Source organism: Paenibacillus sp. FSL E2-0151, assembly GCF_037993015.1.
Lineage (GTDB): Bacteria > Bacillota > Bacilli > Paenibacillales > Paenibacillaceae > Paenibacillus > Paenibacillus amylolyticus.
Map to the genome: position 1 here is coordinate 2,647,905 of NZ_CP150308.1, position 57,671 is coordinate 2,705,575.

56 protein-coding genes are annotated in these 57,671 nt (G+C 46.5%); 50 read left to right on the top strand and 6 right to left on the bottom strand.

Translation table 11 applies throughout. The features are described from left to right. The first annotated feature begins 3 nt into the window (after positions 1-3). The 37 genes from MHI55_RS12225 to MHI55_RS12405 all read left to right on the top strand — a co-directional run bounded on the left by MHI55_RS12225 (position 4) and on the right by MHI55_RS12405 (position 38,757). Complete coding sequence (locus tag MHI55_RS12225; protein ID WP_339188203.1) at positions 4-1,287, top strand: pitrilysin family protein; 1,284 nt, start codon at positions 4-6, stop codon at positions 1,285-1,287. Further along, positions 1,247-1,693, top strand: a complete 447-nt coding sequence (gene dut / locus MHI55_RS12230) for a dUTP diphosphatase (RefSeq protein ID WP_017689132.1) — start codon at positions 1,247-1,249, stop codon at positions 1,691-1,693. The genes MHI55_RS12225 and dut overlap by 41 nt, the downstream gene beginning before the upstream one ends. Before the next feature lie 157 nt (positions 1,694-1,850). Then, the gene (dpsA, locus tag MHI55_RS12235) at positions 1,851-2,750 is read left to right on the top strand and encodes a dipicolinate synthase subunit DpsA (protein ID WP_036609288.1); all 900 of its coding nucleotides are present in this window, start codon (positions 1,851-1,853) and stop codon (positions 2,748-2,750) included. Then, positions 2,747-3,343 carry a dipicolinate synthase subunit B gene (locus MHI55_RS12240; RefSeq protein WP_017689130.1) on the top strand — a complete coding sequence of 199 codons (597 nt, stop codon included), beginning with the start codon at positions 2,747-2,749 and terminating at the stop codon, positions 3,341-3,343. The genes dpsA and MHI55_RS12240 overlap by 4 nt, the downstream gene beginning before the upstream one ends. Before the next feature lie 377 nt (positions 3,344-3,720). Further along, entirely contained in the window at positions 3,721-4,941 is a 1,221-nt protein-coding gene (gene dapG, locus MHI55_RS12245) for an aspartate kinase (RefSeq protein ID WP_036670402.1), read from the top strand. Positions 4,942-4,988: 47 nt separating this feature from the next. Then, entirely contained in the window at positions 4,989-5,867 is an 879-nt protein-coding gene (gene dapA, locus MHI55_RS12250; protein WP_340390115.1) for a 4-hydroxy-tetrahydrodipicolinate synthase, read from the top strand. Between the two features lie 476 nt (positions 5,868-6,343). Next, positions 6,344-8,023 (top strand): ribonuclease J, encoded by a 1,680-nt coding sequence (locus tag MHI55_RS12255; protein WP_036609284.1) that lies wholly within the window; start codon positions 6,344-6,346, stop codon positions 8,021-8,023. 220 nt (positions 8,024-8,243) lie between these two features. Continuing rightward, a complete protein-coding gene (locus tag MHI55_RS12260; RefSeq protein WP_235193785.1) occupies positions 8,244-9,017 on the top strand; it encodes an ATP-dependent Clp protease proteolytic subunit in 774 nt (257 codons plus the stop codon). Beyond that, a complete protein-coding gene (locus MHI55_RS12265; protein ID WP_036670404.1) occupies positions 9,014-9,244 on the top strand; it encodes a YlzJ-like family protein in 231 nt (76 codons plus the stop codon). Before MHI55_RS12260 ends, MHI55_RS12265 begins: the two co-directional genes overlap by 4 nt. A 90-nt stretch (positions 9,245-9,334) precedes the next feature. Continuing rightward, entirely contained in the window at positions 9,335-12,073 is a 2,739-nt protein-coding gene (locus tag MHI55_RS12270; protein ID WP_340390116.1) for a DNA translocase FtsK, read from the top strand. Between the two features lie 195 nt (positions 12,074-12,268). After that, positions 12,269-13,099, top strand: a complete 831-nt coding sequence (sleB, locus tag MHI55_RS12275) for a spore cortex-lytic enzyme (protein WP_340390118.1) — start codon at positions 12,269-12,271, stop codon at positions 13,097-13,099. 126 nt (positions 13,100-13,225) lie between these two features. Further along, entirely contained in the window at positions 13,226-14,506 is a 1,281-nt protein-coding gene (locus MHI55_RS12280) for a pitrilysin family protein (RefSeq protein ID WP_340390120.1), read from the top strand. 3 nt (positions 14,507-14,509) lie between these two features. Then, positions 14,510-15,790, top strand: a complete 1,281-nt coding sequence (locus tag MHI55_RS12285) for a pitrilysin family protein (protein WP_340390122.1) — start codon at positions 14,510-14,512, stop codon at positions 15,788-15,790. Position 15,791: 1 nt separating this feature from the next. Beyond that, entirely contained in the window at positions 15,792-16,562 is a 771-nt protein-coding gene (fabG, locus tag MHI55_RS12290; RefSeq protein ID WP_036670413.1) for a 3-oxoacyl-ACP reductase FabG, read from the top strand. Positions 16,563-16,726: 164 nt separating this feature from the next. Continuing rightward, positions 16,727-16,990 (top strand): DUF3243 domain-containing protein, encoded by a 264-nt coding sequence (locus tag MHI55_RS12295; RefSeq protein WP_017689119.1) that lies wholly within the window; start codon positions 16,727-16,729, stop codon positions 16,988-16,990. A gap of 197 nt (positions 16,991-17,187) precedes the next feature. Then, positions 17,188-17,955 (top strand): DUF3388 domain-containing protein, encoded by a 768-nt coding sequence (locus tag MHI55_RS12300; protein ID WP_036609270.1) that lies wholly within the window; start codon positions 17,188-17,190, stop codon positions 17,953-17,955. A gap of 66 nt (positions 17,956-18,021) precedes the next feature. Continuing rightward, complete coding sequence (locus tag MHI55_RS12305; RefSeq protein ID WP_340390124.1) at positions 18,022-19,071, top strand: RodZ domain-containing protein; 1,050 nt, start codon at positions 18,022-18,024, stop codon at positions 19,069-19,071. A gap of 37 nt (positions 19,072-19,108) precedes the next feature. Continuing rightward, entirely contained in the window at positions 19,109-19,309 is a 201-nt protein-coding gene (locus tag MHI55_RS12310; RefSeq protein WP_133384340.1) for a hypothetical protein, read from the top strand. Between the two features lie 155 nt (positions 19,310-19,464). Next, the gene (locus MHI55_RS12315; RefSeq protein ID WP_047842512.1) at positions 19,465-19,956 is read left to right on the top strand and encodes a YajQ family cyclic di-GMP-binding protein; all 492 of its coding nucleotides are present in this window, start codon (positions 19,465-19,467) and stop codon (positions 19,954-19,956) included. A 319-nt stretch (positions 19,957-20,275) separates the two neighbouring features. Then, positions 20,276-20,863 carry a CDP-diacylglycerol--glycerol-3-phosphate 3-phosphatidyltransferase gene (gene pgsA / locus MHI55_RS12320; protein ID WP_017689114.1) on the top strand — a complete coding sequence of 196 codons (588 nt, stop codon included), beginning with the start codon at positions 20,276-20,278 and terminating at the stop codon, positions 20,861-20,863. Between the two features lie 107 nt (positions 20,864-20,970). Next, the gene (locus tag MHI55_RS12325) at positions 20,971-22,227 is read left to right on the top strand and encodes a competence/damage-inducible protein A (protein WP_036670416.1); all 1,257 of its coding nucleotides are present in this window, start codon (positions 20,971-20,973) and stop codon (positions 22,225-22,227) included. Positions 22,228-22,470: 243 nt separating this feature from the next. Next, entirely contained in the window at positions 22,471-23,535 is a 1,065-nt protein-coding gene (recA, locus tag MHI55_RS12330; protein ID WP_036609261.1) for a recombinase RecA, read from the top strand. Positions 23,536-23,817: 282 nt separating this feature from the next. Next, positions 23,818-24,555 carry a regulatory protein RecX gene (locus tag MHI55_RS12335; protein WP_036670417.1) on the top strand — a complete coding sequence of 246 codons (738 nt, stop codon included), beginning with the start codon at positions 23,818-23,820 and terminating at the stop codon, positions 24,553-24,555. A gap of 310 nt (positions 24,556-24,865) precedes the next feature. Further along, complete coding sequence (gene rny / locus MHI55_RS12340; RefSeq protein WP_036609258.1) at positions 24,866-26,407, top strand: ribonuclease Y; 1,542 nt, start codon at positions 24,866-24,868, stop codon at positions 26,405-26,407. Positions 26,408-26,561: 154 nt separating this feature from the next. After that, positions 26,562-27,356, top strand: a complete 795-nt coding sequence (locus MHI55_RS12345; protein WP_036609256.1) for a TIGR00282 family metallophosphoesterase — start codon at positions 26,562-26,564, stop codon at positions 27,354-27,356. Between the two features lie 117 nt (positions 27,357-27,473). Beyond that, complete coding sequence (locus MHI55_RS12350; RefSeq protein ID WP_007430104.1) at positions 27,474-27,734, top strand: stage V sporulation protein S; 261 nt, start codon at positions 27,474-27,476, stop codon at positions 27,732-27,734. A gap of 86 nt (positions 27,735-27,820) precedes the next feature. Then, a complete protein-coding gene (locus MHI55_RS12355) occupies positions 27,821-28,822 on the top strand; it encodes a dipeptidase (protein ID WP_340390126.1) in 1,002 nt (333 codons plus the stop codon). A gap of 193 nt (positions 28,823-29,015) precedes the next feature. Then, on the top strand, positions 29,016-29,588 hold the full coding sequence (locus MHI55_RS12360; protein WP_017689107.1) for a phosphate propanoyltransferase: 573 nt from the start codon (positions 29,016-29,018) through the stop codon (positions 29,586-29,588). A 312-nt stretch (positions 29,589-29,900) separates the two neighbouring features. After that, the gene (gene miaB / locus MHI55_RS12365; protein WP_036609253.1) at positions 29,901-31,457 is read left to right on the top strand and encodes a tRNA (N6-isopentenyl adenosine(37)-C2)-methylthiotransferase MiaB; all 1,557 of its coding nucleotides are present in this window, start codon (positions 29,901-29,903) and stop codon (positions 31,455-31,457) included. Between the two features lie 266 nt (positions 31,458-31,723). Continuing rightward, entirely contained in the window at positions 31,724-32,173 is a 450-nt protein-coding gene (locus MHI55_RS12370) for a YlbF family regulator (protein WP_036609251.1), read from the top strand. A 209-nt stretch (positions 32,174-32,382) separates the two neighbouring features. Next, positions 32,383-32,787, top strand: coding sequence for a PaaI family thioesterase (locus tag MHI55_RS12375; RefSeq protein ID WP_036609249.1), 405 nt, complete (start codon positions 32,383-32,385; stop codon positions 32,785-32,787). 78 nt (positions 32,788-32,865) lie between these two features. Further along, entirely contained in the window at positions 32,866-33,669 is an 804-nt protein-coding gene (locus MHI55_RS12380) for an NUDIX domain-containing protein (protein ID WP_036609248.1), read from the top strand. Between the two features lie 67 nt (positions 33,670-33,736). Beyond that, positions 33,737-34,294 (top strand): isochorismatase family cysteine hydrolase, encoded by a 558-nt coding sequence (locus MHI55_RS12385; RefSeq protein WP_340390128.1) that lies wholly within the window; start codon positions 33,737-33,739, stop codon positions 34,292-34,294. A gap of 197 nt (positions 34,295-34,491) precedes the next feature. Beyond that, positions 34,492-35,946: a nicotinate phosphoribosyltransferase gene (locus MHI55_RS12390; RefSeq protein WP_036609243.1), complete on the top strand. Its 1,455-nt coding sequence runs from the start codon at positions 34,492-34,494 to the stop codon at positions 35,944-35,946. A 397-nt stretch (positions 35,947-36,343) separates the two neighbouring features. Then, a complete protein-coding gene (locus MHI55_RS12395) occupies positions 36,344-36,997 on the top strand; it encodes a hypothetical protein (protein ID WP_036670421.1) in 654 nt (217 codons plus the stop codon). A 111-nt stretch (positions 36,998-37,108) separates the two neighbouring features. Next, on the top strand, positions 37,109-38,128 hold the full coding sequence (locus MHI55_RS12400) for an acryloyl-CoA reductase (RefSeq protein ID WP_036670422.1): 1,020 nt from the start codon (positions 37,109-37,111) through the stop codon (positions 38,126-38,128). Between the two features lie 74 nt (positions 38,129-38,202). After that, entirely contained in the window at positions 38,203-38,757 is a 555-nt protein-coding gene (locus MHI55_RS12405) for a hypothetical protein (protein WP_076249791.1), read from the top strand. Positions 38,758-38,834: 77 nt separating this feature from the next. Here MHI55_RS12405 and MHI55_RS12410 read toward each other — a convergent pair whose 3' ends face one another. Further along, positions 38,835-39,353 carry a MogA/MoaB family molybdenum cofactor biosynthesis protein gene (locus tag MHI55_RS12410; RefSeq protein ID WP_340390130.1) on the bottom strand — a complete coding sequence of 173 codons (519 nt, stop codon included), beginning with the start codon at positions 39,351-39,353 and terminating at the stop codon, positions 38,835-38,837. 171 nt (positions 39,354-39,524) lie between these two features. Here MHI55_RS12410 and MHI55_RS12415 point away from each other — a divergent pair, with 171 nt between their 5' ends. From MHI55_RS12415 to MHI55_RS12445, 7 genes are all read left to right on the top strand, one after another. Continuing rightward, complete coding sequence (locus MHI55_RS12415) at positions 39,525-40,643, top strand: GTP-binding protein (protein ID WP_340390132.1); 1,119 nt, start codon at positions 39,525-39,527, stop codon at positions 40,641-40,643. 73 nt (positions 40,644-40,716) lie between these two features. Beyond that, positions 40,717-41,052 (top strand): four-helix bundle copper-binding protein, encoded by a 336-nt coding sequence (locus MHI55_RS12420; protein ID WP_036609230.1) that lies wholly within the window; start codon positions 40,717-40,719, stop codon positions 41,050-41,052. A 535-nt stretch (positions 41,053-41,587) separates the two neighbouring features. After that, positions 41,588-43,318, top strand: a complete 1,731-nt coding sequence (gene argS / locus MHI55_RS12425) for an arginine--tRNA ligase (protein ID WP_340390134.1) — start codon at positions 41,588-41,590, stop codon at positions 43,316-43,318. A 6-nt stretch (positions 43,319-43,324) separates the two neighbouring features. After that, positions 43,325-44,380, top strand: coding sequence for an ATP-binding cassette domain-containing protein (locus tag MHI55_RS12430; protein WP_340390136.1), 1,056 nt, complete (start codon positions 43,325-43,327; stop codon positions 44,378-44,380). Then, positions 44,377-45,087: a hypothetical protein gene (locus MHI55_RS12435; RefSeq protein WP_340390138.1), complete on the top strand. Its 711-nt coding sequence runs from the start codon at positions 44,377-44,379 to the stop codon at positions 45,085-45,087. The genes MHI55_RS12430 and MHI55_RS12435 overlap by 4 nt, the downstream gene beginning before the upstream one ends. A gap of 99 nt (positions 45,088-45,186) precedes the next feature. Continuing rightward, a complete protein-coding gene (locus tag MHI55_RS12440) occupies positions 45,187-45,732 on the top strand; it encodes a hypothetical protein (protein WP_051447120.1) in 546 nt (181 codons plus the stop codon). Then, entirely contained in the window at positions 45,729-46,355 is a 627-nt protein-coding gene (locus MHI55_RS12445; RefSeq protein WP_340390140.1) for a YdcF family protein, read from the top strand. The genes MHI55_RS12440 and MHI55_RS12445 overlap by 4 nt, the downstream gene beginning before the upstream one ends. 184 nt (positions 46,356-46,539) lie before the next feature. On the opposite strand, the gene MHI55_RS12450 is transcribed toward MHI55_RS12445, so the two are convergent. Both MHI55_RS12450 and MHI55_RS12455 read right to left on the bottom strand, forming a co-directional pair. Continuing rightward, the gene (locus tag MHI55_RS12450; RefSeq protein WP_340390142.1) at positions 46,540-48,630 is read right to left on the bottom strand and encodes an ABC transporter ATP-binding protein; all 2,091 of its coding nucleotides are present in this window, start codon (positions 48,628-48,630) and stop codon (positions 46,540-46,542) included. 12 nt (positions 48,631-48,642) lie between these two features. Beyond that, on the bottom strand, positions 48,643-50,388 hold the full coding sequence (locus MHI55_RS12455) for an ABC transporter transmembrane domain-containing protein (protein WP_036609220.1): 1,746 nt from the start codon (positions 50,386-50,388) through the stop codon (positions 48,643-48,645). 485 nt (positions 50,389-50,873) lie between these two features. On the opposite strand from MHI55_RS12455, the gene MHI55_RS12460 reads away from it, so the two are divergent. Further along, the gene (locus MHI55_RS12460; RefSeq protein WP_036609218.1) at positions 50,874-51,170 is read left to right on the top strand and encodes a HesB/YadR/YfhF family protein; all 297 of its coding nucleotides are present in this window, start codon (positions 50,874-50,876) and stop codon (positions 51,168-51,170) included. A gap of 76 nt (positions 51,171-51,246) precedes the next feature. Continuing rightward, complete coding sequence (locus MHI55_RS12465) at positions 51,247-51,696, top strand: NUDIX domain-containing protein (protein ID WP_339188163.1); 450 nt, start codon at positions 51,247-51,249, stop codon at positions 51,694-51,696. A gap of 100 nt (positions 51,697-51,796) precedes the next feature. Here MHI55_RS12465 and MHI55_RS12470 read toward each other — a convergent pair whose 3' ends face one another. The 3 genes from MHI55_RS12470 to MHI55_RS12480 form a co-directional block, all read right to left on the bottom strand. Next, positions 51,797-52,309 carry a hypothetical protein gene (locus MHI55_RS12470; protein ID WP_036609214.1) on the bottom strand — a complete coding sequence of 171 codons (513 nt, stop codon included), beginning with the start codon at positions 52,307-52,309 and terminating at the stop codon, positions 51,797-51,799. 320 nt (positions 52,310-52,629) lie between these two features. Continuing rightward, a complete protein-coding gene (locus MHI55_RS12475; RefSeq protein WP_339191615.1) occupies positions 52,630-53,073 on the bottom strand; it encodes a DUF441 domain-containing protein in 444 nt (147 codons plus the stop codon). 5 nt (positions 53,074-53,078) lie between these two features. After that, entirely contained in the window at positions 53,079-54,077 is a 999-nt protein-coding gene (locus MHI55_RS12480; protein WP_076249782.1) for a YpdA family putative bacillithiol disulfide reductase, read from the bottom strand. A gap of 178 nt (positions 54,078-54,255) precedes the next feature. On the opposite strand from MHI55_RS12480, the gene MHI55_RS12485 reads away from it, so the two are divergent. The 4 genes from MHI55_RS12485 to MHI55_RS12500 all read left to right on the top strand — a co-directional run bounded on the left by MHI55_RS12485 (position 54,256) and on the right by MHI55_RS12500 (position 57,506). Beyond that, positions 54,256-54,849: a metalloregulator ArsR/SmtB family transcription factor gene (locus tag MHI55_RS12485; RefSeq protein WP_339191614.1), complete on the top strand. Its 594-nt coding sequence runs from the start codon at positions 54,256-54,258 to the stop codon at positions 54,847-54,849. Between the two features lie 425 nt (positions 54,850-55,274). Then, positions 55,275-56,408, top strand: a complete 1,134-nt coding sequence (gene rsgA, locus MHI55_RS12490) for a ribosome small subunit-dependent GTPase A (protein ID WP_339188160.1) — start codon at positions 55,275-55,277, stop codon at positions 56,406-56,408. A gap of 56 nt (positions 56,409-56,464) precedes the next feature. Beyond that, on the top strand, positions 56,465-56,803 hold the full coding sequence (locus MHI55_RS12495) for a L,D-transpeptidase (protein WP_253507579.1): 339 nt from the start codon (positions 56,465-56,467) through the stop codon (positions 56,801-56,803). 163 nt (positions 56,804-56,966) lie between these two features. Further along, positions 56,967-57,506 carry a GNAT family N-acetyltransferase gene (locus MHI55_RS12500; RefSeq protein WP_339191612.1) on the top strand — a complete coding sequence of 180 codons (540 nt, stop codon included), beginning with the start codon at positions 56,967-56,969 and terminating at the stop codon, positions 57,504-57,506. The last annotated feature ends 165 nt before the right edge of the window (positions 57,507-57,671 follow it).

Sequence of the window (57,671 nt, forward strand, 5' to 3'; positions counted from 1 at the left end):
ACCATGAAAAAAATTCAGCTGGGCAATGGCCTCAGAGTTGTCATGGAACAGATACCGACCTGCCGTTCTGTGTCTTTCGGAATATGGGTCAAGACAGGTTCGCGTAATGAGCAACCTGCAAGTAACGGAGTATCACATTTTATTGAACACATGTTATTCAAGGGAACAGATCGTTATGATGCCAAGGCGATTGCGGAGCAGTTCGATGCGATTGGCGGTAACGTGAATGCATTCACTTCCAAAGAATATACGTGTTATTATGCTAAAGTGTTGGATGAACATTTGCCGATTGCGGTTGATGTATTGTCTGATATGTTTTTCCGCTCCAAAATGGATGATGGTGAATTGATCAAGGAGAAAAACGTCATTCTGGAAGAAATCTCGATGTATGAAGATACGCCTGATGATATGGTTCATGATCTGATGGCCTTGGCCGCTTATGGTGAGCATCCACTCGCATACCCAATCCTGGGTACGGAAGAACGTCTCAAAGTGATGGATTCCAGCCATCTGCGTGCATATATGAAGGAGCACTACACGATTGAGAACACGGTCATTAGTATCGCGGGTAATATTGATGACAGTGTAATCGATCTGATGGAGAAGCATTTTGGTGCTTTTGATGTAAATGGAGTATCGGAAGCAGTCACGATGCCAGCCTTCCAAAGCGGACAGCTCTTTCACAAAAAGAAAACGGAACAGAATCATATCTGTATCTCGTTCCCGGGCTGTAAAATCGGAGATCCGCTGCAATTCGCTATGGTTGTTCTGAATAACGCCATTGGTGGAGGCATGAGCTCCAGACTGTTCCAGGAAATTCGTGAGAAACGGGGTCTTGCGTACTCCGTGTATTCCTATCATAGCTCTCATGCGGACAGCGGACTTTTCACGATATACGCGGGTACAGCACCGAAACAGACCAAAGAAGTGCTCGATCTGACCAAAGAGGTTCTACGCGACTTGGCTGTTAACGGCTTGTCCGAAGATGAACTTCGTAAAGGAAAAGAACAGCTGAAAGGTAGCTTGATTCTGAGCTTGGAAAGCACAGGCAGTCGCATGAATCGTCTGGGTAAAAACGAGCTCATGCTGGGCAGACACCATACACTGGATGAGATGATTGCCAAAATTGAGCAAGTTACCATGGACGATATTAACGCGGTACTTGATCTGATGTTTGCTGAACCTTTTGCACTTGCTATGGTTGGCGCTTCAGATAAGACGATCGCTGGATTGAGAAGGGATGATTTTGTTGCATTACGTTCAAATACAGAAACTGCCGGGCAATGAAGATATTAAACTGCCTCAAAAAATGTCGGAGCTGGCATCCGGCTTTGATGTAGTAGCTGCACTTCAGGAAGATGTTGTATTGCAGCCGGGTCAGCGTACGCTGATTCCTACCGGACTTGCGATGGCAATGCCAGCTGGATTGGAAGCACAGATTCGTCCTCGGAGCGGACTGGCTTTCAAACATGGTATTACTTGCCTCAACACACCGGGGACCATTGATGCGGATTATCGCGGAGAAGTTAAAGTTCTGTTGATTAATTTGGGTCAGGAACCGTTCACAATTGTACGGGGAGAGCGCATCGCACAGATCGTCTTCCAGACCGTGCCTGCGGTTGAATTGACTGAAGTGAATGAACTTTCGGAAACGGTACGTGGCGAAGGTGGATTCGGTCATACCGGGAAATAAGCAGCGTAAATATACCTATTCTTTAGAGTCGTCCCTGACAGGGGCGGCTCTTTTTTACATTTGAGAAACGGACGGTGGAATGCAATTATTGTTTTCACCCCCCTGTGGGCCCCTGCATACGATAAGGCATACATGTGGTGAAAGGAGTGACGTCCCGATGCTGACCGGAGTCCGGATTGTAGTCCTGGGCGGAGATGCGCGGCAGCTTGAAGTCATTCAAAAGTGCGCTGAGCTGGATGCAACGGTAAGTGTGGTGGGTTTCGATAAAATAGAGCGTTCCATTCCAGGGATCGAGCACCAGGAACTGGAGGATGAAGTGTTTGCTTCCGCAGATGTACTCGTACTGCCTGTTGTCGGTTGCGATGAGCAGGGAAAAGTAAGTACTTCATTCAGTGACACACCGATCTATTTGAAAAAGGAACATATTGCAGCATTACCAGAGCATTGTATTGTGTTCACAGGTATGGCAAAGCCGTTCTTGCGCGAACTTAGTCTTGAAAATGGGCTGCGACTTGTTGAAGTACTTGATCGTGATGATATTGCACTTTATAACTCTATTCCAACAGCTGAGGGAGCCATCGCCATAGCAATTCGGGAGACGGACTTCACAATCCATGGTTCGGAATGCATTGTGCTTGGCATTGGTCGAACAGGATTCACAATGGCTAAAACACTGCAGGGACTTGGAGCAAATGTACGGGTGGGAATCAGGCGGGAAGAGGATGCTGCCCGCGCTACAATAATGGGCTGGAAGCCTTTCATGACAACGGATTTGGCCGCTCAGACCGGGGAAGTTGACTTGCTTTTTAATACGATACCGACTATGATAATCACAGCACAAATCCTGTCCAGAATGCCGCAAAAGGCTGTCATTATCGACCTCGCATCCGCTCCTGGCGGCTGTGATTTCAGGTATGCCGAGAAACGCGGTATCAAAGCGCTACTTGCGCCAGGCCTCCCCGGCATTGTTGCTCCCAAAACGGCTGGCGGCATTATTGCCGACGCGTTGATCCGTTTGCTTTTGGAAGAACAGAACGCACGGGAGGTTAAATCATGAACTGGCAGGGAAAAACGGTAGGTTATGCAATTACGGGTTCTCATTGTACGTTTGAAGAGGTTATGCCGGTAATTAGCCGCTTCGTAGCTGAAGGTGCCAACGTCGTTCCGATTATTTCGAATTCGGTTCTGACGACGGATACACGCTTTGGTACGGCGCAAAATTGGCAAAAACAGTTGAAAGATATAACAGGTAATGATATCATTTCTACAATTGTTGAAGCGGAGCCATTAGGGCCTTCCAAGCTGCTTGATGTGCTGGTTATTGCTCCATGCACAGGGAATACAACAAGCAAGCTGGCTAATGCGATGACCGACAGTCCAGTGCTAATGGCAGCCAAAGCGCAGATGCGCAATCAGCGTCCACTTGTGCTCGCGATTTCCACGAATGACGGTCTGGGCTTGAATGCTGCGAATATCGCCAAATTGCTTGTGGCTAAATACTTGTATTTTGTGCCATTTGGGCAAGACGATCCAGTGAAAAAACCAAACTCGTTAGTCGCCAAAATGGAATTGATTCCAGAGGCTTGCTGGAGTGCTCTTGAGGGCAAACAGTTGCAGCCGATGATTGTGGAGCGTTCTTCACAGGCTTGATGGAACAATGATTCGGTGACAACGTTTATACGCTTGGAGAAATGAAGAAGGGTTCGAGAGACAAAGAAAATCATGGGGGACAATATGCTGGATTGAACAGCTACTATGTCCACGTTCCTGTCTATAAGGCATTCCTGCTTGCGGGCAGTACAGGTTAAGCAAGCGGGAGAGGTCTATTGTGAATGTATGCATCATGACCTCGATAACAACCGCGACCTTTGATTTGCGATTGTCCCAGACAATTACAGAAAATAAGGAGCGGCATGGAATGCCGTATAAAATGCTGAAATTATCGCATCAGAACGCTCCCTAGAGTGATCCATTTGTTGATTTGACCCGTGTCCAGTCTTCTTGCGTACACAAATGGAGGAATAAAGATGCGTATCATGGTACAGAAATTCGGAGGCACGTCTCTCTCCACTGTTCAGGCGAGAGAGCATGTGCTCCGTCATGTTAAACGTGAACTTGAAGCAGGATTGAGTCTGGTCATCGTTGTGTCTGCGATGGGGCGCCGCGGCGAGCCATATGCGACCGATACGTTGCTGGACTGGGCTGCACAGAACGGAAACGCACTATCCGCACGCGAAAAGGATTTACTGCTGTGCTGTGGTGAAATCATATCGGCGACAACGTTGAGCAGTTTACTCGAACATGAAGGCATTCCAACTACAGTGCTGACCGGTGCACAAGCAGGTTTTGTGACGGACGACAATTTCGGGAATGCCCGGATATTGGATGTCCGTCCTGTTCGTGTGTTGGAGCAGCTTCAGCTTGGCCGTGTCGTTGTTGTAACCGGATTCCAGGGGCAGACAGAGAACGGAGACTTCACGACATTGGGTCGTGGGGGAAGCGATACGTCTGCTACAGCTCTCGGTGCAGCATTACGTGCTGAAATGGTGGATATCTACACAGATGTGAACGGGATACTCACCGCTGATCCGCGAATTGTTGAGGATGCACGTCCACTGACTGTTGTGAGTTATGCAGAGATCTGTAACATGGCCCACCACGGGGCCAAGGTAATCCATCCACGTGCGGTTGAGATTGCGATGCAATCCCAGATTCCAGTGCGGGTAAGATCTACTTTTGCAGACACGGAGGGAACGCTGGTTACGCATCCGGAAGGATTCCAGGATGTGCAGACAGGCATTGTTGACCGTTATGTAACAGGCATCGCCTACGTGAGCAATGTAACGCAAATTACGGTGGATGTGCCTGGTGGTGGTGCAGATCGATTGCAACTAAAAGTGTTCAAAACCATGGCTGAGAATTCAATCAGCGTTGATTTTATTAATGTTACCCCCTCGGGAGTTGTCTATACGGTTTTTGACAGTGATTCCGAGAAAGCCATACAGGTATTGCAGGAGATAGGTCTCAAGCCACAAAGCCTGTCCGGTTGTGCCAAAGTGTCCGTCATTGGCGGAGGCATTAATGGTGTACCTGGAATCATGGCTCGAATCGTGGAGTCCTTGACACTGGCAGACATTCAGATCCTGCAATCGGCAGATTCGAATACAACGATCTGGGTACTCGTAAAAAAAGAAGATATGGTTCAGGCCCTGAGGGCACTTCACGCCTCATTCGAACTTCATTTGTAAATAACTGAAGTCAGAGGAGCCAAACCTGTTTTGAAGGAGGAATCGAATTGGACTTTGGAAGATTGATTACAGCAATGGTCACTCCGTTCAATGAACAAGGAGAGATTCATTGGGAGGAAACGGCACGTCTAATCGACTATCTAATTGTAGATCAAAAGTCGGAGACGCTTGTGGTTTCTGGAACAACAGGGGAGTCTCCAACACTTAGTGATACTGAGAAAGTTCAATTATTCGGATTTGCAGTGAAACATGCGGCCGGTCGGTGCAAAATTATAGCCGGAACGGGAAGCAATAACACGGCACATTCCATCCATTTGACACAGGAAGCTGAACGTGCCGGAGTGGATGGCATTTTGTTGGTTGTTCCGTATTACAATAAACCTAGCCAAGAAGGTTTGTTCAAACATTTTGAAGCGATTGCAGGCTCCACCAAGCTGCCAATTATGCTCTACAACGTGCCTGGGCGTACAGTAACCAGCCTGTCAGCAGAGACAACGCTTCGTCTTGCACAGATTCGTAACATCGTCGCTACGAAGGAATGTGCGTCTATGGAGCAGGTTACGCTGATTGCAGCAAGTGCTCCAGAAAATTTCAGAGTTTATTCCGGTGATGATGCTTCAGGCTTACCAGCGATTGCGGTTGGAGCACATGGAATTGTCAGCGTGGCCAGTCATGTCGTAGGGGCAGAAATGAAGAAAATGATTGACGCCTTCTATGGCGGAGCACCTCTTCAGGCTGCTCAGATTCATCAGCAGTTGTTCCCGGTGTTCAAAGGCCTGTTTGAGTGTCCACAGCCTCTACCAAACCCCGTAGCGGTGAAATATGCGCTGACATTGCGTGGTCTAGACGTTGGTTCCGTACGGTTGCCACTTATTCCGCCAACGGAAGAGGAGCAGGTTTATATCAAAGGTTTGCTTAATTTGTAATCATTTTGGTTGTATATGGACTATTTTATTAATCATGGGAATATCCTTCAGATCAGCAAAAGAACCGCTCCTCTTCGTAGAGGCTGCGGTTCTTTTTTTTACGAGTAATGTGAGGTTTCTTTTCCACTGCTAAGGGGAAACCTACAGGTTAACGAGAGAGTGACTTGTTTTTTTTGTTTTTAATCATGTATAATGATGTCAAGTGACTGGGTGCGGTATTTTTTTGAAATTGAAAGCGACATCGCTTCGTGGTGTAGCTTTGCGGTGAAAAAGGAAGGAACGGCTAAGAGGGAATTTCAACTCCAACTTGTTGGTCAAAGGGAATAACTTCGAAGAACTTCTTCCAAATATCGTGAATAAAGGTGTTCTTTTGCATTCATCCCGATAGGTGGGTATGTGATGTATGGACTACTTTTCTTAACTTACAATAAATAATAAGGTACGACGTCCAACTACCATAGGAGGTTTAGATTCATTTGTCTAAGAAAAATAATAACGATAAACTGATGATTTTTGCTTTGGGCGGCGTAGGCGAGATTGGTAAAAATATGTACGTCATCCAATACGCCAACGACATTGTAGTCGTAGATGCTGGTCTTAAATTCCCGGAAGAAGATATGCTTGGTATTGATATTGTCATCCCTGACATTTCTTACCTGACTGAGAACCGTGACAAAGTAAGAGGAATCATCCTTACTCACGGACATGAGGATCACATTGGTGGTCTGCCATATGTTCTCAAACATCTGAATGTTCCTGTATACGGAACAAGACTTACGCTTGGACTTGTAGAAAACAAGTTGAAAGAAGCGAATTTGCTGGGTGATACAAAACGTATTCTGATTGATGCTGATTCCGAGATCCAACTTGGATCTGTTCTGAAAGCATCGTTCTTCGCTACTAACCATAGTATTCCGGATTCTGTTGGTGTATGTGTCGAAACACCGGAAGGTGCAGTTGTTCACACAGGTGACTTCAAATTCGACCATACTCCAGTCAATGGTCAATATGCAGATCTTCAGCGTATGGCACAGATCGGAACAAATGGCGTGTTAGCGCTGTTGTCCGATAGTACGAACGCTGAGAAACCTGGATTCACACCATCGGAGAAAAATGTGGGTATCGTGCTGGAAGATATCTTCCGTAAAGCAAGTCAACGTGTTGTTGTGGCGACATTTGCTTCCAACGTACACCGTATCCAACAGGTGATCAATGCAGCAGAAGTGACTGGACGTAAAGTTGCAGTTATCGGACGCAGCATGGTGAACGTGGTTGGTATTGCTTCAGAACTGGGTTATCTTGAGATTCCGGATGGCATGATCATTGAACCTGAAGAAGTAGGCAAGATGGCAGCTGATCGTGTCGTGATTCTCTGCACAGGAAGTCAAGGAGAGCCAATGTCAGCACTGACACGTATGGCTCGTTCCACGCACCGTAAAGTGGACATCCTGCCAGGTGACACCGTCATTATCGCAGCAACTCCGGTTCCAGGTAATGAGAAATATGTAGGCCGTACGATTGATGAACTGTTCCGTCTGGGTGCTAACGTGCATTACAGCGGTGCTAACAGTGGCGTCCACGTATCTGGTCACGGTAGCCAGGAAGAGCTGAAACTGATGCTCAACCTGATGAAACCGAAATTCTTCTTGCCGATTCACGGTGAATTCCGTATGCAGCGTCGCCACGCGGTTCTTGCTGAATCTGTAGGGGTAGAACCTGAGAACATTTTCATCACGGATATCGGTGAAGTGATTGAAATTCAAGGTGGAGCAGCACGTAGAGCAGGTAAAGTTACTGCAGGTAATGTGTTGATCGATGGCTTGGGTGTAGGCGATGTGGGTAACATTGTACTTCGTGACCGCAAATTGTTGTCACAAGATGGTATCCTTGTTGTTGTGGTAACACTCAGCAAACAGGATGGAAAAATTGTTTCCGGTCCTGACATCATCTCTCGCGGATTTGTGTATGTTCGTGAATCGGAAGGACTATTGGATGAGGCCAACCGGATCGTTAGCAGCACATTGCAGAAGTTGATGAGTGAGAACGTTAACGAGTGGGCTTCACTCAAAACAAATGTTAAAGATGCACTGGGACGCTTCCTGTATGAGCAAACTCGTCGTAGACCGATGATTTTGCCAATCATTATGGAAGTTTAAAATAGGCTAAACAAAAACATATATTCAGGCACACAGTCGCCCCTTCTCTACGAGTAATATTGGACGGTTCCTCGTAGAGAAGGGGCTTTTTTTGCGTTTTCAGGAAGATCTGCGATAAGTCAATATGTGAAGCAATTTGATGTAGCGGGTATAAGGCGGTTGGAAAAGTCCCCATACTAAGGAAATACATTAAATGTTTTTGGAGAAGGGGATTATTGAAATGAATGAACGTATGAATGACAAGCAGGCGTCAAGATCCAATCAACCGGAAGTTGAAGCGCCGGAAATTCCGATTCAGGAGGAAAAGGCCATCTCTCCCGTGACAGAGACTATTCAGCAATTTGGGCAGACACAGTCTCCTGCAGGTGAGTCGAATATTTTCTGCATGACCATTATTGGACAGGTCGAAGGGCATTTGATTTTGCCGCCACAAAACAAAACAACAAAGTATGAGCATATCATTCCACAGCTGGTGGCCGCAGAACAAAATCAGCGTATTGAAGGTATACTGATCATTTTGAACACGGTAGGTGGAGATGTAGAGGCGGGTCTAGCCATTGCAGAGATGATTGCTTCTCTAAGCAAACCTACGGTGACTGTGGTCATTGGAGGCGGGCATAGCATTGGAGTACCGATTGCTGTAGCTTCAACATATTCCCTGATTGCCGGAAGTGCAACGATGACGATCCATCCGATTCGGATGAACGGCCTTGTCATTGGTGTACCTCAAACGTTTGAGTATATGGAGAAAATGCAGGAAAGGGTTGTTCGGTTCGTGACTTCTCATTCGAATATCTCTGAAGAGATGTTCAAAGAACTAATGTTTAAGACTGGTGAGTTGAATCGGGATATTGGTACAGCTGTAGGAAGCGCAGATGCAGTGAAACATGGATTAATGGATGCAGTGGGCGGGATTGGACAGGCTATTGCTCAGTTAAATCAGCTCATAGGAGACAAGAGACAGACCCTGCAGGCGGGAGGTTATACCCAATGACACTATATACCGTGATGCCTCCTGAACAACTCTGGTCGGGAATGTGGAAAGAGGGCGAAGATACAAAGGAGATCAAAATGAATGGTTTGTTAATGCAGGTGAGACCTGTTAATGACAATGAAGCCGTTATTGTTCGTTTGCTGGATTGTCCACTTGAAGCCTATCTCAATCCTGCCAATATGCCCGGTTCGACCATTCCGCTTTCGGGTAACTTGGGATCAGCATAACGCGACGAATTCAGACAAATTGAGCAGAAAAAGAACATATGTACGGAATATATTTGTATGGTATAATATTCTTCTGGGGGTGACCTGATTTTGGCCAGAAGAAAAAAGAGGAAAAAAAAGGGCGCTGGTTTTAGCGGCGTTTTAAAATATGAAATTTACGGGATTGTGCTTATTACCCTTGCTGTCATAGCATTATCGGGTGAAGCCACCGTTGGACGTTCGCTTTCCAAGATGTTCGGACTGATGCTTGGTAAGTTTTATTTTGCGATTCCACTTGTTGGCATTTATTATGGTCTCATGGTGATGATTCACCGGAAATGGCCGAGTGGCTGGACCACACGCAAAACAGGACTGGTATTGCTGGTCTTTGCTTTAACCCTGATGAGCACCGTCTCTGCAATGCACCAGAAGCTCATTCCGGTAGGTGCGCTTGAGCCTGGAGCTGTGATTACACAGGTACATAATGATATGCAAACTGAGTTGCTAACCCCTGCTACGCCAGGCGAGAGGGACTCCATGCTTAACAAGGACATCAGCGGTGGTTATCTCGGAGCTGGGCAATTTGCTCTTTTCCTGTGGCTGTTCGGCAGTCTTGGGGCGAGACTCATCATGATTGTCATGTTTATCATCAGTTTTATGCTGATTACGAGTCTATCTTATGTGGATTTGATACGAATATTCCGAACCAAGATCTGGGATGCCGGGAGTTCGATGTACAAAAAGCTGGAGTCGAGACCGTCTGCACGTTCTGCTTCAACTTCTGATGCCAGGAAGAAAGGTAACGCCCGTAAAGTGGTGCCTGTTCCTGTTGAAGATGACGAAGACGAGTATGAGGATGAATTAGAGGAACAGCATCTGCCAAAACGAAACTCGCCCATATTCTTCCAACTTTTTGGAAAATGGGGAGCTAAACGGGAACAGGCGACATCAGGACGTGAAATGGATGAGGTCGATTCGGCAGAAACAGAACAGATTGTGTACCGCGCCGAACAAGATCACAATCTAGAGGCGTGGCAGGATGCAACTGAAGACGTAACTAACAAATCAGCTTCGTCACGTGTTCCTGTTCAGGCTAAACCTAACTCAGCGCCGATCATTCGAGACTTTTTCGAGCACGTCAGAACAGAAGAGGCAAGCATTGAAGATGATCTGGACGATGCTTATCCTTTCCCGGATAATCTGGCCGATCCAAACGTAGCACAACAGGGCGAGCATACCATTAAAATAACGGATGAACTGGTAGAGACAGAGTGGTCTGCATCCGATGCGGGTACAAACGGGATGAATGCTGTGGATGAGATTCAGAGTGGAGAAGAAGTACCTAATGATGCAATGCAGGGAACAGATACTCCAACTCCTGAAGGGCAGGACACACAACCGGTGAAACCACCACCGCCACCTCCTAAGCCGTACAAGCTGCCATCATTCCGTCTACTTGCCAAGCCAAACAATGGGGGCAAGGCGGGTGACCAGAAGGATTATATGCAGACAGCACGCAAGCTGGAAGCCACACTGGAAAGCTTCGGTGTTCGTGCCAAAGTACTTGAAGTGGTTCGGGGTCCTGCCGTTACAAGATATGAAATTCAACCTGACATTGGTGTCAAGGTCAGCAGAATTGTCAGCCTAACTGATGATATCGCGTTGGCTCTGGCGGCAAAAGATATTCGGATGGAAGCACCGATTCCCGGAAAGTCTGCGATTGGTATCGAAGTACCTAATGGTGAAGTATCGGTTGTAACGATGCGTGAAGTAATGGAGACAGCAACGTTCCAGGATGCAGAATCCAAAGTGACCATTGCATTTGGCCGAGATATCTCGGGACAGACGATTATTGGTAACTTGGCTCGTATGCCCCATTTGTTGGTTGCGGGTGCTACAGGTTCCGGTAAGTCGGTGTGTATTAACGGAATTATTACCAGCATATTGTACAAAGCCAAGCCGGATGAAGTGAAGTTCCTGATGGTCGATCCCAAGATGGTTGAGTTGAACGTATATAATGGGATTCCCCATTTGCTGGCACCGGTAGTAACTGATCCTAAGAGAGCGTCACTTGCTCTCAAAAAGATTGTGGTTGAGATGGAGAAACGATATGAACTGTTCTCCAAATCAGGCACTCGTAACGTTGAAGGTTACAATAATCTGATGAAAGATAATCCTGCGGCTGTTCTGCCTTATATTGTTGTCATTGTGGATGAGCTTGCAGATCTCATGATGGTTGCAGCCGGAGATGTTGAAGATGCGATTGCGCGGCTTGCCCAGATGGCTCGTGCAGCCGGTATCCATCTGATTATTGCTACACAGCGGCCTTCTGTGGATGTTATTACTGGCGTTATCAAAGCCAACATACCTTCTCGTATCGCCTTCGGTGTATCCTCACAGGTGGATTCTCGAACCATTCTGGATATGGGTGGGGCCGAGAAACTGTTGGGTCGCGGAGACATGTTATTCATGCCAATGGGCGCATCGAAACCGGTTCGTGTACAAGGTGCTTTTATGAGTGATGAAGAAGTGGAAAATATTGTGAATTATGTACGTGGTCAAGGTGAAGCACAGTATGATGAGTCCCTTGTACCTGAGGTGGACGACTCTATCCAGGCTGAAGATGAAGTACAGGACGAGTTATACGAAAAGGCAGTGCAGATTATTCTGGAGGCCAAGCAAGCGTCTGTTTCTCTGCTACAACGTCGAATGCGAGTAGGATACACCCGTGCCGCACGTTTGATTGACTCCATGGAATCCCGGGGCGTGATTGGTCCTTACGAGGGTAGCAAACCACGGGAAGTGTTGGTCTCGCTTGAAGAGTACCAACAAAACAAAATAAGCTCGTAGCTTGTAATGCACATGAATATTCAGGCGATTCGAGCCCTCAACCTTAATGGTTGGGGGCTTTTTTCATACAATTTGACTGAAGTTTTACCATGATGTCCAATGATCGGATGATTTGGTGCATAGGAAGCAAGCAGGCTTGTCATAATAACCTTAGCGATTCTGTTAATCCCACAAGAGAAAGGTAGAGCACAGTCGATGCGAAAAATGAACATATGGCTTTTCACTGCTATTTTGCTGATGTCCGCATTGGGAATCCGCTATTTGCTTCCTGAGAATGCAGCAACCGAAAGTTCGAATCAAAGCACACCACAAGTTGAAGAGAAAGCCTTGCCTACTTTCAGCAGCAACGCTGTGAAATATGGAAGTTACGGTCAGGATGTGTATGAGCTTCAAGGCCGGCTCAAGTATTTGGGATTTTACAATGGTAAAATCGATAGCAATTTTGGCAGCAGCACGCTGAAATCCGTCAAATGGTTTCAATCCGAATTTGGTATGAAAGCCGATGGTGTCGTTGGAGCTGAAACCAAACTGAAATTGTATAATGCTTCAACCAAATGGTCGCCAACGGAAACGCCATTGCACAAGGAAAAAACTTCAGGTGGAAGTGATAGTAGTAACAATACGGCAGATAAAGAGCAAGATAATATGGGATCTGCCAATGCACTCGGTCTCTCAGAGAATGAACTCAAAATTATGGCTAACGCAGTATATGGTGAGGCCCGTGGGGAACCGTTTGAAGGTCAAGTCGCAGTAGCGGCAGTAATTATGAATCGCGTGAAATCACCAAGCTTTCCTAATACGCCTTCAGGCGTGATCTTTCAACCAGGTGCATTTACGGCTGTAGCGGACGGACAGATCTATTTGGAACCAAACGCACAAGCCAAAAAGGCAGTTGAGCAGGCCCTGAATGGATGGGATCCGTCCGGTGGATGTCTCTATTATTTTAACCCGAAGACAGCAACATCCAAATGGATCTGGACCCGCCCACAAGTGAAAACAATCGGACAGCATATCTTTTGTATGTGATGATGTTGGAAGCAACCAGAAGGCGTGACTTCGGTTGCTTCTTGCCTTTTGAATGGGTTAAAATGGTTGTTACGTTTAGCTTAATATGATTGCATGATAAATGACGCCGTAAAGGGGTTTTGACATTTGAATACATCAGGATTCGAACGAGGTAGCAAGAGAGAGTTTCGTATACATGTGCTTCCGACTAAACGTTTCAAAACGTTTGCTATATCGCTATATGCAGGAGTTCCTTTACGGGAAGATACAGTAACCAAAGTAGCACTGACACCTTTTGTTCTGCGACGCGGCACGGAGTCCTATCCGGAAACAACGCAATTTCGTGAGCAACTGGAGCATCTGTATGGAGCAGGTTTTGGTTTTGACGTCTATAAACGCGGGGATTACCAGATTGTACAGTTCCGAATGGATACCATTAATGATTCCTTTGTTGGAGGGGATGAACAGCTACTGGATCGTTCATTTGCCTTCCTTGGAGAGGTTCTTACCCGACCTGCACAGGAGAATGGACATTTCAGGACGTCTTATGTACAAGCAGAGCGAGAGACTGTTCGTAAAAAGCTGGAGTCCATCGTGAATGATAAAATGCGCTATGCCTCTGAACGCAGTATTGAGGAAATGTGCAAGAACGAGCCGTACCGTCTTCACCCACTGGGTGAGCGAAAGGATCTGCCCGGGATTGAGCCTGACACACTTACTGCGTCTTATCAGGAGTGGCTGCAGCAGGCGAGTATGGATCTGTACGTGGTAGGGGATACGACACTGGAGGAGGTCGAGAACCTTGTTCAGCGTCATTTCAATGTAGATCGAACGTCCTCCTCTGATTACCAGACACAGGCAGCGGTTCGAGGAGATAAGGAAGTGGAGACCGTTGTTGAGCGACTGAATGTGAGTCAGGGAAAACTCAATATGGGACTCCGTACATCTATCACTTATGGAGATCCTCAGTATGCCGCAGCACTAATGTACAACGGGATTCTCGGTGGTTATCCTCATTCCAAACTGTTTGTCAATGTTCGTGAAAAAGAAAGCCTGGCGTATTACGCGTCATCGCGATATGACGGACATAAGGGCATTGCAACGATTCAATCCGGGATTGAAATCCCTAATTATGAGAAGGCTGTCACCATCATCAAGCAGCAGCTGGAAGAAATGAAAAGCGGTACAATCAGTGATCTGGAAATGTCTCAGACCAAAGCAATGATCCGTAACCTGCTTAAGGAAATGCAGGATTCTGCTTTTGAGATGATCGCTTATGACTTCAATCGACAGTTGTCTGGCAAAGAAAGAACGGCTGAAGAACTGTTGGCTCAGGTAGAACATATTAGCAAGGAAGATGTGCGTGAGGCGGCAGAACAATTCCGTCTGGATACGATTTATTTCTTGCGGGACGAGAAGGAGGAATAATCGGTGGAGAGCATTCGGTATGAGCATTTGCAGGAGACACTATATTACGAAGTAATGGATAACGGACTGCATGTCTATATTTTGCCTAAACCGGGGTTCCAGAAAACGTATGCTACGTTTGCAACCAAGTATGGATCGGTGGATAATCATTTTCAGGTTGAGGGGCAGGAAGAAGTGAAGGTTCCGGATGGGATTGCTCATTTCCTGGAGCATAAAATGTTTGAAGAACCAACAGGCGATATTTTTGCAACATTTGCGTCTCACGGTGCCTCAGCTAATGCGTTTACGAGCTTTGATCAGACGGTTTATTTGTTTTCAGCGACCGAATATGTGAATGAAAATATACAAACATTAGTCAACTTTGTGCAAAATCCTTACTTCACGGATCAAAATGTGGAAAAGGAAAAAGGCATTATTGGACAGGAAATTGACATGTATGCTGATAATCCGGATTGGCGTGTTTATTTTGGATTGATCGAAGCCATGTATCAGAAACATCCGGTGCATATCGATATTGCAGGAACGGTGGAATCCATCCGTACGATTACCAAAGAGATGTTATATGAGTGTTATAACACCTTCTATCACCCGAGTAATATGCTCTTGTTTGTGGTGGGTGGTGTAGATCCACAAGAAGTCATTGATATGGTTCGATCGAACCAGGAGCAGAAGGATTATAAGCCACAGGGGAGCATTCAACGTTTCTTCGAACCGGAGCCTGAGCAGGTAGGAGAAGCCAGACGGGAAGCGAAACTGGCTGTTTCACTGCCCAAATGTCTGTTTGGATTCAAGGAGACGGACGTTGGACTTACCGGGGAACAATTGTTACGGCGAGATATGACAACGCAGCTGATGATGGACCTCTTGTTTGGCTCAAGCACACGATTATTTCAGAAGCTCTACGATGAAGCTCTGATCTCGGACAGCTTTGGACATGAGTATAACAGTTCGCCGCAATATGCGTTTTCAGCCATTGGTGGTGATACAAAAGACCCGGATCAACTGCTCGCGCGTATACGTGAAGAAGTGGATGCCATTGTAGAAAAAGGGTTCGATTCCACGGATTTTGAACGTGCACGCAAAAAGAAAATAGGCGGATATTTGCGTATGCTCAATTCTCCGGAGAACATTGCGCATGAATTTACACGTCAGCAATTCCGTGGCGGTGATTTTTTCAATATGCTGCCGCTCTATGAATCGATTACACTGGAAGATGTAAATCTCAGACTGAGAGAGCATATTCGGTGGGATCATCTGGCTGTATCGCTAGTCGTGAGTCCTTGATATGGAGAGGGGAACGGGACAATTGAAGGCAATCGGGGAAATGACGGTACTGGTAACTGGCGCAAGCGGTGGCATCGGAGCGGCTATCGCAGAACGCTTTGCCAGAGTGGGAATGAATGTTGTTATACACTATATGAAATCGCATGAAGCAGCGAATGAAGCCGCCAGACGGTGCATGGAACAAGGCAGCGGAAAAATCATGACCGTGTCTGCGGATCTTCGCAGCCGGGAACAGATTGAGCGTATGCGTGAGAAGCTGGAGTCGCACAATCTCATGCCAGATATCCTTGTGAACAACGCAGGAATCTCGCACTATGGGATGTTGGCTGATGTTACAGAGGAGATTTGGGATGAAGTGATGGCGATTAACCTCAAAGGCACGTTTATGTGTACACAGGAAATGATGCCTCACATGATCTCCCAAAGGTATGGCCGAATCATTAATGTATCGTCGATCTGGGGGCTGTCTGGTGCTTCTTGTGAGGTGCTGTATTCCACAACCAAGGGTGGGGTGAATGCATTCACCAAAGCGCTTGCGAAAGAACTCGCGCCTTCAGGAGTAACCGTAAATGCGGTTGCTCCTGGTGCCGTTCAGACATCCATGCTGAGCCATCTGGATCAGAGTGAACTGAAGATGCTGGAAGAGGAAATTCCGGCAGGAAGACTTGCTCAACCTGATGAAATCTCATCATTGGTTTATTTTTTGGCTCTCCCTGAATCGGGTTATATCAATGGGCAGATCATTAGTCCAAATGGCGGTTGGTTAACGTAAAAAAAGCAATAAAACTTGACTGGCTGTGAACGAACCAGGTGAAGGTTGCTGAGAAGCAGTCGTCTTCCGGATTATTTTCATAATGCTCGTATATAAAATGCCTCGAAAGCACATATTACAACTGTTGATTTTAAATCTCATGCGTCATCTAAGGAGGATTTATCATGTCAACAGAAAAAACAGTGCTCTCCAGTTTTGACACATGGAAGAAGTTTCTGGGTGACCGCGTACTGCAAGCAGAGAAGATGGGGATGAGTGAAGAAACCATCAACAAACTTGCGTATGAAATCGGCGACTTCCTTGATGAGAAAGTCGATCCGGCGAACCATTCCAACCGGGCATTGAAAGAGTTATGGGATGTCGGCGATGCTGATGAGCGTCGTACGATTGCGTGCCTGATGGTCAAATTGGCCAAACAAAACGCATAAGATTACAGATGAAGAGCTCCCGCAAGGGGGCTTTTCTCTAATGATTACAAACGGATTACAGAGCTGTTCTTGTAATTCATTTTCATTTTATATATCATTAACGTGACCCATTTGTAGAAGATGTCTCAGATTGTTGTCCAGTGGATATGTTCTGTTGCTGTCGAATAATGGGGAATAATGCATTACGGGGTGTTGAAATGGAATCTAAACAATGGTACATGGAATATAAAATACATAAGAACAGACCCGGTTTGTTAGGCGATATTGCCTCTATGCTGGGGATGCTTGAAGTGAATATATTGACCATTAACGGTGTTGAAGGCAAAACTCGAGGCATGCTGCTTGAATCGGATGATGATGAAAAAATCCGTTTGCTTGGTGAAATGCTTGGCAAAGTAAACAGCATCACCGTATCGGCTTTGCGGCAACCTAAATTGGTGGATATTTTGGCCGTACGTCATGGCAGATACATTGACCGTGACTCGGATGATCGCAAGACATTTCGTTTCACACGAGATGAACTTGGGTTACTTGTGGACTTTTTGGGTGAAGTATTTAAGAGGGAAGGCAATCAGGTCATCGGTTTGCGCGGAATGCCTCGTGTTGGCAAAACGGAGTCTATTATTGCGGGCAGCGTATGTGCAATGAAGCGATGGACGTTTGTTTCCTCCACACTTCTTCGTCAGACGATAAGGAGTCAAATGTCCGAAGACGAATTGAACCCGAACAATGTCTTCATCATTGACGGAATTGTAAGTACGATTCGTTCCAGTGAGCGGCATTACAATTTGTTGCAGGATATTATGTCCATGCCTAGCACCAAAGTTATTGAACATCCGGATATTTTTGTACAGGAATCCGAATATGATTTTAATGATTTTGATATTATTATTGAATTGCGTAACATTCCCAATGAAGAGATTATTTATGATACGTTTACGGCTAGCTACACCGATGAATTGTAAGGAACCGTACGGAATCATGGAATAGATTAGCAACAACTCAAGAGATAAACATAAGGAGGAGATGGCATGTCTGAACTGGGTCAGCAGTTAAGGGAGGCCCGGCTGCAAAAAGGGATGAGTCTTGACGATGTACAGGAAATGACAAAAATTCGCAAGAGGTATCTGGAGGCCATAGAAGCAGGAGACTATAAAGTGCTGCCGGGTAGCTTCTATGTGCGTGCTTTCATCAAAACCTATGCGGAGACCGTGGGACTGAACCCTGATGAGCTGCTGGAGGGACACAAAAAAGACGTCCCCGAAGAAGAGACGGAAGCAACGATGGAACCGGTTATTCAGAAGCGTTCCAGCCGTCCGGTTGAGCGTAGTAATCGGTGGATGTCTGTCGCGTTGATGTGGACATTCCCTGTTTTGATCGTAGTACTGTTGTATGTATACGTGGTGTATAACAATGGTGATGAATCAGATAATCCGGGTCTTGATCAGGTCAAAATTACAGACAGTCAACAACAGCCTGAGGACAAACCGGATCAACCTGCCGACAACGGACAGGCATCTAATCCGCCTGCGACAGACTCAGGTACTGACGGTACTGGTGAGGGCGACGCTGGCGGTAACGGTGGCGGTACAGACACGGAAGGACAGACGGACGGTCAAACTGATGGCCAAACGGACGGACAGACGGATGAAACTGAGGAAAAACCAACTGACAATTCACCGTCTAATGTGACTGTTGCAGAAGATGGGAAATCAGGGAATATTACGAACTTTAAAGTTAACGGTAGTGCAGGGCAACCTGTAACGGTTACGATCAAAGCAACAGGTCATAGCTGGCTGGAAGTGTACAAAGGCGAAAACTCCAGTGGAGAGAAGTTGGAGTATGGTAACACAGCCGAAGGTGACAGCTATACCTTTGAGCTTGATAGTACAGGCATGTATATTAAGTCCGGTTACGCTGCAGCGACCACGATTGAGGTTGGCGGGCAAGTTGTAACGGATGGCAAGGCGACCAATCGGATCCGTCTGAAGCTTGGTGAAGACAGTAGTGGCACTACTTCTTCCACAGGTGTTGAAAATGGATCAACGGACGGTACAGGGGGTACCACGGGTAGCGAATAACCGGGTCAACTGCAGGAGACAATAATCGTGTCTTAACTTGCAGTTAACTTTTGGTGAAGTGAGGTGGATGGCTGTGACAGTCAGCTGGATCGTAACAGGTTTAGGGATCATTGTCAGCCTCCTGGGTTATTACCTGACTCCAAGTGCTTGGGGTTACGGAATATTGGGTTTTGGACTTGCACATGTACTTTTGGGTGTGCTCGATATGTTCAGACAGCCCAACCGCAGCCGCTATTAGGTTGGAAGCTAAACCAGCGAGCATTTTTGGCAGCCACTTGAAGTGGAAGCCAAAAATGCTTTTTTCTTTGTGTAAAACAGCTTGAAATTAGACTTTTGCTTAAGGTATCCTCTATAATGTTACAGAACATACGATTAACTGAAAGGGTGACTGGTTTGAGCTCAGAAAATTCATTTGATATCGTGTCCAAAATGGACTTGCAAGAACTGACAAATGCCGTTACACAAACCGAGAAAGAAATTGGCGCTCGTTATGACTTCAAGGGCAGCAAGAGCAGCCTGAAACTGGATAAGGATGCGTTAACGATCGTATCTGATGATGAAACCAAACTCAAGGCTGTCATTGACGTGCTTCAATCCAAAATGGCGAAGCGTGGTCTACCATTGAAAAACATTGATTACGCAAAGGTAGAGCCAGCGTCTTCTGGTACAGTCCGCCAGCGTTTGAATTTTAAACAGGGGATTGATCAGGACATCGCCAAGAAAATCAATATCCTGATTCGGGATTCCAAGATGAAGGTGAAGAGTCAGATTCAGGGAGATCAACTTCGGGTAACTGGTAAGAGTAAAAATGATTTGCAAGCTGTCATGCAGTTGCTAAATGGTGCTAACCTGCCTCTGGATTTGCAATATACAAATTTCAAGTAATAAGGCCTTTTTGTAGCAAAAGTGTTTTTTGACACGGTATTGGGCGTATATTATACTAAGTGTGCATTGCTGGCAGTCAAGCATCAAGTCCAGTCCTCATCGTTTGCTGACTTTGTGAAAAGCAGTACATCTTCTGGAAGTCACCGGAACGTTTAAAGCGTTTTGCTTTTGAGCGGTTGACTTTATTTTTTGCGTTTCTACATAGTGGGATCATGTTAATATGGATTGACATTGAAACTGTACATTTCATGTTCCGGATGATGATAACGGGATTATGATGATTGTTTGGAGTAATGGAGGATATGAGGGAGGGCGTCTTGTGAATTTACCCAACCGGATTACGCTTGCACGAATTTGCTTAATCCCTTTTTTGATGGTGTTCCTGCTCGTGGATTTTCCATTTTATCCAGAGCCGTTGCAGCTTGGAAGCTTGTCGCTTCCGTATAATCAACTGATTGCTGCTGTTATTTTTATCATCGCCGCAAGCACAGATGGAATTGACGGATACCTTGCGCGGAAAAATAACATGGTTACCAATCTGGGGAAACTGCTCGATCCACTCGCAGACAAGCTGCTGGTTACTGCAGTTTTGATCTCGCTTGTGGAGATGGGCAAGCTGGATTCCTGGATTGCAGTTGTGATTATTAGTCGTGAATTTGCAGTTACCGGCTTGCGTCAAATTGCATTGCTGGATGGTTCGGTTGTTGCCGCCAGTGCTTGGGGCAAGCTGAAGACTGTAGTGCAGATTGTGGCGATTGTGCTGTTGCTGTTGAACAATTTCCCGTTTTCATACACAGGTATTCACGTCGATATTATCGCGGTATGGGCAGCAGCGCTTATTACCATCTGGTCGGGTATCGATTACTTTATCAAAAACAAAAACCTGCTTCATTTAACAAAAGCATAATGGTTTGTTCTTAAATGGGTAATCATGAAGGAAGCATTGGGTCAGGGGCAATAGGAAATTATCCTATTGCCCTTTGATCACTCACCACGTGTACAGGAGGATGCTCAATGAAGGCAGAAATCATTGCAGTTGGCACAGAGCTACTGCTTGGACAAATCGTCAATACCAATGCCAGATACCTATCCCGTGAGTTGGCTGCGATGGGGATCGATGTATATTTCCAAACGGTGGTTGGGGATAACCTGAACCGACTTAGTGAAGCTATTCGCATTGCGCAGAGCCGTGCAGACGTTATTTTATTTTCCGGTGGCATCGGACCTACCCAAGATGATCTGACCAAGGATGCGCTCGCAGCTGTTCTTAACCGGAAACTGCATACAGATCGAATGGCAATGGACAAAATTGAGAGCTTTTTCAGAGATCGTAATGTGGATATGACAGAGAATAACCGACGTCAGGCGATCGTTATTGATGGCGGAACACCTCTGGCCAATGAAACGGGCCTTGCGGCAGGAAATGCGATTTCTGACAATGACAAATATTATGTTGTGATGCCTGGACCACCTAAAGAGTTGATTCCAATGTTTGAACAGGAAGTCAAACCTTGGCTGTTCCAGCATGTACTCACAGAAGAGATGCCGATCTATTCCCGAATGCTCAAATTCGCAGGTATTGGTGAATCTGCTCTGGAAGATCGACTTCTGGATCTGATTGACGCGCAGACAGACCCTACGATTGCTCCTTACGCGAGCGAAGGCGAAGTTACGGTACGTGTCTCCACAAAGGCTGCGAGTGAGGGAGAGGCGAAGCTGAAGCTGGATGCGATGGAGGTTCAGATTCGGGAGCGTTTGACAGAACATCTCTACGCGAACGAGGATGTGCCTATAGAGTACACGATTGTAACCATGATGTCTGACATGGGGCTGACACTCAGCGCTGCTGAGAGCTGTACAGGAGGGCTTGTCATGCAAAGTCTGACCTCTGTACCCGGAAGTGCATCAATGCTCAAAGGTGGAATTGTTTGTTACTCCAATGAAATTAAAGAAAAGCTGCTGAATGTGCCTCATGATTATCTGGAAGGTGAAGATGCACCTGGGGCGGTAAGCCCTGAGGTTGCAAAAGTGCTTGCTGAGCAGATCCGCATGATTGGCGATGCTGATTTTGGCTTGGCTGTTACCGGTGTAGCTGGACCGGGATATTCGGAACGCAAACCACCCGGACTTGTCTTCATCGCTCTTGCTGAACGTGGAAAAGAGACGGAAATTCATGAGCTGCGTATTAATGGTAATCGCGAGACGGTTCGCATTCGTTCAGCCAAAGCGATTCTCTATCGCTTATGGCAAAAACTTGTGGCGATGGATTGATTAGTTAATAGCTTCGATTGCATTTACAGTTCCAAGCAAGTATAATTAAGGAAGACGGAAGAACCGTAGAATTAGGCTTTACAGCCTTGTTTACGGTTCTTTTTTCTGTTTAATGGAAAGTTTCCTTGAGGAAGAGGCGCCTCGGCCTTTACAAAAAAAACGAATGTATGTTCGAAAAAAAGCTTGGCAAACGTGTTAAAACAAGGTATCATTATCTTATAAACAGTAAAGGGTGTGAGCTTATTGTCAGACCGTCGTGCCGCGCTTGATATGGCGCTCCGTCAAATAGAGAAGCAATTTGGTAAAGGATCCATCATGAAACTGGGTGAGTCCACTCATATGAATGTGGAAATTATTCCCAGTGGTTCCTTGGCTTTGGATATTGCATTAGGAACAGGCGGCTTGCCTAAAGGCCGTATTGTTGAAATATATGGACCTGAATCCTCTGGTAAAACAACCGTAGCATTGCATGCTATCGCTGAAGTACAAAGAGCGGGTGGACAAGCTGCATTTATCGATGCCGAGCATGCTCTTGACCCACAGTACGCAAGCAAACTTGGTGTTAATATTGATGAATTGCTTCTGTCTCAGCCAGATACGGGTGAGCAAGGGCTGGAAATTGCAGAAGCTCTTGTACGCAGTGGTGCAGTAGATATCGTCGTTATTGACTCTGTAGCCGCATTGGTTCCAAAAGCAGAGATTGAAGGCGAAATGGGCGATTCACACGTTGGTTTGCAAGCGCGTTTGATGTCTCAGGCGCTGCGTAAACTGTCTGGTGCAATCAGCAAATCCAAAACAATCGCAATCTTCATTAACCAGCTTCGTGAGAAAGTCGGCGTTATGTTTGGTAACCCGGAAACAACACCTGGTGGTCGTGCTCTGAAGTTTTATTCCACAGTACGTCTGGATGTGCGTCGTATTGAGAGTATCAAATCAGGCAATGACATGATTGGTAACCGTACACGTATTAAAGTTGTGAAAAACAAAGTGGCACCTCCGTTTAAACAAGCGGAAGTGGATATCATGTATGGTGAGGGTATCTCGAGAGAAGGCAGTATCATTGATATTGGTACAGAGCTGGACATCGTTAATAAAAGTGGTGCATGGTACTCTTACGAAGGCGAGCGTTTAGGACAAGGCCGTGAGAACGCAAAGCAGTTCATGAAAGAGCATAAAGATATTGCTGACATCATTGAACAAAAAATTCGTGTAGCCAGTAACTTGGTTACTGCAGTTCCTGCGCCAACGAGTGAAGAGCAACAAAAAGAAGCAGCAGAAGAACAAGAATTGTTTGAAATCAACGAGTAATCTCTCAAAACCTCCCTTGTAGGGAGGACCCTGAGGGTGTTCCCCACTGGACTCCGTAAACTTATCTGATTGAGCTTGGATCAATCTGGATAATGGATTGTAGTGGGAGTACTCGTGCTGTCTAACAGCCCCTGTCCCAATGGACAGGGGCTGTTAGCACGCTAACTGTGGAGTAAAGGCCGGGCAGAGTTCCCGGTCTTTTGTATTATTGGTGTTCTTTGTCTTATGTGAAGGTGTGTTTGGCGTAGTTAGAATGAAAATGTTATGAAAGGGGAGACCAGAATGGATCAACATGACGAGGATTTATATGAAGAAGCAGAACAGGATGGCCTATCCCAATTTCCGGACAACGAAGAACTTATTATTACACGTGTAGAACGAACGAAGAGCAGGCAAGCTCGTTATCGAATCACTTTTGGCATCCACTCCATTACGGTTCTTGAAGATGTGATGATTAAATACAGGATGACCCAAGGTAATACGTTTATGAAGAAGGATCTGGAAGATATCATTCTAGCTGACGAGCGACAGCGGACGTATGCACAGTCTCTGCGCTTTTTGGAGCATAAACCGCGCACACGCCATGAATTAAGTCAGAAACTTCGTCAGAAGGAGTTTGCTGCACCTTTGATTGAAGAGGCGCTGGATCGGCTTGAGCGGGAGAACCTGGTGGATGACGATCTATTTGCGAAGGAATGGACAAGACAGCGTATGGAGGGCAAGCGGAAGGGAAAACTGTGGATAAGGCAAGAGCTGCGTCAAAAGGGCATTGCCAATGATCTCATTGTTGAGGCACTAGAAGGGATCAGTACAGATGCGGAATTTGAGACTGCCTTGAGTGCCGGACGCAAAAAATGGAATCAGGTCAAAGGGGACGTCAAAGAGAAGAAAAATAAAACGCTTCCCTTCCTAATGAGACGTGGTTTTTCAATGGATATGGTGCGCAAGGTCGTGAATTGTTTAATTGAAGAAGATGAGGCTGGGGACCCTGAAGATGACGAAGCGTTGTTATGGGATTAGCAGACTAGAGTCTCTATACTGCATTCTCTTGACAATTTCTTTCGTCAAATACTAAAATGGACATGAGTCTGTAAGAAATGGACAACCCTTTTTCCTTCCAAAAAAGCGGTTTCGGTTTCTTAAGATTTATACCATTCTTAATTATGGGTTCGCTGGAAACAGTGAATAGTACGTGGAAACATGTACATGTGAAATGAAAATCGGCGGGGGATCGCCGTGAGTATTCGTTATTCCCAAACATATGTAAGGTTTGAAAACTGCAAATTGACCCAAGGAATGCCTTGGAGGAACCAACGAGGAGGTGAACAGTATGAATCCTGCAATCACGATCGCTCTCGTTGTGGCCGCGCTAATCATTGGGTTCGGAGTAGGGTATTTTATTCGCAAATCTCTTGCAGAGGCTAAAATCTCTAGTGCGGAACAAGCTGCCGTACAAATCGTGGAGAACGCGAAGAAAGAGGCAGAGGCACTGAAGAAAGAAACGGTGCTGGAAGCGAAGGATGAAATCCATCGCATTCGTGCTGAAGCTGAAAAAGACACTCGTGAACGTCGGAATGAAATTCAACGACAAGAAAGACGATTGTTGCAAAAAGAAGAGTCGCTGGATAAAAAATTGGAATCACTCGAACGTAAAGAAGAGCAAGTGGCTAACAAAGAGAAACGAATTGATGAGACTCAGCAGCAGATCGAAATGATTTACAAAAACCAGGTGACAGAGTTGGAACGTATATCCAACCTCACCATGGAAGACGCACGCAGTATCATACTGTCCAACGTAGAACAGGAAGTTCGTCATGAGACGGCTCAAATGATCAAGGACATTGAACAACAAGCGAAGGAAGAAGCGGACAAAAAGTCCCGCGAGATTATTACACTCGCTATCCAACGTTGTGCGGCTGACCATGTAGCGGAAACAACGGTTTCTGTTGTTACCCTGCCAAATGAAGAAATGAAAGGCCGGATTATCGGTCGTGAAGGACGTAACATCCGTGCGCTTGAAACCCTTACAGGGATTGACCTCATTATCGATGATACGCCAGAAGCTGTTATTCTGTCGGGCTTTGACCCGATTCGCCGTGAGATCGCCCGTACTGCCCTGGAGAAACTGGTGGCTGATGGACGTATTCACCCGGCACGGATTGAAGAGATGGTTGAGAAATCCCGCAAAGAAGTGGATGAGCGCATCCGTGAATACGGTGAGCAAGCTACCTTTGAAGTGGGCGTGCATGGTCTGCATCCGGATCTGATCAAAATTTTGGGCCGGTTGAAGTTCCGTACAAGTTACGGTCAGAACGTCTTGAAACATTCCATGGAAGTCGCTTATCTGGCTGGACTGATGGCTGGCGAACTGGGAGAAGACGTAACTCTGGCAAGACGTGCAGGTCTATTGCATGACATCGGTAAAGCGCTGGATCACGAAGTGGAAGGATCACACGTCGAAATTGGCGTGGAACTGGCGAAGAAATACAAAGAACATCCGGTTGTAATCAACAGTATCGCGTCCCATCACGGAGATTGCGAAGCGACTTCGGTCATTGCCATGTTGGTTGGCGCAGCAGATGCGCTCTCCGCAGCAAGACCAGGCGCACGCCGCGAAACGCTGGAAACGTATATCAAACGACTGGAGAAGCTGGAAGAAATCTCAGAGTCCTTCGAAGGTGTCGAGAAATCGTACGCCATTCAGGCCGGACGCGAAGTTCGCGTTATGGTACAGCCTGAGAAGATCGATGATGCTGAAGCCTTCCGCTTAGCCCGTGACATCACGAAGATGATTGAGAATGAACTCGACTATCCGGGTCACATCAAAGTCACCGTCATCCGGGAAACCCGTGCGGTTGAATACGCAAAATAGAGCATTACGGAAAAGTGGCCGCAGTAGTGGGCCACTTTTCCTGTTGATAGCCTGTTAAAAGGCAACTACACATTATGGAGCATGAGATAGAGTCCTGCAAAGGTTCAACATTTGAAGTAAGAGGACTTTGCAGGAATTGAGGAGGCAGTAATCAATGAAAGTTTTGTTTATTGGTGACATTGTAGGTAACGTGGGACGTAAGGCATTAAAGGAAAATTTACCGTACCTGAAATCAAAGTATAAGCCACATGTGGTGATTGTGAATGGTGAAAATGCGGCAGCAGGTCGTGGCATTACCGGTGCAATCGCAAATGAGTTTTTCAACTGGGGTGTACATGGTATTACACTTGGTAATCATACTTGGGACAATAAGGATATTTTTGATTTTATAGATGATGAGCCCCGCATGATTCGTCCAGCGAACTTTCCACCAGGCACACCAGGACGAGGGTACACGGTTGTCAAAGGTGAAGGGAAAGAGCTAGCGATTGTCAATCTCCAAGGAAGAACGTTCCTGCCTGCTCTGGATTGTCCATTCCGTGTAGCTGATGAAATTGTAGATGAGCTACGCCAAGACCATAAATGTATTTTAGTTGATATGCATGCTGAAGCAACGTCAGAAAAGATTGCCATGGGATGGCACCTGGATGGACGTGCGTCTCTCGTTGTAGGTACACATACGCATGTACAGAGTAATGATGATCGGATTTTGCCTGGAGGAACAGCTTACTTGACGGATGCGGGCATGGTAGGACCTCGTGACGGCATATTGGGTATGGAGCGTGAGGCCGTGTTACGTAAGTTCTACACCCAGCTACCTGTACGTTTCGTTGTAGATGATGGCAAATGGCACTTCCACGGTGTTTTTGTTGAAATTGATGAAGCCACAGGTGCGGCAACACGCATCGAAAAAATTCGTCTGACGGAGGACGAGTGGCGCATGGAATAGGGGTATTGTCCCAATTTGCAGGGAAACCCGTCTAAAAAGAAGGAATTTTTTTGCCTCCCGCGAATAACATCTAGTAAGTGGAAACAAACTTTCAACATTCCCAGGGAGGTACTTACCATGGATGTATTAAAAGTTTCAGCAAAGTCCAATCCTAATTCTGTAGCCGGCGCTCTTGCAGGGGTTCTTCGTGAACGTGGAAATGCTGAACTGCAGGCAATTGGAGCGGGAGCACTGAACCAAGCCATTAAAGCGGTAGCGATAGCCCGGGGATTTGTAGCACCAAGCGGAGTTGACCTGATTTGTATTCCAGCTTTTACAGACATTGTGATCGACGGCGAGGACCGAACGGCCATTAAGCTGATTGTGGAGCCCAGATAATACATGCAGTATGCATTGAACCTGTTTACGATGTAGACAGGTTTTTTTGCGTTTTTTTTGCAATCACATATTGAGGAGGGTTTAAGATGTCCATGTCTGATTGGCGTGTAGCTGATTTTCACTGTGATGCACTGAGCAAAATTTTGATGCAGCCAGCTCTTTCATTCCAAGATGCCCCACAACTGGATGTGAACTTGCAACGTTTGAAAGAGGGGGATGTAGGGTTGCAGGCATTCGCCATCTATTTACCCGAAGTACTTGGCAGAGGCAAGTTTGAACATGTGATGGGGCAGTTGGAGATCTATCGTAGACGTGTGGAGAGAAGTCAGGAGCGGCCTGACGGCACACAGACGTTGTTATGGCGTGAACAGGTGGCTCAGGTGGGGCAAACAGAGGGTCTGTGGGGATTAATCACACTGGAGGGTGTGGATGGCCTGGAGGGCAACCTGTTCTATCTGGAGTTATGTTATCAGATGGGCGTTCGAATTATTGGACTAACGTGGAATTATGCCAATTGGGCGGCTGACGGAGTAATGGAGAAGCGTGGAGCAGGTCTGACCGAGAAGGGGAAGGAACTGGTGCGCCAGTGTAATGAAATCGGAATGCTGCTCGACGTGTCACATCTGACAGAGAAAGGGTTCTGGGAACTGGCTGACTTGAGTAAACGTCCTTTTATCGCCTCCCACTCCAACAGCTACAGCGTATGTCCCCATGTGCGTAATCTGAAAGATGATCAGATTCAGGCTATCATTGCCCGGGAAGGGCGGATCGGACTGACGTTTGTACCCTGGTTTGTGAAGCAGGAGGGTGAGGTACGTATAGAAGATCTGCTGCCTCATATTGAGGAGATCTGCTCTCTGGGCGGGCAACATCACCTGATGATGGGGTCTGATTTTGATGGGATTTCAACGTATATTCAGAAACTTGAACATTCAGGACATTATCCGAGACTGACGGAAATCCTGCTCAAGCATTATGATGAACATTTAGTGCGCGGCTGGTTGTGGGGGAATGCGATGAGTTATCTGGGGGAACACTTGCCAGAGAGCAATCCGAAGATGCAGATGAAGGGGAATTCCATGAAATAGTGAACTGGTGTGTGCATTGAATGTGTTGAATTGAAACTTGTTTTCCAAATAAAGGAGGGGAATGATGGTGAAATAAGTGTATTTCATGAATTTTCACCAGTTCGTTTTCATTTCACTCCAAAAAGGGGTATAATACCATTGGATTGTTAAGAGCCTGAGTACAGGCCATAGATAAACAAGGAGTGAATTTACAATGAGTAAAACAGTACCTGTGGGCGTATCTGCCCGTCACATTCATGTATCCCAAGAGCACGTTGAAATTTTGTTTGGTAAAGGTTATGAACTGACTGAATTTAAACCTCTGTCCCAGCCTGGCCAATACGCTGCTAACGAAACTGTAGCGGTAATTGGTTCGAAAGGACAGTTTGATAAAGTGCGTATCCTTGGACCTGTTCGTCCTGAAACGCAACTGGAGATCTCCATGACAGATTCATTTGCGATTGGTGTTAAAGCACCTGTACGTGAATCTGGAAGCATTGAAGGTACACCAGGAATCACAATTAAAGGTCCTGCTGGCGAAGTAACGATTGATAAAGGTGTTATCGTTGCTGCTCGTCACATTCACTTCCATACTTCTGATGCTGCTAAATGGGGTATCGAGGACAAACAAATGTTGAAAGTTCGTCTGGGTGGAGATCGTGGTCTGGTACTGGAAAATGTACTGGCTCGTGTATCCGATTCTTTTGCACTGGACATGCATATTGATACAGATGAAGCTAACGCTGCTGGCGCTCGTAATGGCGACACTGCTGAAATCATCGATTAATTACATGTAATAGCTTCAGCCCCCAATTATGGCGGTCTGAATAACATATAAACCTGAGCACAGCCAACAGGGGCCGGTTAATTCCAGCCCTGATGGCAAGGCTCAGGTTTTTGTGTTTTCTGAGTGTTCTTCTGAGCATGGCATGTTTCGGATTAGACGAAGGGACATGCGCTTTGGATGTGGAACTACAGCCCAATTCATGCTATAATTTGCTGTAATGCTCTTTTAATGTTCCAAGCAAGATTTTCATGTGGAACAGGATGAATGAACGATTTTTTTATTAATAGAGGCTGTAAGGAGTGACCGAAGGAAATGGCTAAAGACTCAAAAAAGGATTACTCCCAATATTTTGATTTCTCCGATGCCAAAGTAATTTCGCAAGATGAATTCAGCAAAAAGATAAGAATCAGGGGCCGTGAGATTAACATCAAATCGGAACCCAATCATCGTCAGGAGAAACAACGGGGCAAGGAAGACGTCCAGGTGCTTTACGAAAATGCCGTTCCCGATGAACTGAAAAACATAGGGAAAGGTAAACATTATATTGTATATACGTATGGATGTCAGATGAACGAGCATGACTCGGAGACCATCAAAGGCCTGCTTGAGTCTATGGGATATCAGGCTACAGAGAATCGCAAAGAAGCTGATATTATTCTGCTCAATACGTGTGCCATACGAGAAAATGCGGAAGATAAAGTATTTGGTGAGCTTGGTCACCTCAAAACGCTAAAACTCGAACGTCCGGGATTGTTACTTGGCGTATGCGGGTGTATGTCCCAAGAAGAAGGCGTCGTCAACCGAATCATGCAGAAGCATGGCTTTGTGGATATGATCTTTGGTACACATAACGTGCATCGACTGCCACATCTAATCCAGGAAGCGTTGTTCAGCAAAGAAATGGTTGTTGAGGTATGGTCCAAGGAAGGCGACATCATTGAGAACCTGCCGAAGAAACGTGAGGGTATGCGCGGCTGGGTGAACATTATGTATGGCTGCGACAAATTCTGTACATATTGCATCGTTCCGTTTACGCGGGGCAAAGAACGCAGCCGTCGTCCTGAAGATGTCATTGCCGAAGTTAGGGATTTGGCACGACAAGGCTTTAAGGAGATCACGCTGCTTGGTCAAAATGTGAATGCGTACGGCAAGGACTTCACCGACCTGAACTACAGTTTTGGTGACTTGATGGATGCCATTCGCCAAATTGATATTCCGCGGGTACGTTTTACAACCAGTCACCCACGTGACTTTGATGACCACTTGATTGAAGTGCTGGCCAAGGGCGGAAATCTGGTGGAGCACATTCATCTTCCGGTGCAATCTGGCAGTTCAGAAGTACTCAAACGTATGAGCCGCAAGTATAACCGGGAACACTATCTGAAGCTGGCTGACAAAATTAAAAAGGCCATCCCGGATGTTGTGTTGACAACGGATATTATTGTTGGTTTTCCGGGGGAAACGGAAGAACAGTTTGAAGATACACTTTCCCTTGTCCGTGAAGTAGGGTATGATTTTGCCTATACCTTTATTTATTCCCCGCGTGAAGGTACACCGGCTGCAGTGATGGAAGACAACGTACCGATGGAAGTGAAGAAGGAACGTTTGAAGCGCTTGAACGAAACGATCAACGAATACAGCCACCGAAGCAATGAAGAGCAACGCGGCAAAATCGTTGAAGTGCTCGTTGAAGGCGAGAGCAAACGGAATTCCGAAGTTCTGGCAGGACGTACACGCAGCAACAAGCTGGTGCATTTTGAAGGACCTAAAGATTTGATCGGTACTTTCGTACAAGTGGAAATCACCGATCCGATGACTTTTTATATTAGGGGCAACCTGCTCTCCGAGCCGGTAGCTGCCAATCAGTAATACACACACACAAATAAGATGAATGATTTTTTGCACTTAGCGGGGTTACGCCGAGCGTAGCGAAGGTGACGGAATCGATTCTGTAGAAGCGAAGCGTTCGCCTTTGTCTCCGAATTTTAACCTTGAACAATCTTAATCGAAAAAATTCGGAGACAACAGCGATCAAAAGAACGATCCGACACCGCAGCGGTCACTCAGCAGTCGACTGAGCTTAATGCAACATTGAGTATTCATCTTATATCATCTCATAGAATGGAGCGATTTCAGTGGCGCAGGAAGAAGTGCAGTACAACCATTATGGAATGCCAACCTACGATACGCGCAATCTGGTCATACGCGACGACATTATGGGAAAAGCCAAAGAATTGGCTGATATGCTCGGAACGAGTGAGGAAGTTAGACAGTTTCAACAGGCTGAAACCAAAATTCGGGATCATGAGCGTATCCAGCAGTTGATTGCAACGATTAAGAAAAAACAAAAAGAGATTGTTGCTTTTGAAAGCTTCAAAAATGTGGAGATGGTCAGCAAAATTGAACAGGAAATTGAAGATCTGCAAAGCGAACTGGACAGTATTCCATTGGTTACGGAATTCCAGCAGAGCCAGAGCGACATCAACTACTTGCTTCAACTAGTGATCTCTGTAATCCGGGATACGGTTTCTGAAAAAGTAAACGTGGAGGCTGGAACGGATTCACCTCCGACCAGTTGCGGTTAAATGACGGAAGGGTGCGGACGCTGTCCGCGCCTTTTTTGACATTACATAACCGTTAACGTGGAGTGGCTATCGCCAAGTACTCGGAATATAATTCCAAGCAAAGCTCCACGCTGTGGGGTTATTTTGTGTGGCGCGGCTGATTTTTAATGATAAAGGCACATGACATCAAGAGAGCTTGATACGTACAGTGAATAAAGGAGAAATGAATAATGAGTATTTTGGACAAAATGGTGGAAGACGGAGACGGACGATTCTGGGGATTTCTAGGTTGTCGTTATATTAAAGGAGACGGCAAAGAAGTACAGATCGCGTTGACAGCAGGCGAACATCATACCAACTCCATGGGGATTATTCATGGGGGTGTATTAACTTCACTGATGGATCAGGCGATGGGTATGGTTGCAACAGCAGCAATGGAAGTGGACGGCTGTGTGACAACAAATCTGAACGTACATTTTCTCGCACCAATGAAACAAGGGGAATTAACGGTGACAGCTACGGTGCTGCATCAAGCAGGACGCAGTGTTACGACTCAATCTGAGGTTCGTGATGCATCGGGCACGTTGGGATGTATGGCTACGGCGACATTCCGCATAGCACGCCCGAGAACGTAACGCATGAATCCTGCGGTTGACAAAAGATATTATTATGTCATAATGAAATTATCAAAATGAAAATAGTCGGTGGTGCCCATGAGCGAAAACTACGAACACTTCAATGCAGAGAGCGACGAACAAGCAGCACGTGCTTATAGTTCCCAAAAATATCGTACCCCCGATGGTGTTCCTGCGGATATCGTTATGTTCACCTTAACCAAGCGGGAGCGCAAGACGGTGACGAAGACACTTCCCATTCGGGAACTGAAAGTGATGCTGATCAAGCGCAAAGGCTGGCCTTTTGCAGGCAGATGGGCATTACCCGGTGGATTTTGTCAGGAGAATGAATCCATCTACGGTGCAGCGAAGCGTGAGTTGATGGAAGAGACAGGTGTAGACGGTGGACATCTGGAATACTTGAATGTATACAGTCAGCCGGGTCGTGACCCGAGGGGCTGGATTATCTCACACGCATTTTTCGCGCTTGTAGAAGAATGGATGCTGGATCAACGCCAAGCGGCAGATGATGCTGAGGATGTTGGGTTGTTCACGATTCAGGAGGCGCTGCAAGAACTGGAACTGGCCTTTGATCACAGAACAATCATTGAAGATGCTTATCGACGTATTCAACAGCAGATGCTGGAAACGACGATTGCTCGTCAGTTCCTGCCACGTGATTTTACATTAAGTGAATTATATCAGGTTATTCAAAGTGTTGTACCGGATTTTGAAGAACCAAACTTCATTCGCAAGATTACGTCTACCCGCAGCCGTAAAGGCATTGTGGAAGAAGTAAGAGATGAAGAGGGGAACCTGGTGAGTTCCAACCAGTACTCGCAGCGTCCGGCGCAGTTATATCGTTTTACAGAACTCGTACCACGCCTGTCCATCTACACGTAATAAGGTGTAGATGTGTCAATCTGATTGAATCAGGATCAACCATTTCTGGGCTAAGGGAGTGTTGACGATGAAAGCACTGATTGTCATTGATTTTACGAAGGATTTTGTGACAGGTTCTTTGCCTGTAGGTCAGCCAGCAGTAGAGATCGAAGAGACGATTGCAGCTGTAACCGAGGCCTACTGTAAGAACAAACATGAGGTAATCATGGCTGTGGATCTACACGAAGAAAATGATCCTTATCACCCGGAGACTGTACTTTTCCCACCTCATAACATCAGAAATACGGAGGGAAGACAGTTATATGGTCGTCTTGCCCGAGTGATGGAAGAACGGAAAACAGATATACAGTGGATGGATAAGACCAGATATAGTGCATTCTGTGGGACCGATCTGGAACTCAGACTGCGTGCACGTGGTATTACGGATGTTGCACTGATTGGGGTATGCACGGATATTTGCATATTGCATACCGCAGTGGACGCTTACAATAAAGGTTTTCATATTACGGTATACGAAGATGCCGTTGCCAGCTTCAATCCGGCAGGGCATGAGTGGGCACTTGGACATTTTCGTTCCAGCCTGGGTGCTTCGGTGGTTAAGGCGAACGAGACAGTCTTGGCTTAATTTACTCCATAGTCATGTTTGGTTGACCTCATGTTAGGAACCGGATGAATGTGGTGAATGGTGTATAGAGTTTTTTACGGGAGACTTGTTTGTTTAATACGGATGAACAGAATCATGAAGAATAAGTCTCCATATGTTAACCCGTGTTCACAGTTCAAATCTGGGGGCACGAGCGGAAGTCAGAGAGGATGAGACAAATGCAGACAACTAGCCTGGCTTTACATACGGATAAATATCAGATCAATATGATGTACGCCCATTGGGTGAATGGTACTCACAAGCGGAAGGCGGTATTTGAAGCCTATTTCCGTAAGCTTCCTTTTGGCAACGGATATGCGGTATTTGCCGGATTGGAACGTATTGTGAACTATATCAGCCAGCTTCGGTTCACGATGGACGACATCAAATTTTTATCCAAACAAGAGGAAAATTACGATCCGGTCTTTCTGGAAGAGTTGCTCCAGTTTTCATTTCAGGGGACAATTCATTCCATGAAGGAGGGTGCAATTGTTTTCCCTGACGAACCGCTCATTCGGGTAGAAGGCTCCATTATGGAGACACAATTGGTGGAGACGGCGATACTTAACTTCATGAATTATCAGACGTTGATTGCAACCAAGGCTTCGCGGATCAAACAGGTAGCGCAGCAGGATACGTTGCTCGAATTCGGCACCCGGCGTGCGCAGGAAGCGGATGCTGCCATCTGGGGCGCACGTGCCTCGTATGTAGCAGGCTTCGATGCAACGTCTAATATGCTGGCCGGAGAGCGCTTCGGAATCCCAACAGCAGGTACTCATGCCCATTCCTGGGTACAGAGCTTTATGAGCGAACAGGAGGCGTTTGACGTGTATGCCAAAGTGTTGCCTGATCAGGTTACGCTGCTGGTTGATACCTTTGACACATTGAACAGTGGAGTACCTCACGCCATCAAGACAGCCAAGAAGTTGGAGAGCCAAGGCAAAAAGATGAATGCCATTCGTCTCGACAGTGGTGACCTAGCGTACTTGTCGATTCAGGCACGTCAGATGTTGGATGAGGCTGGCTTGGATTATGTGAAAATTGTTGCATCTAATGATTTGGATGAAAACACGATTTTCAACCTAAAGGCTCAAGGAGCACGGATTGATACATGGGGTGTTGGTACACAGTTGATTACCGCTTCTGACCAGCCATCTTTGGGTGGAGTGTACAAATTGGTGGAGCGTGAAGTGGACGGTGCCATGCTGCCTACGATCAAAATATCTGCCAATCCTGAAAAGGTGTCCACTCCAGGTAAAAAGGAAGTGTTCCGGATCATTGATCCGAAACATGGCAAAGCGATTGCAGATTATATCTGCTATCCAGAGGAAGAGCAGCCGCTACAGGGCGGACCGCTCAAGCTGTTCAACCCGCTACACCCTTATCTGAAAAAGACGGTTACCCGCTACGAAGCGGTGAATATGCTGGAGCCAATCTTTGTGAATGGACGTAAAGTGTATGAACTGCCTAATTTGGATGAGATTCGGGCGTACCACCGGGAACAGATGAACCTCTTCTGGCCTGAATACCAACGGAAGCTCAACCCGGAGATCTACCGTGTGAACATCAGCCCTGCGGCATGGAATATGAAGCAGAAGCTCATTGCGGAACATGTGAAATCCACAGAGGAATAATTCACACATAAGAATTACAGAGAGGCATAACCAGTGAGGTATACTGGCTTATGCCTTTTTGATGCCTATAAAATGTATACGTTCTTAGCGGAGTTGAACAATTCGATGATCGCAAGAAGTAATTTCAGCTATACGCGTTCTGTCTTCTGTGAAAGTACGTCGACAGTTGATAGACGTTATTCTATATGATCCCGATGAGGTGGACCAGTGATGTAAGAAATCTCATGGACAGACTGCCATGGTAACAGGCTATACTGGAAATAGTCATGCCCAATTCAAGAGGTTGTAGGGGAAAAGTAGTAATTATTTCTCGGGAAAGCGCAGGAGCCGCCAAATTCTGCATCGCATTGTTTCAATCCCGTAGCTGTAGGGGATGAAAGTAAGAGGAGGTGCAGACATGAGATGGATATTAGGACTGGTCTGGATCGCTTTTATTGCCTATGCATTGTTGTTGGCACCGGGGCAGTCACCTGGAAGTGATCCGATATTCAAAGAACTGATTACAATGCAAAGCAAAGAGCCCTGGTTACTTACGGTATTTTCGTGGTTAGGTATTTTCCCGGCAGTTTATGCCTGTATGCTGTTAAGAACATCTGTGAAAGAACGAGGTGGCCGTGTACCGGCTTGGCCTTTTGTTATACTTTCTTTCGGATTGGGTGCTTTTACCCTTCTTCCCTATTATGCATGGTCATCATCCGCAAATAGAGCTTCGGGTTACGCAAACTTACATTTTGGTCGTCAGCGGGAGTCGGGAATTGGACGGGTAGCAGCCCACAAGCTGACGCATGTAGTCCTTCTGCTGTTAACGCTGGGGGCAGCATTCTATGCCGTGACGCAAGGTCATCCGGATGTATATATGGAAGCATTCAATCAATCTGCCTTTGTACATATCATGACGATTGATTTTGTACTGCTGACCTTACTTTCCATGATTGCGATATACAGGGATACTAAAGTGAGTCGACGTTCAGCAGCTTGGACCGCGGCAGGCATCATCCCTATTGTGGGTCCACTAATCTATCTGTTGACGCTCAGGAGAGACAGAGTTTGATCATCAATATTTGAAGAATTCCATAGGTAAACGGAGCCGTTAAGCCTGAATGCGAACAATTCATGTGCTTAATGGAAAAATATATAAAATCCAAAAGAGGAGTGGCTATAGATGATAAACCATTTTAACGCATATGTGGTCCGTAAAGAAGAACAGGGCGGAGTGAAAGCTGCTATAGAGCAATTGAAGAAGGAAGATCTGCCAAATGGAGATGTAACGGTACAGGTGCAGTATTCCAGTGTCAATTATAAAGACGGACTCGCTACCCTTGACAAAGGCGGTGTCGTTCGTGAGTACCCGATGGTACCGGGAATTGATCTGGCAGGAACGGTAGAGGAGTCGGTCAGTGGACGTTTTGCACCAGGAGATCGGGTTATCAGTACAGGATTTGAACCTGGCGTATCCCATTACGGAGGGTACAGCGAGTATGCTCGTCTGCGCAGTGAATGGCTGGTGCCTCTGCCACCAGGTCTCAATGAGAAAGAAGCCATGGCAATTGGAACTGCAGGTTTTACGGCTGCACTTTCGGTAGATGCGCTGTTACAGGCTGGAGTGACACCGGAGATGGGCAAGATTCTGGTTACGGGTGCAACGGGTGGTGTTGGCAGTATGGCAGTTGCCATTCTGGCGAAACTTGGTTTTGAAGTAACAGCCAGCACAGGCAAGAAGGATCAGGAGGAGTCATTGCTCCGAAACTTGGGCGCCTCAGAGGTTATTACTCGTGAAGAAGCTGATGCTCCAGCTAAAGGAGCCATGGGGAAACAGCTATGGGCGGGAGTTGTTGATCCAACAGGAGGACCGGCTCTTGCGGAGCGATTGAAACAGATTCAATACGGAGGTGCGGTAGCGGTATCCGGGTTAACTGGAGGCACAGCTTTTGAATCCACGGTACTTCCGTTTATTTTGCGTGGCATCCAGCTTGTTGGTATAGACTCTGTATATTGTCCGATGGAACGTCGGGAACGATTGTGGAAACTGCTCGGCGGAGAATGGAAACCAGAGCGCGCGCTGGAACTGGGAATCCGGGAGATCTCTCTAGATCAATTGCCTCTTACGCTGGAGACGATACTCCAAGGTGGTGCAGTGGGTCGTACGGTGGTCAATACAATATCAGATCTGCCATCCGCATAAGATTCTAAGTCCTTAGACATGCTAATTCTACCTGATTGGGTCACAGCACACGTGGCTGGAAAGGAAGGATTGGCATGTGGTTTGCTAGAAAAGGGCGAAGTCTGGTTGGAAAAACAATGAAGTCGGTACTTGTAAGTGGTGTGTTGATCACGAGTGTCTGGTCCCTGGCGGCTTGTTCGGCATCATCCATTGAGCAGGAGCGGAAGGTCTACACGCGCGAAGCGACGGATGAAGGAAATGTGCGGGCACAGAGTCAAGGACACGGATTAAACGGTGAATTGGTGAGTGAGATCAGTAAGAGTTTTGAAGCAAAAGGCATTCAACTTATGAATAACATGTCTGCCGATGACGACCATGGCGGGATCTCTTATATGTATTTGTTGAATGGAAGTGGCAGACACATCGTGAAAGTCCATATTTTCAGTGATGCGACAACCCGGGCGGCCAGCATGAAACAAATGTATAGTGAGAATCGTGATGAGGCTGTCTTGGAGAATGCGCTTGGCCGGACAACGATTCGTAGCAAAGGGTACGTCTCACTCGTATATACAGCTTCCGGTGGAGAAAAGGACAAGTATGAACAGGATGTTATGCAGGTGTTCCAACATGTGTTGGGGCAACTAAGGTAAGAGAAGATGGGAGCACAGAAAACTTTCAATCCTTACCGTACAGCTAAAAAATAAACCCGAAAAACCCGTCTGATCTTTCAGACGGGTTTATATATTTCACGCATCACATGCCGCAGCTCGGGCAAAATGAGTTTTTCCATGGCCAATTTGACGGCTCCTTTGGAACCCGGCATGGAGAATACGGCTGTTCGTCCAATCGTTCCAGCGACGGCTCTGCTCAGGATGGCAGCGGAACCGATATCTTCGGTGTAACTGAGAAAACGGAAGATCTCACCAAAGCCCGGGAGTTCCTTGTCGAGTAATGAGGATACTGCTTCATAAGTTGTATCTCGGGGTGCAATCCCTGTTCCGCCGCTAAGTAACACGGCTTCAATATCATCACGAACAGCTGCATCTTGCAGGATGCTTCGAATGTTCTCCGTCTCATCTGGTGTGATGATGTATTCAACAATCTGATAACCCGCTTCATTCAAAAGCTGGTGTATGAGCTGGCCACTGGTATCGGTGTCTTTAGTTCGTGTGTCAGACACTGTAACAATCATGCACGATACCGTGTCAGGGGCTTCCTGGCGATGTTGTTCCACTGAATTAGTCATGAAACTTCCTCCTTCAATCAACATGTCCTCATAGCATAGACCATCCGTTAGAATCAGGCAATGTACTGGGGAAGAGTTGAACGTTATTGCACAACGAATGCGGGATGGTGTACACTCGCTAGATATAGATAGACTAGGTTACAAGAAGGACAATCAGAGAGGTGTATACGCATGAATGAAACGATTATAAAAGAACAATCCATACCTGTATATATACTGTCAGGTTTTTTGGGGAGTGGAAAAACAACACTGCTTGTTCAGTTGATTGAACATTGGCAACAGCAGGGTTTGCGCCCCGCAGTGGTTATGAATGAGTTAGGCGATGTCAATCTGGATGGTCAGATTGTGGATTCCACCGTTCCGATGACAGAGATGTTAGGCGGCTGCATCTGTTGTACCGTACGTGGTGACTTGGGATTGCAACTTGCCGATCTCGTTCAGGAGGAATCCCCTGATGTGATCATCATTGAAGCAACCGGTGCGGCGAATCCAATGGAGATTCTGGATGCAGTAACTGAGACTTCACTTTACATGCGATTGGAACTGAAAAGTCTCATTACGGTTGTGGATGCAGCACATCTATCTGGTCTGTATCAGGAGCAGAAGGGGCAGACCTTCAAGCTAATGCAGGAGCAGATTCGTTGTGCGTCTGTGCTTCTCTTGAATAAAACGGATCGGGTGAGTGCACAGGAACTGCAAGATCTGGAGCAGCTTTTGGCAAAATGGAATGGTTTCGCACCTGTAATCCCTACGGTCAAATGTGAGGTGGAGATGGATCTGTTGCTTCGCAGCGGGGCAGACGTGCACGTACGTGATTCAGCTTCTGAAGCAGGCAAGCCGGCTCACCAAGAGCATCATGTGCATACGGAAACCTGTGGTACACATGGCTGCAATCATGGACATGAGCATACAGATTATACAGTCCAAGGCGATGCTACGAATACTGACGCATCTCATAGCTATAGTCATGACCACGGTCACGAGCATTCTGCTCCTCATGCCTCACACGAACATGTTATGGTGTATACGCATTATTTCAGTCATCCGGTGAACAGTGAGGCGTTTGAACAATTTGTATCTGCTTTGCCACGGGATGTGTATCGAGCAAAAGGCATCTTATCGTTTAGTGACACGGCGAGCCGTTTCTGGTTCCAGTATGCCTACCGTGAATCGGATTACATGAAGATCACACCTCAGGGAGAGGTCCCTAATGTTGCTGTGTTTATAGGTGAACATTTTGACCAAACTGTCATTCGTGACCAATTACTGGAATTGGAAGCGATAAAGTAGGTTAGATGATTCAATATTCCTCCGAACTGGGTATTAAGATGCATAGCAAACTTTGCCTGGGAGGTAACTTTAAATGACACAACAACAATATCAACAATGTATCGATGCTTGCCTGGAGTGCATGAATGCATGCAACGTATGTTACATATCGAGTCTGAAAGAATATGATCTGGCGATGCTGCGTGATTGCATTCGTTTGAATCGGGAATGTGCGGAGATCTGCAGTTTTGCTGCACAAGCGATGACGCGTGGAAGTGATTTCATTGCTGAAATATGCGAATTGTGTGTGAAAGCTTGTGAAGCTTGCGCCGCTGAGTGTGGCAAACACCACCATGATCACTGCCAAGCATGTGCAGAGGCTTGCCGCAGATGTGCAGAAGCTTGCCGGTTGATGGCAGCAGTAGCGTAAATATTATTTCACTGGAATATATAATTAAACCGATAATGACCGTTGTCCCCTAAGGGAAGGCAGTGAACACAAGCATCTGAGACGATGTGCCTATGTGTTGCCTTTCAGTAGGGGATTTTTAATGTAGGTTGCCAAGTCTGATCGTGGTATGTATAATGATGGCAATGAATTGAAACGAAGAATATCAATGATCGGGAGAGTAGCCAGATCCATACATGACAGCGAGCCGGAAGAGGTGGAAGCCGGTATGACATGACCTGAGTGAACCGCACCCGTGAGATGGTTATCCGAAAAGATGTACGTATCCCGATTGGGATAGGCCATATCTGTCTGAGGGTAATCCGGCTTGCGACCGTTATACGCATCGAGCGGAACAGGTTCTACTGGTATGCATGTTGATGCATATTAAGAGTAAGCTGTTCACCTAGAGTGGTACCGCGGGAACTGTTAAGTCAGCTCTCGTCTCTTATTTAGAGACGAGAGCTTTTTTTGTGTTTATTTTCAGCCAATAATGAATGGATAAGGAGTGTTTGACATGTTGATGAAGCAGGCTGCGGCCGATATTGCCCCTTTAACGGGATTGAATGAACAAGAGGTTCTGAGATTACTGGAAGTCCCACCACAGGCGGAGATGGGTGATGCAGCATTCCCTTGTTTTGCATTAGCGAAGTCATTAAAGAAAGCACCGGCAGTCATTGCAACTGAGCTCGCAACGGGATTGCAGGCATCTGGAATTGAAGCGACTCCCGCCGGGCCGTATGTAAATATCCGTTTTAATCGGGAGAAGCTCGCGCCGAATCTGCTGAAAGAACTGGGGAATGCGGCATTTGGTAAGCTTCAGCTTGGTCAAGGTTCACGTGTTGTAATTGATATGTCTTCCCCTAACATCGCAAAACCCTTCGGAATTGGACATTTGCGTTCTACTGTAATCGGTGCAGCACTGTATCGGCTGTATAACGAAGCGGGTTATACCTCCGTAAGTGTGAATCACTTGGGAGACTGGGGAACCCAGTTTGGCAAGCAGATCGCAGCGTACAAACGGTGGGGCAATGATGAAGCGTTGCAGGCAGACCCGATCCGTACGTCCCTGGAACTGTATGTGCGCTTCCACGATGAGGCGGAGAACGATCCTTCTCTGGAGATTGAGGCACGCGACTGGTTCCGCAAGCTGGAGCAAGGGGATGATGAAGCACAGCGGTTATGGGCGTTCTTTGTGGAAGTGAGCATGAAGGAATTCAACCGGATGTATGAACGTCTGAATGTACAGTTCGACCATACGCTGGGAGAAAGCTTTTACAATGACAAGATGGGTGCAGTGGTTGAAGAACTGAAGGCAAAAGGTTTACTTGAAGAGAGTGATGGAGCACTCGTGGTACGTCTGGAAGATGAGAACATGCCTCCGTGCCTGATTATCAAAAAAGATGGAACAACAATCTATCCTACTCGGGATTTGGCTACGGCAGTCTATCGTCATGAGGTGATGAAGGCAGATCGGTTGTTATACGTGGTCGGAGGCGAGCAGAAGTTACATTTCCGTCAGGTATTTGCGGTCCTATCCCGGATGGGTCATGAATGGTCTGCGAAGTGTGAACATATCCCGTTTGGATTAATGCGTTTTGAGGGACGGAAAATGTCTACCCGCCGCGGTAAAGTCGTCTTTTTGCAGGAAGTGTTGGATGAGGCAGTCGCTCGTGCTTTGCAGATTATTCAGGAGAAAAACCCGAATCTGGAGAACCCTCAGAAGGTGGCTGAGGCTGTTGGTGTAGGTGCCATTGTCTTCGGTGATCTGCGTAATAATCGGTTAAACGATGTGGACTTCTCCTTGGAGGATGCGGTGAGTTTTGAAGGAGAGACCGGACCTTATGTGCAGTATACCCATGCCAGGATTCAAAGTGTGCTTGCCAAGGCAGAAGAGGCGATCCGCGTGGAAAATGAAAACCCTTTGACTAAACCCAACCTTGCGGAAGGTGAGAATAACACAGTAACCACTCTATCCCCTATCGGAGATACCTCATGGGCATTGCTGAAACTGCTTGGTGATTATCCCGAGTATTTGGAAAAAGCGATTCATCGGAATGAGCCTTCGGTCATTGCCAAATATACTATAGATGTCGCTCAAGCATTCAACCGTTTCTATCACGCAGAACGGATTGCGGATGCGTCATCTGATGTAAGATCCTTCCGAGTGGCATTGGCCAAACGGACTGCCGAACGCCTCGCGTACAGTTTACATTTGCTAGGTGTGCAAGCTCCAGAGCGGATGTGATCCCAGGTGATATGGAGTAAACGTGGACTTTTCAAGAAAGCCAATCAAGATGTACCAGACTCATTAGGTCGAGGTATGTTGCTTCAACGAGTGAGCAAGCGATTAGGTAATGCTCAAGTACTTGATGAAATTAATCTGGAAGTGAAGCAGGGAGAATGTGCTGTACTTATTGGCAGAAACGGTTCTGGCAAAAGTACGTTGCTACGTATGTTGGCAGGTATTTTGTTACCCGATACAGGATCGATCCAGCGCACAATGAAGGGTTCTGATGGGTATGCAGTAGATGGCCTGCCACGTTTACCCTTTACTTCTGGAGAGTACTTGTGGGACATGGGACGGATTCGGGGCATTCGCCCCGAAATACTGCGTGGGCGGATTAGAGAACTTAGTGAACTTTTATATCTCGATACCGCGATCGATCAGAAGTTACCCTTATTATCCACGGGCACATTGCAAAAAGTAAATTTGATTCAGGCCTTGTTACCTGGACCGGGTGGTCTTTTGTTGCTGGATGAACCTTTATCAGGCTTGGATATTCCAGCTCAAGAGGCAGTGGTATCCTTATTGGGACAATGGAAGGATGAAGGGACATCCATCGTTACAGCTTGTCATGAACCGTTGCTAATTGAACGTTTGGCAGACCATGTGATTGTGTTGAAAAAAGGCAGCGTGCTCCGCTACTGGAGTCGTGAAGATATACTTCAAGCTGGCGAACCCGTTGTACGTATTCAAAGTCTGACGAAAGCTGGAGAGGATCTGGTTAACGATCTATCCGATATACAACAACCGGGAGTACTGTCTTTAGTTCGTAATACAAGCTCGGAGAAATCCAATTCCTGGTTGTGGGATTGGAAAGTGGTTCAACAATCAACAGATGATGTCCTCAGAATGATTCTGGCATCCGGAGGTTCGGTTGTGTCTGTACAACAGGAAGAAAGTCAATTACATATGGAAAGTCTGCTGGAAGGACAACATCCAGCTGTACATGCGAGTCGTAGAGGTGTCACAGAATCTGTGGACTTAAGCTCTTCCATGGATGATGCGGGGGGAGAAGCCAAATGATCTATCTGACCCGATATTTGTTAAGGCATCACATTCGCTCACAGAAATATTTTGCACCGGTTATCTTTTATATCATCGCCATGCTGCTGATCTATTCCTACAAACCCAACCCTATTGCGGACAGTTACAGTGTCACGGCTATGCTGTTATTTGTGGCAGCTGCTTGGCTCGGAGTAATGGTGATGAATACCGAACCTGCTAAGCAGTATCAATTACTTGTCCTTCATACAGGAAGCAGGCGTAAGGTGGTAACAAGTCAACTCATCTGTGCCTGGATAATGCAATTCATGCTCACCGTAATCACTGTGCTGTATCCCGTGTTCGCGGGAATGTTCGAGAAACAACCTACAGGTGAGGAGTGGATGATGACTTGGTTAGGACATCTGGGGTTATCGTTGCTGGGATTGGGCATCAGTGTATTTTTTCAAAAATCGTACATTCCCTTGCTTAGTCGAAGTATGCCTGCTCTCATTATTGTATTATTACTATCGTTTATCCAAGGTTCCTTAAGTGAACGTTTGCCTGAATCGTTAGAATGGCTTGGCCGCATTCTTCCGCCAGCTTTTTATCTGGTTCGTGAGATGATGTTATTTGATGAATCAAAGATGGATTCTTTTGTTTCGGTTATGCTGTGGACTGTGCTCTATGCATCGGTGTTACTCATCATCCATGTGTGGCTGTCCAGAAGAAGAGATCTGCGGAGTTAGAAGACGCGCTTCCCGATAACTTGAATGTTGCTCTTGGTTTGGTTAGGATAGAGGGACATGGAATGGTTAACATTGTACGGTTGAAGGGGGCGCTCGCATATGCAAAATACAGATATCCAGAATGGTGACATGCTGGACAGCGAACACTCCAGGGAATTGTTTGCCTATTACGGATTGGCAGTGTACTACGGGCAGGCGCTTGAACAGCAGCTGGTCAATCTGATTTTATTAATGAAAATGTCTCAGGGCAAAGCCGTGTCTGAAGAGGATCTGGAAGATCTGTACGAACGAAAGATGAGCAGTTCACTGGGACAGCTCATTCACGAAGTGCGCCATCATTTTACATTCTCCGAGGAAGAGACTCTTCAATTGAATGAGTTATGGCAGCAACGTAACCGTATCGTACATCACTACTTCAAGGAACGAATCCATGAGACATTCAGTCCGGAAGGACGATCACGTATGATTAAGGAATTGGAGGATTTCAAAGACCGTGCACAGGAGTTGGAGATCCGTCTTCAGCAATATACGGGTGCCTGGATCGCAGAGCTTGGTCTGGATGCCGAATCCGCAGCAGCTCTGCAAACGCTGGAGCGTATGCATACCGAGAGTATGCAAGCAAGGGCTTTGGAAGAGGATGAATGACAAGCAAACGGATAACGAAACGCTGGATATTAATGACGGCTCTGGCTGTAGTATTGGTTGGAATCCTGTGGACTGTGGTTACAGCAATCCGTATATCTGCATATACGGATGAGGATTCATCCAGGATATCGGACGCAGCAATCATTCTGGGCGCAGCCGTGGCGGGGGATAACCCTTCACCTGTATTTCGCGAACGTATTGAACACGGGATTGAGTTATACCGTCAGGGTACCGTTCGTAATCTGCTTTTCACAGGTGGATCAGGTGATAATGGAGAACATACGGAAGCTGAAGTGGGTCAGAAGTATGCCATCACACATGGAGTAGATCCTGCGGACATTCGCATAGAGACCAAATCCAGAATTACCGAGGAGAATCTGGTCAATTCAATTCCAATTGGTGAACAGGCCGGTTATCAAACCTATACAATTGTGAGTGATCCGTTACATATGAAACGGGCCATGAAGCTGGCTGCCGGACTGGGTATGGATGCCGTACCCTCTCCGACACGAACAACGGCTTATCGAACCTGGCGCAGCAAGTTTCCTTTTCTCGCAAGAGAGACCGTGATGTACATGGGATATACGATCAAAGGATGGATAGACAATCCGCAGCAGCCATGAGGTTGCACGCGGATTGTTTTTTGTCTGGACGAAATAAACAGTATCGGAACCTGAATCCCGATGAAAATACAAAAAACCGATCTACACCGCAAACCCTGAGGTAGCTGTGTAGATCGGTTTTTGTTTTGCCGTCGAGTACATCATTTTTGATTGATTACTTAAAAGAGCGTTCTGTTTTACTCTGTTATGCATTGCCTCCGGCAAAGGAGGTTGAGGTTGGAATGATCTCACCCGACGGATTCCCGCTGGTTGCACTCGCTGCTGCTTGCGCACCTTGTTGAAGCTGATACATCTTATAATAGCGGCCTTTAAGCTCCATCAGTTCATCATGTGCACCTTGCTCAACGATACGCCCGCGATGCAGAACCAGAATTTGATCTGCCGAACGAATGGTGGACAGACGGTGAGCAATGATGAAGGTGGTACGTCCTTTTTTGAGGACTTCGAGTGCGTTCTGAATTAATGCTTCCGTTTCCGTATCAATATTGGCAGTCGCTTCATCCAAAATGAGGATGGCCGGATCAAACGCCAGTGCCCGAGCAAAGGAGATCAACTGACGCTGTCCAGCAGACAATGTGCTTCCTTTTTCGATGACAGGTTCGTCAAAGCCTTGAGGCAAATGAGCCAGTATACGTTCAGCACCTACATCACGCAGCGCCTGTTCAATTCGTTCACGGGAGATCTTCTCATCGCCGAGACTGACGTTGGAAGCAATGGTGCCTGTGAACAGATACGGGTCCTGCAATACAATCCCCATATGCTCGCGAATCCACTGTTTAGGCAGATCTTTGACGTTCTGACCGTCAATCGTGATCTTGCCTTTTTGCGGATCATAGAACCGGAATAGCAGGTTGATGATTGAGCTTTTACCTGAACCGGTGTGACCGACCAGAGCGACCGTCTGACCTTGGGATGCTTTGAATGAGATATTGTTAAGCACGTAATCTTTTTTATAGGCAAAGGATACATCGTCGAAGACAACATTCCCTTTGTATCTTGGCATAGAGCCATCGGTCACAGCTTCTCCCTTTTCATCCATCAGCTCAAAGACGCGACCAGCAGATACGAGGGAGGAGTCCAGGTTGGCGAGTTGATTCACCATACCGGTGATTGGCTGGAACAAGCGACCCAGAACATCTACGAAGGCATATAGAACACCCAGGGAGATAATACTTGTGCCATCCAACACACTGGAACCGAAGTACCACAGGACCACCGCAAAGGCGATATTCCGTAATACGTTAACCAAGTTGTGTGAGGTGAAGGCATTCAGGTTAAGCATTTTGTTCTGGTGTTTCATATAGTCATCATTCAGATCTTCGAATTCCTGTTTGGTTTGTTTCTGATGGCGGAATACGCGGATAATGGACATCCCCTGAATGGACTCGTTAATGATTGCATTGATCTCACTCAGTCGGGATCGAATGATCGTGTTGTAGCGAGTGGCGAATTTGCGATAGAGCACAATCCATGTAATGAGCATCGGCACAACGAATAATGAGATTAGACCCAGGCGAACATCAAGCAGGAAGAGTGCGACATACACACCTGTAATCGTGATGATTCCTGAGAAAAAGTTCGAAAGAACGGCAACGAACAGATCCTTGACGGCTTCTGTGTCGTTTGTGACCCGAGATACAACTTTACCTGCGGGCAGGTTATCAAAAAAGTGCACCGGCAGTCGCTGAATATGGGCATACACATCGTTACGCAATCTTTGAATGACCTTGTTGGCCGAGGATTGCAGCCAGAAAGTTTTACCAAACTCCATAATGACCGAGATCACGAGGAAGATCATGTAATACACAATTAATTGATAGATGCTGGGCATCTCCGGTTTGTAAAAAGCAAACAGTTCACCAGCGGACAGGGGTGTTGCCGCATATTGGCCTGTTACCTCACCTGCGCGTGTAACCGTGAGGGTTCCATCCGTATATGTGCGGTCCCCGTCAGGTGCGCTTACCGATTCGTTTACAAAATAAAAACTTCTGCCGGCTTGTAATACCCGCACTTCGGAACCTTTGTTTTCATCCGGTTCGAACAAGCCTTCGCGTTTGTAGTTCTTACCGTTGTAGACTGCGGCTTCATCTGAAGCTGTTGTCTCATAGAAAGGCTGCTCAATCGCGAGCAAGTGATTGTCGATCATGGATTTGGCGATAAACGGCCCGGCAAGCTCGGCCGCAACACCAATGGTAAGCATAATTAATGCAGCGATAAATGTTCCTTTGGCTTTCAAGGCGTAATCAAGCAGCCTTTTGCCTGTATTAGACTTCAATGAATTGACCTCCTACGTGGACAGATTGGACTCGACCTGTTGCCGTTCATACTGTTCACGGTACCAGCCGTTCATGGCTAACAATTCCTGGTGAGTGCCTTCTTCCGTAATTTTCCCGTGCTCCAGTACGATGATTCGGTCAGCATGTTCAATAGCAGACAGGCGATGAGTCGAGATCAGCGTGGTTTTGCCCGAGCGTTTGTTGCGTATATTTTCAATGATTTTGGCTTCAGTACGTGCATCGACCGCAGATAAGGCATCATCGAGGATCAGAATATCAGGATTAGCAATAAAGGCACGCGCCAGCGATACCCGCTGTTTCTGTCCACCGGACAGAGAGATTCCTTTTTCACCAACGAGTGTATCCAGTCCATCGGATAAGGTTCCCAGATCCCCGTCAAAAGCGGCGGTACGAATGGCTTCCATGATGACTTCATCACTGGCCCCAGGTTGACCAAATTGAATGTTTTGACGAACTGATTTGGAGAACAGAACTTGTTCCTGTGGTACGTACCCAATCCAGCTGTGCAAGTCATCTTTGGCGATATCCTGAATCGGATGACCCGAGATGCTTAATGTGCCCGAACCGGCAGGGTATTCGTGAAGCAGTTGTTTGAGCAAAGTAGACTTACCGCTACCCGTACGACCCACAACACCCAATGTTTGACCCCGTCGCAGCGAAAAGCTGATGTGGCTGAGGTTGTCGACAGTGGAACTTGGGTAACGGAATGTAACATCCTGCATCGCAATTTCTTCCGGATTCGTAACGTGAGCAGGTTGCTCCACATCTTGTACGGCAGGTTCTACCGATAAAGTCTCGTTGACCCGATCAAGCGAAGCGCTACCACGTTGCATCAGGTTAATTAATTCACCGATGGCAAACATGGGCCAGATCATCATCCCCAGGTACATGTTAAACGATACGAGATCCCCCAGGGTAATTTCATTATGAAATACAAGATATATGCCGTAGGCAAGTGCAATCACATAACTGAGTCCAACGAAGAGGCGGATGGTGGGTTCAAATAGGGCATCCATTCTGGCAACAGCCAGGTTTTTGCGATACACATCCTCGGTCACGTCGGCGAACCGTTTCTCGTCCAGACGTTCCTGCACATAAGCACGCACGACACGGATTCCGGCGATGGATTCCAGGACCTGGTCGTTCATATCTCCGAATGCATCCTGTGCTAGGGTGTAACGTTGATGTACAGCTTTACCATAGATCATCATGGCAATGGCGATAAAAGGTAATGGCAGGATTGCCGCCAAGGTCAGTTTCCAACTGACCAGGAAACCCATGGCGAACAATACGGTGGCCAGAAAGGCTGTAGAGTCTGTTAAGGTCAGCATGCCGAAGCCTGCTGTAGTGGCAATGGAACGAAGATCATTGGTGGCCCGAGCCATCAAATCTCCTGTTCTGTTTTTCTCAAAAAAGGGAGGAGTCATCCGTAACAAGTGGTCCATAAAGCGTGAACGAAGCAGCCGCTCCACCAGATTGGCACCACCAAACAGTTTGTGCATCCAAACGTATGTAACCAGATAGATAATGATGACCGTTCCCAGAATAAGCAAAATATAACGCGTAAGTGAGGTGCCGGTAATGGAACCGCGCACAATCTCGTCGATGGCATTACCAAGAAGACGAGGAGGCAGCAGTTCGGCAATGCCCACCAGAATAAGCAAAATGACACCGGTTAGGTATCGTTTGCGTTCCAGCCGGAAGAACCAGGCCAGGTTTTTAAGTACAGAGAACAAGTGTTATCCCTTCCTTTCGATGTCCGAGAAATGCAAATTCCGTTCATGAATGCCGAAATGTACCCACAAAAAAAGACATACCGCACGCAGGCGGTATGTCTTCATATAATCATACGGCAGCATGGCTCAGAGAACAGAGCCGTCACCATATATAAGTTCGATTGTGAGTATACATCACAGAGGTTCTAATGAAAGATCGCCTGTCATGCCGACTTATGAACGGAATAATGATTTCGGGTGTGCTCCGGTATTTAGTTGTGTGCTGAATTGACCTATCATATGTTTGTTAAACACCGTAATCACCCTTTCTTTTTTTGGAAATAAATACAATGTAGACCTCGTATGTTTGCATCTTAACACCGGCTTTTACAATCTGTCAAACATTTTTCACAACTTATTTTGTCTTTATGTGGTCACTCGGGTTTGTATTCAAGTCCCTGTCGAGATATGATGGAACATATATATACAGAAGGAGCTGACACCAAATGAGTACCATACATGTATCCGATCAAGCTGCTCGCTGGTACAAGGAAGAGCTGAATTTGAACGAGGGAGACAGCATTCGATTTTTTGCACGTTATAGCTCTGGCGGAGGTCTTCACCCTGGATTTTCGCTAGGTATTGCTGTAGAGAAACCAAGACATCCTGCGGATCAAACCGAAGTTTCGGGGATTCAATTCTTTATGGAAGATCACGATTATTGGTATCTGAAAGGGCACCAACTGCATGTGGACATCGTTGATGAAGGTCAGGATATCGAATATCGTTACACGGAAGTCTAATGCTTGAAGTATTCTGTTAAGCAATAGGTGGATTACAGGTCGCCACCGGCTTCCGAGTAGGAGGAGGGGATAAGCAGTGAATCTGCCACCACGAGATTTGGCCCAGTATATCGCAAAACGCTCACATATTGTTGTAAAAGCGGCGGTGCGGGCTGAGAACGAACAAGGTGAATTACTGCTGATTCGGCATGCTGAACATGGTCACTGGCGGTTGCCATCAGGTGAGATGCGCCCGGGTGAAGCCATTGAAGGTGCTGCACATCGGGAGTTATGGGAAGAGACAGGTTGGACTGCTGATACCATGACACTCGAAGGTCTCTATTCGGGGCCTGACCTTCGGCATCTGCATTCAAGCGGAGATGAAGAGTATTATGTCATTGCCCTGTTTCGGACAGTGATCATTCAGGATGACCTTGTGGAGTCGCGTGTAAATAGTGATGCAGGTCTGAAGTTTTTTGCGCTGGAGTCGTTACCACCTCTGAATCAGATTAGCCGAATCCTGTTAGCGCGGGATATTGCAGAATAAAATAAGTGTTGACCGCAAAAAAATGACCTTGGCATGCACGATAAAGTGGATGCCAAGGTCATTTTTTCTTAAAATCCGATTCTGGTGCTCAGAGCATGAATTACACCTGATCCAGTGGTTCATCATCCATCGCAAAATCAAAATCATCAATATCGAATACCTGTACAGGTGATTCAGACTCAATTATGCGTGCAATCAGTTCAACCTGATCGGTAAGAATCGGGATACTCAGGCGCTGAGATGTCAGCAGCAGTTCGGTCTCAATGGGATCGAAATACTCCCCGTACTGTGCCGTATCTATTGCATTGATAATGGCAATGGATACTTGGTCACCAAATAAAATGGAGGGGCTTTTGGCCCATGGAACAAGTAACGCACGCTCTATTTTTTTCTTATTCAGCGGTTCCTCGAAATAAGAAATCATTTCATTGATTTTGGATTTCACATGCTGATCATCTGCCGGGTTATCCATCATGGGATCAGGACTGGTCTGGAATTCATATAGCTCAAGGATGGTGGTATAAGGAACAATATATTCAACAGGCGCGGGCGGCGCTAGCAATTGACCGTAAATCGCCACCATCACGGCTTCTGTAATAAACTGACGTGACATGGTTCCTTAATCCTCCTGCGCCATTAATAGTTGCAAAGTGAATCTATACGTTTATGCAACAGCATAACCATAATAGTACGTGTTCAAATAGGACGGTTTTCAGTACCGAGAAGACATTTCGGCTGAATTCCATATTCGATGCTGATGATGCCTCTAGGCATCCTTCGTAATCAAAAGCGGACTTTTTGAACAACCTCTAATGTGGATTATTCTGTTGTAGACTCGTGTACATAATTTGCATGAATAGAAGTATATCACACAACGGTGGGAAATACAGCCAATCTGCATAGCATGTAAGGTCACAAGCTTCACAATTTGATTCAGGATTTGCCCAGCAGCAATGATAAAATTCCCGCCGCAATCAATGGACCCACAGGCACACCCTTGAATAGGGCAACCCCAAGTACCGTTCCGATTAACAGCCCTGCAACGACAGTTGGCTGTGTACCCATCAACATAGCGCCACGTCCTCCGAGATATGCCACCAGTAATCCTACGCCAATGGCGAGCAGTGATTTCCAGTGCAGGAAAGACTCACCGATCGTCTGCAGACTCATCTTGCCACTGGCAAGAGGTGCCATCACGCCAATGGTCAGAATGATAATGCCCAGTGTAAGTCCGTATTTTTCAAGCCATGGAAATGCCTGATTCAGGTTCAGGACTCGTAGCAACAACAGAAATACCATCGCTACGGTCACAGGTGTGTTGCTGCTGATAATCCCGAGAGCCGCAAATACGAGCAACAGCAGGGAAGTCATATCCATTGTTTTCATTTCCCTTCAGTCTGTCCACGTTGTTTGCTAACGATATGTTCCGCAATGTAACGTCCATGCCAGCGCCCGGATTCAATAAAGACTTCATTGGCATTACGACCCGAAGCGATGACTCCGCCCACATATACACCAGGTACGCTGCTTTCCATCGTTTGTGCATCATATAGAGGTTTATCCATATCATCAGACATCTCCACACCTACCGACGTGAGTAGTTGACGATCTGGACGGAAACCGGTCATTGCCAGTACGAAGTCATTATCCAGTTCCCGAGTGGAACCATCCGTGTGTATCAGACGAATCGAATCATCGAGTATTTCATTCACGCGTGATTCCAGGTGGAGTGTGATATGACCTTTTGTCACCATGCTCTCGAATAGCGGACGTACCCATGGTTTAATATGCTGGGACAGACCACTGCCGCGATAAACCATATCAATATGTGCTCCGACCCGAACCAGTTCCATGGCTGCATCCACGGCTGAGTTGCTTCCGCCAATAATGGCGACACGTGTACGGGTATAAGGGTGGGCTTCCCGGAAGTAGTGGGTTACCTTATCTTTATCTTCTCCAGGGATGCCCAGATAGTTAGGATGGTCAAAATAACCGGTAGCTACAACTACATTGCGTCCAACATGTACGATGGCCTCCCCGCGGCGATTGAGCGTATGTACCTCAAACGTACCATCATCCTTGCGTTTAATTTCACGGGCTTCCTCATAGTTATGAACACGCAGACCAAAATGTTCGGCTACCCTGCGATAATAGGCAAGTGCTTCATAACGAAACGGTTTATCATTAGGTGTGCTGAACGGAACGTTTCCGATCTCAAGCAGCGGGGCTGTGCTGAAAAACTGCATATGGGTTGGATACAGATAAATAGATTGAACGATATTGTATTTCTCAACGATCACAGCGGACAGTCCCAGCCGCTCACATTCAATGGCAGCAGACAGACCGCATGGGCCTCCGCCGATAATAATGACATCTTCCATGTTCTTAATCCTCCTTATTTCAAGCAATATAATCCTACCGTAAATAACGAGCCAATGCCAGTTCAAGCGTGGAGTTTAATTAGACAAGCTTACTTGAAACCAAAGGAGTTGACGTGCAGAGAAGAAAAGACTAATATCAAATTAGATATATATCTAATTGAAAGCGAGATGAACGATGATGCAGCTGGAGAAAATTGTGGCTTATCATAAAGCGTTGGCTGACCCGACCCGGCTTCGCATGCTGCTGTTGTTGGCACAGGGTGAACTGCACGGACAGGCACTTGCCGAGCGGCTGAATCTGTCACAGCCAACCGTGACACATCATGCATCCAAGCTGAGAGAGGCGGCGCTGATTAAGGAACGACGGGAGAAAAATACAGTGTATTTCACACTCAATCCTTCGTTTATCCGCGAGAATGCACAGGCTTCGGTTGATTTTATCTTTAATCGAGAGGAGGTTGAGGATATGAGTGATGTGAACGAAACATTGAAAGCGTCGGTCATGAGGAATTTTTTCTCCAAAGATGGACGACTGCGTCAGATTCCGGCTCAATACAAGAAAAAACTGATTGTACTTGGTCATCTGGTCGAGCAGCTTGAATTTGGTCGGAAGTATACGGAAAAAGAAATCAATACATTTATAAAGCAATACCATGAAGACTTTGCCACGATTCGTCGGGAATTTATCATGCATCAGTTCATGTATCGGGAAGAGGAGATCTACGAATTGAATCCGAAGGAAATGTGGACACGCTGGGATCAGGTTAAATAGAGTAGCTGGTGGTAAAAAAAGTTTGGGCTTGACAACTGTTAAGCTCAGTGTGTAACATAATGGATAATTCTACAAGGGAGGCGATTGTTTATGACAAATTTAAATGTAGTATACGTTAATTTGAATATGAACAGCGTCTCCGGAACGGATCAAAGCATGTAATTTTGCGTTAGCTGGATAGCAGTATCCATTGTAACGTGAAGTATCGCATGCTCAGATGAAGCCACGGGTGACGTACCCGTGGCTTTTTTGTTTGCCGATAAAAGGGTGTTCCTGAATGGTTTATATCGGAGGGTTAAGTATACTATCCGGTAGATCTACAAGAAGGGATGATCTTTGATTCGGCTAACTACCTATTGCCACGGGTGTATTTCTACTCGTGGTTTTTTGTTTTGATCTGAACCGGAGATGATTGTTCACTCGGCTTGAACGAAGTAAACAAACTTATTTTGGGAGGAATTTTTATTTTAGATAACCATATTGAGAAGTACGGCTGGTCTGCAAAGTGGCAGGAACTGTGGCAAGAGACAGGGATGGAAGAACAGGAGAAAAAGCCAGCCAGAATTATCGCAGACCATGGACATCTGCAACGTTTGATTACAGAAGAGGGCGAATGCTGGGGAAGGATTTCGGGCCGAATGCGTCATGATAGTCTGGAGACCAGCTTGGCACCGGCGGTTGGAGATTGGGTGGCCATTACAGGTCAGTCGGGTGAAGAAGCAATTATTCACAATCTGGTGCCACGTCGGAGCAGGGTATCGAGACAGGCGGCAGGTCCGGTGACCAAGGAACAATTAATCGCCGCAAACGTAGATACACTGTTAATCGTGGCTGCACTTAATCATGATTTCAACCTTAGACGACTCGAAAGGTACGTGATGATGGCTTGGAATGGTGGTGTAAGGCCAGTCATTGTTCTGAGCAAAAGTGATCTGTGCAACAATGTGGAAGAACAGATCCGAAGTGTAGAGGGAATCGCCCCAGGCGTTGAAGTGCTTGCGATATCTGCAGTGGAGGGTCAAGGGAAATCCTTACTGGAACGATATTTGCAGCCAGGGCTGACTGTTGCGCTCACAGGATCTTCTGGCAGTGGCAAGTCTACGCTGGTGAACTGGATGATGGGTGAGGATGTGCAGCTTACGCAATCCGTTCGCGAGGGAGACAGTCGGGGGAGACATACGACAACACACCGGGAGATGTTTGTACTTCCACAGGGAGCCGTATTGATCGATACTCCAGGAATGCGCGAGCTTAATCTCTGGGATGAGGGCAATGATGGGCTGTCGCATGCGTTTGGAGAAATTGAAGAACTTGCCGCCACGTGCCGATTTCTGGATTGCAGTCATACACGGGAAGCTGGATGTGCAGTGAAAGAAGCCATACAGGATGGTTCATTGGATGAAAAAAGATTGAATAATTATCTGAAAATGCAGAAGGAATTGCAATATCAGCAGCGCAAGGAAGAAGTGGCATCCAGAAGGCGTACCGCTTCCAGCAAACCGGCCAATAGTCGCAAACCCAAGCACTCCCGTAGTGTGAAAGAGTGGGAAGAAGCCTGAAATCAGGCGGGCATCATCCGGTATCTTGCATAAGATAGGTCAGGAGGGATGTCATTATGCCAGATTACAGGATTATTGTAGATCTGTCTGACCACATGTTATATCTTCTGGACGGCAATCAGGTGATTAAGGGCTATCCTGTGGCCACCGGCAAGATGCTCACGCAGACTCCAAACGGGGAGTTCACTATTGTTAACAAACAATCGAATCCAGGTGGGCCATTTGGCGTGCTCTGGATGGGGCTGTCTGCTCCCCATTATGGCATACACGGAACCAATGAGCCTTGGTCTATTGGCAAATCTGTCTCCCACGGTTGTATACGCATGTACAACTCGGATGTACTGGATCTGTCTTCCAAGGTATCTGTAGGCACTAGGGTAACGATCCGGCCGTAGGGCCGGATTTTACTTTTATAAGAGGTAGTTCAAAAAGTCCACTTTTGATTACGAATCATGCCTAGCGGCATCAGGACTGAAGTGGATGAATTTGGAATTATAGAAAGAAGAACATATAATATGGTAAAGTTGCGGCAGTTACGAGAGAAAGTGAGTGATAGCTATGCTGATCAGGCGGGCGCGTGAAGGGGATGCGCAGGGGATAGCCCATGTACATACGGAGAGTTGGAAAACAACGTATCGGGGAATTGTGCCTGACGATTTTTTGGATCATTTGACTATAGAATCAAGATTGCCCCAGTGGGAGAAGGCCATTCGTTCTGGCGAAAAGGATCAGATCTTGGTGGTAGCTGAACAGGATGATGGGAACATTGTCGGATTTGCTTGTGGGGGTAAGGAGCGTGAAGGAAAATTACCTTATGATGGAGAGTTGTATGCTATATATTTGCTGAAGGAAGTACAACAAAAGGGGATAGGTCAGCAACTGGCGACACATGTCGTTCATCATCTACAGACCCACAATATGAAACGTTTGATCATATGGGCTTTGGAGCGTAATTCAGCTTGTAGCTTCTATGAAAAGATGGGAGGCACTCCAGTCCAGACACAGTCCCTCCGCTTTGGTGGTCAAGATCTGATCGAAGTTGGCTACGGATGGGAAGACTTGAGCCTCTTTGGAGAGAAGAGCCTGCCCGACTGTTGAAAGACGTCCAGATGGCGAGAGAATAGTGTGGGTTGTATTGTTTCCTTAAGTTAAAAGAATGGAAGAGTTAATTCAGATCTTCACGTTTGCGTAATTCTGAACAAGGTTAATGATGTATTACACCGTGATGCAGGTGTGACATTTAATCTTGATCAGGAGGCGTAT

Coding starts and splice junctions, on each gene's coding strand:
- fabG (WP_036670413.1), top strand. CDS start 15,792: ATGGAGAGGGGAACGGGACAATTGAAGGCAATCGGGGAAATGACGGTA.
- MHI55_RS12335 (WP_036670417.1), top strand. CDS start 23,818: ATGGATCAACATGACGAGGATTTATATGAAGAAGCAGAACAGGATGGC.
- MHI55_RS12420 (WP_036609230.1), top strand. CDS start 40,717: ATGACACAACAACAATATCAACAATGTATCGATGCTTGCCTGGAGTGC.
- sleB (WP_340390118.1), top strand. CDS start 12,269: ATGCGAAAAATGAACATATGGCTTTTCACTGCTATTTTGCTGATGTCC.
- MHI55_RS12495 (WP_253507579.1), top strand. CDS start 56,465: ATGCCAGATTACAGGATTATTGTAGATCTGTCTGACCACATGTTATAT.
- MHI55_RS12485 (WP_339191614.1), top strand. CDS start 54,256: ATGCAGCTGGAGAAAATTGTGGCTTATCATAAAGCGTTGGCTGACCCG.
- MHI55_RS12360 (WP_017689107.1), top strand. CDS start 29,016: ATGAGTAAAACAGTACCTGTGGGCGTATCTGCCCGTCACATTCATGTA.
- dpsA (WP_036609288.1), top strand. CDS start 1,851: ATGCTGACCGGAGTCCGGATTGTAGTCCTGGGCGGAGATGCGCGGCAG.
- MHI55_RS12470 (WP_036609214.1), bottom strand. CDS start 52,309: ATGTCACGTCAGTTTATTACAGAAGCCGTGATGGTGGCGATTTACGGT.
- MHI55_RS12300 (WP_036609270.1), top strand. CDS start 17,188: ATGGAATCTAAACAATGGTACATGGAATATAAAATACATAAGAACAGA.
- miaB (WP_036609253.1), top strand. CDS start 29,901: ATGGCTAAAGACTCAAAAAAGGATTACTCCCAATATTTTGATTTCTCC.
- MHI55_RS12265 (WP_036670404.1), top strand. CDS start 9,014: ATGACACTATATACCGTGATGCCTCCTGAACAACTCTGGTCGGGAATG.
- MHI55_RS12225 (WP_339188203.1), top strand. CDS start 4: ATGAAAAAAATTCAGCTGGGCAATGGCCTCAGAGTTGTCATGGAACAG.
- MHI55_RS12380 (WP_036609248.1), top strand. CDS start 32,866: ATGAGCGAAAACTACGAACACTTCAATGCAGAGAGCGACGAACAAGCA.
- MHI55_RS12305 (WP_340390124.1), top strand. CDS start 18,022: ATGTCTGAACTGGGTCAGCAGTTAAGGGAGGCCCGGCTGCAAAAAGGG.
- MHI55_RS12410 (WP_340390130.1), bottom strand. CDS start 39,353: ATGACTAATTCAGTGGAACAACATCGCCAGGAAGCCCCTGACACGGTA.
- MHI55_RS12350 (WP_007430104.1), top strand. CDS start 27,474: ATGGATGTATTAAAAGTTTCAGCAAAGTCCAATCCTAATTCTGTAGCC.
- MHI55_RS12355 (WP_340390126.1), top strand. CDS start 27,821: ATGTCCATGTCTGATTGGCGTGTAGCTGATTTTCACTGTGATGCACTG.
- MHI55_RS12405 (WP_076249791.1), top strand. CDS start 38,203: ATGTGGTTTGCTAGAAAAGGGCGAAGTCTGGTTGGAAAAACAATGAAG.
- MHI55_RS12400 (WP_036670422.1), top strand. CDS start 37,109: ATGATAAACCATTTTAACGCATATGTGGTCCGTAAAGAAGAACAGGGC.
- dapG (WP_036670402.1), top strand. CDS start 3,721: ATGCGTATCATGGTACAGAAATTCGGAGGCACGTCTCTCTCCACTGTT.
- MHI55_RS12415 (WP_340390132.1), top strand. CDS start 39,525: ATGAATGAAACGATTATAAAAGAACAATCCATACCTGTATATATACTG.
- MHI55_RS12500 (WP_339191612.1), top strand. CDS start 56,967: ATGCTGATCAGGCGGGCGCGTGAAGGGGATGCGCAGGGGATAGCCCAT.
- MHI55_RS12395 (WP_036670421.1), top strand. CDS start 36,344: ATGAGATGGATATTAGGACTGGTCTGGATCGCTTTTATTGCCTATGCA.
- MHI55_RS12480 (WP_076249782.1), bottom strand. CDS start 54,077: ATGGAAGATGTCATTATTATCGGCGGAGGCCCATGCGGTCTGTCTGCT.
- MHI55_RS12375 (WP_036609249.1), top strand. CDS start 32,383: ATGAGTATTTTGGACAAAATGGTGGAAGACGGAGACGGACGATTCTGG.
- MHI55_RS12325 (WP_036670416.1), top strand. CDS start 20,971: ATGAAGGCAGAAATCATTGCAGTTGGCACAGAGCTACTGCTTGGACAA.
- MHI55_RS12435 (WP_340390138.1), top strand. CDS start 44,377: ATGATCTATCTGACCCGATATTTGTTAAGGCATCACATTCGCTCACAG.
- argS (WP_340390134.1), top strand. CDS start 41,588: ATGTTGATGAAGCAGGCTGCGGCCGATATTGCCCCTTTAACGGGATTG.
- MHI55_RS12295 (WP_017689119.1), top strand. CDS start 16,727: ATGTCAACAGAAAAAACAGTGCTCTCCAGTTTTGACACATGGAAGAAG.
- MHI55_RS12345 (WP_036609256.1), top strand. CDS start 26,562: ATGAAAGTTTTGTTTATTGGTGACATTGTAGGTAACGTGGGACGTAAG.
- rny (WP_036609258.1), top strand. CDS start 24,866: ATGAATCCTGCAATCACGATCGCTCTCGTTGTGGCCGCGCTAATCATT.
- MHI55_RS12475 (WP_339191615.1), bottom strand. CDS start 53,073: ATGGATATGACTTCCCTGCTGTTGCTCGTATTTGCGGCTCTCGGGATT.
- MHI55_RS12390 (WP_036609243.1), top strand. CDS start 34,492: ATGCAGACAACTAGCCTGGCTTTACATACGGATAAATATCAGATCAAT.
- MHI55_RS12240 (WP_017689130.1), top strand. CDS start 2,747: ATGAACTGGCAGGGAAAAACGGTAGGTTATGCAATTACGGGTTCTCAT.
- MHI55_RS12460 (WP_036609218.1), top strand. CDS start 50,874: ATGAGTACCATACATGTATCCGATCAAGCTGCTCGCTGGTACAAGGAA.
- MHI55_RS12385 (WP_340390128.1), top strand. CDS start 33,737: ATGAAAGCACTGATTGTCATTGATTTTACGAAGGATTTTGTGACAGGT.
- MHI55_RS12445 (WP_340390140.1), top strand. CDS start 45,729: ATGACAAGCAAACGGATAACGAAACGCTGGATATTAATGACGGCTCTG.
- MHI55_RS12440 (WP_051447120.1), top strand. CDS start 45,187: ATGCAAAATACAGATATCCAGAATGGTGACATGCTGGACAGCGAACAC.
- MHI55_RS12260 (WP_235193785.1), top strand. CDS start 8,244: ATGAATGAACGTATGAATGACAAGCAGGCGTCAAGATCCAATCAACCG.